Source organism: Janthinobacterium sp. PSPC3-1 (genome assembly GCF_049896105.1).
Taxonomy (GTDB): Bacteria; Pseudomonadota; Gammaproteobacteria; order Burkholderiales; family Burkholderiaceae_D; genus Janthinobacterium.
The window spans coordinates 56,448-109,794 of sequence record NZ_JAFCTQ010000023.1 but is presented as its reverse complement, the minus strand read 5'-3'; the positions used below and the strand labels follow the sequence as shown (position 1 = coordinate 109,794).

At 60.9% G+C, this 53,347-nt stretch carries 49 protein-coding genes (1 of these 49 running past the window's edge); 26 read left to right on the top strand and 23 right to left on the bottom strand.

Annotated elements, in window-relative coordinates:
* Window positions 1-211: 211 nt before the first annotated feature.
* A complete protein-coding gene (gene dctA / locus ACP7B7_RS21570) occupies window positions 212-1,567 on the bottom strand; it encodes a C4-dicarboxylate transporter DctA (RefSeq protein ID WP_426078013.1) in 1,356 nt (451 codons plus the stop codon).
* Window positions 1,568-1,665: 98 nt separating this feature from the next.
* Window positions 1,666-2,832, bottom strand: coding sequence for a mandelate racemase/muconate lactonizing enzyme family protein (locus tag ACP7B7_RS21565; protein ID WP_426078012.1), 1,167 nt, complete (start codon window positions 2,830-2,832; stop codon window positions 1,666-1,668).
* An 88-nt stretch (window positions 2,833-2,920) separates the two neighbouring features.
* On the opposite strand from ACP7B7_RS21565, the gene ACP7B7_RS21560 reads away from it, so the two are divergent.
* Complete coding sequence (locus tag ACP7B7_RS21560) at window positions 2,921-3,814, top strand: LysR family transcriptional regulator (RefSeq protein WP_308922252.1); 894 nt, start codon at window positions 2,921-2,923, stop codon at window positions 3,812-3,814.
* 9 nt (window positions 3,815-3,823) lie between these two features.
* Here the strand turns inward: ACP7B7_RS21560 and ACP7B7_RS21555 are convergent, their stop codons facing one another.
* Both ACP7B7_RS21555 and ACP7B7_RS21550 read right to left on the bottom strand, forming a co-directional pair.
* Complete coding sequence (locus ACP7B7_RS21555; protein WP_426078011.1) at window positions 3,824-4,696, bottom strand: zinc-dependent peptidase; 873 nt, start codon at window positions 4,694-4,696, stop codon at window positions 3,824-3,826.
* Between the two features lie 279 nt (window positions 4,697-4,975).
* Window positions 4,976-5,473 (bottom strand): winged helix-turn-helix domain-containing protein, encoded by a 498-nt coding sequence (locus tag ACP7B7_RS21550; protein WP_308922254.1) that lies wholly within the window; start codon window positions 5,471-5,473, stop codon window positions 4,976-4,978.
* A 569-nt stretch (window positions 5,474-6,042) separates the two neighbouring features.
* On the opposite strand from ACP7B7_RS21550, the gene ACP7B7_RS21545 reads away from it, so the two are divergent.
* From ACP7B7_RS21545 to ACP7B7_RS21500, 10 genes are all read left to right on the top strand, one after another.
* On the top strand, window positions 6,043-6,291 hold the full coding sequence (locus ACP7B7_RS21545) for a hypothetical protein (RefSeq protein WP_426078010.1): 249 nt from the start codon (window positions 6,043-6,045) through the stop codon (window positions 6,289-6,291).
* Window positions 6,292-6,696: 405 nt separating this feature from the next.
* Window positions 6,697-7,707 (top strand): ABC transporter substrate-binding protein, encoded by a 1,011-nt coding sequence (locus tag ACP7B7_RS21540; protein ID WP_426078009.1) that lies wholly within the window; start codon window positions 6,697-6,699, stop codon window positions 7,705-7,707.
* A 28-nt stretch (window positions 7,708-7,735) separates the two neighbouring features.
* On the top strand, window positions 7,736-8,545 hold the full coding sequence (locus ACP7B7_RS21535) for an ABC transporter permease (protein WP_374694206.1): 810 nt from the start codon (window positions 7,736-7,738) through the stop codon (window positions 8,543-8,545).
* 11 nt (window positions 8,546-8,556) lie between these two features.
* Window positions 8,557-9,348, top strand: a complete 792-nt coding sequence (locus ACP7B7_RS21530; protein ID WP_426078008.1) for an ABC transporter ATP-binding protein — start codon at window positions 8,557-8,559, stop codon at window positions 9,346-9,348.
* Window positions 9,349-11,229: a sensor histidine kinase gene (locus ACP7B7_RS21525; protein WP_426078007.1), complete on the top strand. Its 1,881-nt coding sequence runs from the start codon at window positions 9,349-9,351 to the stop codon at window positions 11,227-11,229.
* A 23-nt stretch (window positions 11,230-11,252) separates the two neighbouring features.
* Window positions 11,253-12,599 carry a sigma-54-dependent transcriptional regulator gene (locus ACP7B7_RS21520; protein WP_308922260.1) on the top strand — a complete coding sequence of 449 codons (1,347 nt, stop codon included), beginning with the start codon at window positions 11,253-11,255 and terminating at the stop codon, window positions 12,597-12,599.
* A 113-nt stretch (window positions 12,600-12,712) separates the two neighbouring features.
* On the top strand, window positions 12,713-13,072 hold the full coding sequence (locus tag ACP7B7_RS21515) for a hypothetical protein (protein ID WP_426078006.1): 360 nt from the start codon (window positions 12,713-12,715) through the stop codon (window positions 13,070-13,072).
* Between the two features lie 170 nt (window positions 13,073-13,242).
* A complete protein-coding gene (locus ACP7B7_RS21510) occupies window positions 13,243-13,608 on the top strand; it encodes a hypothetical protein (protein WP_426078005.1) in 366 nt (121 codons plus the stop codon).
* Between the two features lie 125 nt (window positions 13,609-13,733).
* The gene (locus tag ACP7B7_RS21505) at window positions 13,734-13,967 is read left to right on the top strand and encodes a hypothetical protein (RefSeq protein ID WP_426078004.1); all 234 of its coding nucleotides are present in this window, start codon (window positions 13,734-13,736) and stop codon (window positions 13,965-13,967) included.
* Window positions 13,968-14,010: 43 nt separating this feature from the next.
* Window positions 14,011-14,457 carry a hypothetical protein gene (locus tag ACP7B7_RS21500; protein WP_426078003.1) on the top strand — a complete coding sequence of 149 codons (447 nt, stop codon included), beginning with the start codon at window positions 14,011-14,013 and terminating at the stop codon, window positions 14,455-14,457.
* Between the two features lie 7 nt (window positions 14,458-14,464).
* Here the strand turns inward: ACP7B7_RS21500 and ACP7B7_RS21495 are convergent, their stop codons facing one another.
* From ACP7B7_RS21495 to ACP7B7_RS21465, 7 genes are all read right to left on the bottom strand, one after another.
* On the bottom strand, window positions 14,465-16,198 hold the full coding sequence (locus ACP7B7_RS21495; RefSeq protein WP_426078002.1) for a M14 family metallopeptidase: 1,734 nt from the start codon (window positions 16,196-16,198) through the stop codon (window positions 14,465-14,467).
* Between the two features lie 411 nt (window positions 16,199-16,609).
* On the bottom strand, window positions 16,610-18,709 hold the full coding sequence (locus ACP7B7_RS21490) for a peptidase domain-containing ABC transporter (RefSeq protein ID WP_426078001.1): 2,100 nt from the start codon (window positions 18,707-18,709) through the stop codon (window positions 16,610-16,612).
* A gap of 187 nt (window positions 18,710-18,896) precedes the next feature.
* Complete coding sequence (locus ACP7B7_RS21485; RefSeq protein ID WP_308922267.1) at window positions 18,897-19,403, bottom strand: hypothetical protein; 507 nt, start codon at window positions 19,401-19,403, stop codon at window positions 18,897-18,899.
* A 96-nt stretch (window positions 19,404-19,499) separates the two neighbouring features.
* Complete coding sequence (locus tag ACP7B7_RS21480; protein WP_308922268.1) at window positions 19,500-19,856, bottom strand: phospholipase A2; 357 nt, start codon at window positions 19,854-19,856, stop codon at window positions 19,500-19,502.
* A gap of 217 nt (window positions 19,857-20,073) precedes the next feature.
* The gene (locus ACP7B7_RS21475) at window positions 20,074-21,414 is read right to left on the bottom strand and encodes an HlyD family secretion protein (RefSeq protein ID WP_308922269.1); all 1,341 of its coding nucleotides are present in this window, start codon (window positions 21,412-21,414) and stop codon (window positions 20,074-20,076) included.
* A gap of 206 nt (window positions 21,415-21,620) precedes the next feature.
* Window positions 21,621-23,765 carry a penicillin-binding protein 1C gene (pbpC, locus tag ACP7B7_RS21470; RefSeq protein WP_308925813.1) on the bottom strand — a complete coding sequence of 715 codons (2,145 nt, stop codon included), beginning with the start codon at window positions 23,763-23,765 and terminating at the stop codon, window positions 21,621-21,623.
* Window positions 23,766-23,770: 5 nt separating this feature from the next.
* A complete protein-coding gene (locus ACP7B7_RS21465; protein WP_426078000.1) occupies window positions 23,771-29,497 on the bottom strand; it encodes an alpha-2-macroglobulin family protein in 5,727 nt (1,908 codons plus the stop codon).
* A gap of 426 nt (window positions 29,498-29,923) precedes the next feature.
* Between ACP7B7_RS21465 and ACP7B7_RS21460 the strand changes: the two genes are divergently transcribed.
* Both ACP7B7_RS21460 and ACP7B7_RS21455 read left to right on the top strand, forming a co-directional pair.
* Window positions 29,924-30,949, top strand: a complete 1,026-nt coding sequence (locus ACP7B7_RS21460) for an OmpA family protein (protein WP_426077999.1) — start codon at window positions 29,924-29,926, stop codon at window positions 30,947-30,949.
* Between the two features lie 71 nt (window positions 30,950-31,020).
* Window positions 31,021-31,968 carry a YihY/virulence factor BrkB family protein gene (locus tag ACP7B7_RS21455; RefSeq protein ID WP_308922272.1) on the top strand — a complete coding sequence of 316 codons (948 nt, stop codon included), beginning with the start codon at window positions 31,021-31,023 and terminating at the stop codon, window positions 31,966-31,968.
* Window positions 31,969-32,264: 296 nt separating this feature from the next.
* Here the strand turns inward: ACP7B7_RS21455 and ACP7B7_RS21450 are convergent, their stop codons facing one another.
* The 3 genes from ACP7B7_RS21450 to ACP7B7_RS21440 all read right to left on the bottom strand — a co-directional run bounded on the left by ACP7B7_RS21450 (window position 32,265) and on the right by ACP7B7_RS21440 (window position 34,490).
* On the bottom strand, window positions 32,265-33,452 hold the full coding sequence (locus tag ACP7B7_RS21450; RefSeq protein ID WP_426077998.1) for an AI-2E family transporter: 1,188 nt from the start codon (window positions 33,450-33,452) through the stop codon (window positions 32,265-32,267).
* Between the two features lie 82 nt (window positions 33,453-33,534).
* Complete coding sequence (locus ACP7B7_RS21445) at window positions 33,535-33,846, bottom strand: BON domain-containing protein (protein ID WP_152244645.1); 312 nt, start codon at window positions 33,844-33,846, stop codon at window positions 33,535-33,537.
* A gap of 80 nt (window positions 33,847-33,926) precedes the next feature.
* Complete coding sequence (locus ACP7B7_RS21440; RefSeq protein WP_426077997.1) at window positions 33,927-34,490, bottom strand: hypothetical protein; 564 nt, start codon at window positions 34,488-34,490, stop codon at window positions 33,927-33,929.
* 273 nt (window positions 34,491-34,763) lie between these two features.
* Here ACP7B7_RS21440 and ACP7B7_RS21435 point away from each other — a divergent pair, with 273 nt between their 5' ends.
* The 3 genes from ACP7B7_RS21435 to ACP7B7_RS21425 all read left to right on the top strand — a co-directional run bounded on the left by ACP7B7_RS21435 (window position 34,764) and on the right by ACP7B7_RS21425 (window position 35,800).
* Complete coding sequence (locus ACP7B7_RS21435; RefSeq protein WP_308922274.1) at window positions 34,764-35,204, top strand: glycine zipper 2TM domain-containing protein; 441 nt, start codon at window positions 34,764-34,766, stop codon at window positions 35,202-35,204.
* Between the two features lie 72 nt (window positions 35,205-35,276).
* A complete protein-coding gene (locus tag ACP7B7_RS21430; RefSeq protein WP_065307223.1) occupies window positions 35,277-35,429 on the top strand; it encodes a DUF3309 family protein in 153 nt (50 codons plus the stop codon).
* Between the two features lie 53 nt (window positions 35,430-35,482).
* Window positions 35,483-35,800, top strand: coding sequence for a hypothetical protein (locus ACP7B7_RS21425; protein WP_426077996.1), 318 nt, complete (start codon window positions 35,483-35,485; stop codon window positions 35,798-35,800).
* A 3-nt stretch (window positions 35,801-35,803) separates the two neighbouring features.
* On the opposite strand, the gene ACP7B7_RS21420 is transcribed toward ACP7B7_RS21425, so the two are convergent.
* On the bottom strand, window positions 35,804-36,940 hold the full coding sequence (locus ACP7B7_RS21420; RefSeq protein WP_426078014.1) for a patatin-like phospholipase family protein: 1,137 nt from the start codon (window positions 36,938-36,940) through the stop codon (window positions 35,804-35,806).
* A gap of 323 nt (window positions 36,941-37,263) precedes the next feature.
* On the opposite strand from ACP7B7_RS21420, the gene ACP7B7_RS21415 reads away from it, so the two are divergent.
* On the top strand, window positions 37,264-38,424 hold the full coding sequence (locus tag ACP7B7_RS21415; protein WP_426077995.1) for a Fic family protein: 1,161 nt from the start codon (window positions 37,264-37,266) through the stop codon (window positions 38,422-38,424).
* A gap of 57 nt (window positions 38,425-38,481) precedes the next feature.
* Here ACP7B7_RS21415 and ACP7B7_RS21410 read toward each other — a convergent pair whose 3' ends face one another.
* From ACP7B7_RS21410 to ACP7B7_RS21385, 6 genes are all read right to left on the bottom strand, one after another.
* Window positions 38,482-38,820 carry a hypothetical protein gene (locus tag ACP7B7_RS21410; protein WP_308922277.1) on the bottom strand — a complete coding sequence of 113 codons (339 nt, stop codon included), beginning with the start codon at window positions 38,818-38,820 and terminating at the stop codon, window positions 38,482-38,484.
* A gap of 77 nt (window positions 38,821-38,897) precedes the next feature.
* Window positions 38,898-39,284, bottom strand: coding sequence for a phage holin family protein (locus ACP7B7_RS21405; protein WP_308922278.1), 387 nt, complete (start codon window positions 39,282-39,284; stop codon window positions 38,898-38,900).
* A 16-nt stretch (window positions 39,285-39,300) separates the two neighbouring features.
* Window positions 39,301-39,603: a DUF883 family protein gene (locus tag ACP7B7_RS21400; RefSeq protein ID WP_094446027.1), complete on the bottom strand. Its 303-nt coding sequence runs from the start codon at window positions 39,601-39,603 to the stop codon at window positions 39,301-39,303.
* 57 nt (window positions 39,604-39,660) lie between these two features.
* Window positions 39,661-40,197, bottom strand: coding sequence for a ferritin-like domain-containing protein (locus ACP7B7_RS21395; RefSeq protein ID WP_308922279.1), 537 nt, complete (start codon window positions 40,195-40,197; stop codon window positions 39,661-39,663).
* 118 nt (window positions 40,198-40,315) lie between these two features.
* Window positions 40,316-41,215 carry an OmpA family protein gene (locus tag ACP7B7_RS21390; RefSeq protein WP_308922280.1) on the bottom strand — a complete coding sequence of 300 codons (900 nt, stop codon included), beginning with the start codon at window positions 41,213-41,215 and terminating at the stop codon, window positions 40,316-40,318.
* Window positions 41,216-41,233: 18 nt separating this feature from the next.
* On the bottom strand, window positions 41,234-41,638 hold the full coding sequence (locus tag ACP7B7_RS21385; protein ID WP_308922281.1) for a DUF4398 domain-containing protein: 405 nt from the start codon (window positions 41,636-41,638) through the stop codon (window positions 41,234-41,236).
* Between the two features lie 284 nt (window positions 41,639-41,922).
* Between ACP7B7_RS21385 and ACP7B7_RS21380 the strand changes: the two genes are divergently transcribed.
* Window positions 41,923-44,010, top strand: a complete 2,088-nt coding sequence (locus ACP7B7_RS21380) for an AsmA family protein (RefSeq protein ID WP_426077994.1) — start codon at window positions 41,923-41,925, stop codon at window positions 44,008-44,010.
* A 166-nt stretch (window positions 44,011-44,176) separates the two neighbouring features.
* Complete coding sequence (locus ACP7B7_RS21375; RefSeq protein ID WP_065307233.1) at window positions 44,177-44,395, top strand: glycine zipper 2TM domain-containing protein; 219 nt, start codon at window positions 44,177-44,179, stop codon at window positions 44,393-44,395.
* A gap of 71 nt (window positions 44,396-44,466) precedes the next feature.
* Here ACP7B7_RS21375 and ACP7B7_RS21370 read toward each other — a convergent pair whose 3' ends face one another.
* Window positions 44,467-45,222, bottom strand: a complete 756-nt coding sequence (locus tag ACP7B7_RS21370) for a Crp/Fnr family transcriptional regulator (RefSeq protein ID WP_374694329.1) — start codon at window positions 45,220-45,222, stop codon at window positions 44,467-44,469.
* 225 nt (window positions 45,223-45,447) lie between these two features.
* Here ACP7B7_RS21370 and ACP7B7_RS21365 point away from each other — a divergent pair, with 225 nt between their 5' ends.
* The 4 genes from ACP7B7_RS21365 (at window position 45,448) to ACP7B7_RS21350 (ending at window position 47,671) form a co-directional block, all read left to right on the top strand.
* Window positions 45,448-46,104, top strand: a complete 657-nt coding sequence (locus tag ACP7B7_RS21365) for a glycine zipper 2TM domain-containing protein (RefSeq protein WP_308922284.1) — start codon at window positions 45,448-45,450, stop codon at window positions 46,102-46,104.
* Between the two features lie 153 nt (window positions 46,105-46,257).
* Window positions 46,258-46,518 (top strand): hypothetical protein, encoded by a 261-nt coding sequence (locus ACP7B7_RS21360; protein WP_308922285.1) that lies wholly within the window; start codon window positions 46,258-46,260, stop codon window positions 46,516-46,518.
* A gap of 174 nt (window positions 46,519-46,692) precedes the next feature.
* A complete protein-coding gene (locus tag ACP7B7_RS21355) occupies window positions 46,693-46,839 on the top strand; it encodes a lmo0937 family membrane protein (protein ID WP_121670992.1) in 147 nt (48 codons plus the stop codon).
* Window positions 46,840-46,990: 151 nt separating this feature from the next.
* Window positions 46,991-47,671, top strand: a complete 681-nt coding sequence (locus tag ACP7B7_RS21350; RefSeq protein ID WP_426077993.1) for an OmpA family protein — start codon at window positions 46,991-46,993, stop codon at window positions 47,669-47,671.
* 68 nt (window positions 47,672-47,739) lie between these two features.
* On the opposite strand, the gene ACP7B7_RS21345 is transcribed toward ACP7B7_RS21350, so the two are convergent.
* Window positions 47,740-50,568, bottom strand: a complete 2,829-nt coding sequence (locus tag ACP7B7_RS21345; protein ID WP_426077992.1) for a M16 family metallopeptidase — start codon at window positions 50,566-50,568, stop codon at window positions 47,740-47,742.
* Between the two features lie 282 nt (window positions 50,569-50,850).
* Here ACP7B7_RS21345 and ACP7B7_RS21340 point away from each other — a divergent pair, with 282 nt between their 5' ends.
* From ACP7B7_RS21340 to ACP7B7_RS21330, 3 genes are all read left to right on the top strand, one after another.
* Window positions 50,851-51,144: a hypothetical protein gene (locus ACP7B7_RS21340; protein WP_308922288.1), complete on the top strand. Its 294-nt coding sequence runs from the start codon at window positions 50,851-50,853 to the stop codon at window positions 51,142-51,144.
* Between the two features lie 80 nt (window positions 51,145-51,224).
* Complete coding sequence (locus ACP7B7_RS21335; RefSeq protein WP_308922289.1) at window positions 51,225-52,772, top strand: TerC family protein; 1,548 nt, start codon at window positions 51,225-51,227, stop codon at window positions 52,770-52,772.
* 81 nt (window positions 52,773-52,853) lie between these two features.
* Window positions 52,854-53,347, top strand: partial view of a DUF3617 domain-containing protein gene (locus ACP7B7_RS21330; protein WP_308922290.1) — the 5' portion only. 79 nt of this gene lie beyond the right edge of the window; 494 of the gene's 573 nt are visible here — the first part of the coding sequence; its start codon is at window positions 52,854-52,856; its stop codon lies off the right edge, out of view.

The window sequence follows — 53,347 nt, the reverse complement described above, 5'->3', positions numbered from 1 at the left end:
CACGCCGGGCGAATAGGCCAGCGCCAGGTCGCGCTGGTTGGTCAGTGTCTTGGTAGGCGTCACGCTGATCTTGCCTGCGCGGGGAGCGGCGTGATAGTCGAGCGCGGCGAGCCGGTGCTGTTCGCGTGCGGCGGACTGTTTGCGGGAATTTTCTTGCATGATCAAATCGTTTCAAAGGTGGGAAGGCGGGGCCATGCCGGCCCCGCGCTGGTCAGGTGGACGCCTTGATGGTATTGACTGGCGGCACAATCTCGCCGGTGGGCAGGTCGGGCGCTGGCGTGCCAGGCAATTCCAGCCCTGCGCTAGCCGCCGCAAAGGCACGGCGCATCTGCTCCAGGTCCAGCGCACCCTCCCACTTCGCCACGGCGATGGTTGCCACGCCGTTGCCAATCAGGTTGGTGACGGCGCGCGCCTCGTTGAGGAAACGGTCTATGCCCACCAGCAGCACCAGCCCGGAAATCGGAATCTTGTGCATCGACGCCAGCGTGGCCGCCAGCGCGACGAAACCGGCGCCGGCCACGCCGGCCGAACCTTTCGAGGTCAGCAGCATCACGCCCAGGATCACCAGCTGGTCCCACAAGGTCATGTCGACATTGGTGGCTTGCGCGATAAAGATGGCCGCCATGGTCAGGTAGATCGCCGTGCCGTCGGCATTGAAGGTATAGCCGGTGGGCAACACCAGACCGACGATCTTTTTCTGGCAGCCCATCGCTTCCATCTTGACCAGCATCTGCGGCAGCACCGCTTCGGTGGACGCGGTGCCCAACACGATCAGCAGTTCGTCCTTGATATATTTCAAAAAAGCCCACAGCGGCACGTCGCAATAGCGCATCACGGCACCCAGCACGATGATGACGAACAGGATGCAGGTGACGTACACGGCAATCATCAGTTCGGCAAACGAACTGAGGGTGCCGATACCGTATTTGGCGATGGTAAACGCGATGCCGCCGAACGCGCCGATGGGCGCCAGGAACATCACGATGCGCACCACGCCGAACATGCCGTGCAGGAACATGTCGAGGCCGTCGACCAGCGGCATGACCTTCTTGCCCAGCCGGTTCAGGGCAAACGAAAACAGCAGCGAGAACAAAATAATCTGCAACATGTTGCCCTGAGCAAAAGCACCGACCACGCTATTGGGTACGATGTTCATCAGGAATTCGGTGGTGGTATGGTGTTCGGCCGCCGCCGTGTAGCTCTTGATCGAGGCCGTATCGATCTGGCTGGCGTCGATATTCATGCCCACGCCCGGCTTGACCAGGTTCACCACCAGCAGGCCGAACACCAGCGCCACGGTCGAGCAGACTTCAAAATAGATCATCGCCTTCGCGCCGACCCGCCCGGTTTCCTTGACGCTGCCCATGCGGGCGATGCCGACCACCACCGAGGCAAAGATGATGGGCGCCAGCAGCATCTTGATCAGTTTGATGAAGAGGTCGCCCAGCGGCTTGAGTTCGACGCCGATATCGGGATAAAAATGGCCGAGCAGTATGCCAGCCGTCAAGCCGATGATGACTTGGATATACAGGGTGGAAGCGAGTTGCTTGAAACGTTGCGCATTCATGGGGTGTCTCCTCCAATGAAAAACAGGTAGGGGCACGCCGCCGCATTGCCGGATCTGGGTACGGCTTGCGCGGCGGCGAACAAATCAGACGCGCTCGCTTATTCAGCCAGCTTGACCATCTCGCGGTACAGGTCCGCCTTGCCTTCGAAGCCGATGCCGGGCAGTTCCGGCAGCACGATATGGCCGTTGTCGACCTTCACGCCATCGGGAAAACCGCCATACGGCTGGAACAGGTCCGGGTACGATTCATTGCCGCCCAGGCCCAGGCCGGCCGCGATATTCAAGGACATCTGGTGGCCGCCGTGCGGAATGCAGCGCCTGGCCGACCAGCCGTGCTCCTTCAGCATGTCCAGCGTGCGCAAATATTCCACCAGGCCGTAGCTGAGCGCGCAGTCGAACTGCAGCCAGTCGCGGTCGGCGCGCATGCCGCCGTAGCGGATCAGGTTGCGCGCATCCTGCATCGAGAACAGGTCTTCGCCGGTGGCCATCGGGTTGGTATAGTAATTGCGCAAGGTGGCCTGCAGTTCGAAGTCGAGCGGATCACCGGGTTCCTCGTACCAGAACAGATCGTATTGCGAGAGGGCCTTGGCGTATTTCACGGCCGTATCGAGGTCGAAGCGGCCATTCGCGTCGACCGCCAGCTTCTGGCCGTCCTGCAGCACGCTGAGCACGGAATCGATGCGGCGCAGGTCTTCGTCGAGGTCGGCGCCGCCGATCTTTTTCTTCACCACCGTATAGCCGCGGTCGATATAGCTGCGCATCTCGTCCTTCAGCTTGTCGTGGTTCTGGCCCGGGTAGTAATAGCCGCCGGCCGCATACACGAAGATATTGCGGTCCGGCGTGCCGTTGCCGTAGCGGTCGGCCAGCAACTGGAACAGCGGTTTGCCGTCGATCTTGGCCACCGCATCCCAGACCGCCATGTCGATGGTGCCGATGGCCACCGAGCGCTCGCCGTGGCCGCCCGGCTTTTCATTGGTAAACATGCAGTTCCAGATCTTGTGCGGATCGAGATTGGTGCCAGCGTCGTTGACCAGGCTGGCCGGGTCCGCTTCCAGGATGCGGGGAATAAAGCGTTCGCGCATCAGCTTGCCCTGGCCGTAGCGGCCGTTCGAATTGAAGCCGTAGCCGATCACCGGCTTGCCGTCGCGGATCACGTCGGTGACTACCGCGACCAGGCTCAAGGTCATCTTGCTGAAATCGATATAGGCGTTGCGGATGGGGGAACTGATGGGTACGGTTTTTTCGCGGATTTCAACGATTTTCATGGGAGTGTCTCCTGTCAAAGTAAAACAGAGCTTACTCTTGAATTAAATGCTTATAATTCACCTCAATTAAAACCATTATTCACTTCAGATGAAAAATGATGCTGCGCCCGACCTGGCGTTTTTCGTGCTGCTGGCCAAGCTGGGCAATATGGCGGCCACGGCGCGCGAGCTGGGTGTCACGCCGCCGGCCATCACCAAGCGCCTGAGCCTGCTGGAACAGCGGCTCGGCGTGCGCCTGGTGAATCGCACCACCCGCCGCATCAGCCTGACCAACGAAGGCGAGCTGTACCTGGCGCAGGCGGCGCAGATATTGCACCAGATCCGCGACATGGAGGAGTCCGTGTCCAGCGGGCGCGCGGCACCGAAAGGCCTGCTGCGCGTCAACGGCACGCCCGGCTTTGGCCGCACCCGCATCGCGCCCATCGTCTCGCGCTTCGCCCATGCCTATCCGGAAGTGGAGGTGGAACTGCATCTGACGGACCGGCCGATCAGCCTGGTGGAAGAAGCGTATGACGTGGCGATACGCTTCGGCGAATTGCCGGACACGCGCTTGACGGCCAGGAAACTGATGAGCAACCGGCGTTTCCTGTGCGCATCGCCGGCCTATCTGAAGCAGGCGGGCGAGCCGCAAACGCCGGAAGAGCTGCACCGCCACCGCTGCATTTTGCACCGGCAGAATGACGATGTGTACGGCACCTGGCGCTTGCAAAAGGGGCGCTCGGTGGAGCTGGTGAAGGTGCGCGGGGCCGTGTCGAGCAACGATGGCGATATCGTGCTGAACTGGGCGCTGGACGGCCACGGCATCGTGCAGCGCTCGGAGTGGGACGTGGCGAAATACCTGGACAGCGGCCGGCTCAGGGAGGTGATGCCGGGCTACACCCTGCCATCGGCCGACCTGTATCTGTACTACCTGAGCCGCAGCAACCTGCCGGCCAAGATGCGCGTGTTTATCGACTTCCTGGTGGCCGAGTTCAAGACCTGAGGCGCAACGTCACCATTGCGGAGCGTAGTTGGGAAACGGCGCATGCAGCGGCTCGGGCTCGGGCGGCGCCGTGGCCCAGTCGCGCGGGTCGACCTTGTAGAACTTGAGAAACTCGGCGTACAGCTCGGCGTGATGCTCGGCCATCTGGTACGGTTTTTCAAAAAACGTTTCGGTGGCGACGGCGAAGAACTCGGCCGGATTGGTGGCGCCGTAGTGGTCCATCACGCTGTGCTGGTGGTAGATGGCGTCGTGGCGCAGATGTTCGAAGTCGCGCGACAGCACCGTGGCCCAGCTGCGGTAGCTGGTGACGTTGGGCAAGTATGGCGCGCCATTGGCGGCCCCCGATTCGCTGTCGAGTTGGTGGGCGAATTCATGCAGCACCACGTTCTGGCCATCGGTCCAGTCGGCCGCGCCGCGCTGTACATGGTCCCAGGCCAGCACCACCCGGCCATCGCCCCACGATTCGCCCAGCAGGCCATTGGCCGCAGGCGTGACCACGCCGCCCGGCCCCACCTCATCGCGCGTGACGACGAATTCGTTCGGGTAGACCAGGATGGTGTCGAGCTCGGGATAGACCAGGGTGTCGCGGTTCAGCAGCAGCAAACAGGCCTGGCCGGCGATGGTGTAGCGCATCTCGTCGGTGATCTCCAGGCCGCCGCAGCCGACAAACTTCTTTTGATACAGGAACTGCACCACCAGCCGGCGCAACTGCTCCTGCAGCGGCGCCGGCATATGGCGGTAGACAGGGATATTGCTTTCCAACATGGCAAGCCCCTCGGGCGGAAGCGGGCGCGACAGGGCGCGCTTCAGGCGCCAGCGGGGAAACCACAGCGACAGCACGATGCCGATGGTAACCAGGGCGATCCACAGCAGGGGATTCATGGGGCGGCCCGGGTCAGGCGGGCGGAACAGCGGTTGCCAGGTGCTGGCGGGTAGAGGCAGGCGAAATCAGGCACGGCAGGGACTCCTGGTTGAGGCAGTCCAGCCAAGATGGGGCTGATTGCCATCTTTTCAATCGCTATGAAAATGGCGGCCAGCATGCCAAAAGCCGGGTCGTGACCCGGCTTTGGTGTCTTGCTGAGTGCAGCAGATGGTCAGATTGAGAATCAAAGTGACTATCATTACGCCATCTGGCGGCCAGCAGGCCGGCCAGAGGCGGGTTTATTCGCTTTTCTGCTGCGGCATGCCGAACAGGGCGGCCACCAGCGGATCGCGCGTGACCGGGCCACGGTTGACGCGGATGGCGTAATGGGTGTCATCGGCCAGGATATGGAAGTGACGGCCGCTGCCTGCCATGCTCTGCTCGCGCAGGCCCGGACGGTCCTTGCGCGGTGGCGCGCCTTCGCGTTTCGGCTGGACGATGGCGGCCAGGAAGGCACGCACGCGCTCAGGATCCGGGGTCAGCTGGTACACGGCCTTGCCCAGGTAGGTGGCCGTGCCTTCGATATAGCGGGCCAGTTCGATCACGCCCGCTTCGCGCAGGTCGCGGATGTATTTGCGGGCGCCCGATGGCGAGAATTTGAGGAACCAGGCGATTTCATCAGCCAGCATTTCGTGCAGCGACAATTCACCGATCAGCTTTTGCATGTTCTCGATACGGCGCAAGGTGGCCGAGGTGGAACGTACGCGCTCGATGGGTGCCATGGAAATCGGGTTCATGCGCTCCGGGGGGATCGGTGCGGCACGCTCTACCATTGCCATTGAGGAACCTTTTTCGGATCCACGAAGTTCCTGGTGCGCTGCCTTCATTTCGCTCTTCACGTGAGACTGGGTCATTGCATGCATTTGAATACTCCTTTTAAACGATTGCCGGTAGCCTGAATTGCTGAGTACCTGGTGTGTGCCAGGAAATCACTAATTCCAGACGTCTGACCACAGAATGCCTGCTGGCGTCATCTCGGTCTGTGCGTTAACGAACATTAGCGGACAGTAAGATCAAGAAAGTTAAAAATATTTCTGTACGGAAGCAGTAACTTTCGTGCGGCGTTTGCATTGCGGTGCTGAATCCAGTATTGCACTTCCATTCCTTGCTTAACGTGCGATGGCGAACAGATGCGTGAATTGGCTTGACATAAAATCAAGCTGATCGTCAGGCATGTAACTAGTGCACTGCCTGGCGCCCACGATCGATGACTGGCATGGCTTGCCGTTGCAGCCGCTGTTGCAAGCGCTGTAGAAACATGGACGGCACCAGCCGGCATCTCCCAACCTGTCTTTGCAAAGGAATCATGATGATGAAAATGCCTTATCTGCTGGCCGCCGCGGCCCTGATCAGTCTCTCCGCGTGCAAGAAACCCGCCGACGCCCCGCTGCCGGAAGCCGCACCGCCCGCCACCGCACCGGCGGTGACGCCTGCCCCGGTCGATCCAGCCGCGCCCGCCACCACGCCCGAAACGGCGCCCGGCGTCACGCCAGCTCCCTTGACCGACCCCGCCACCACGCCGGCCGTGCCACCGGCCACGCCGCCAGCGCAGTAATCAAGCCTGTCGTTTCATCCGGCGCCGCGCAGCAAAACATCACAGCCATAGCGCGGCGCGCCCCCACTCCTCGGGGGAGTTACGCGTTGCGGTCTTCGATCCAACGCGTTTTTTTATGCTTGGAGTCGATTCCACGCCGCAGGTTCACCGCATCTGTATTGTTCTGTATTGATCTGCCTCAAGTCTTCATCGGCCAGTGCGGCTAACCGCACAGTTTTTTCGCCATGCGTGCGGAAAAACGGAAACCGTCCGGTAAACGTTTTGTGCACGCCACAATTTAACGTTTAGAAACAATCACTTGCCATTCTTTCCAAAATACGTTTCACTGGCACGGAAGATGCTCTTATGTTTTCCATGGCCGCCGTCAGAGCAGCCCGTAAAACACCATCATCTATTGGAGACAGCATGACCCACCCTGCCCGAGTTTCGTCTTTTTCATCCTTTTTCAACACCAAGGCCCTGGCCGTCGCCGTCGCGCTGGCCGCGCAATTCCCCCTGTCCGTGCATGCCGCCGACCTGGTACGCCTGGGCAACCTGAAATTCGCCCACTACGGCGCGGTCGCCTACATGAAGGAAATCGCCCCAAAATATGACCTGAAGATCGAGGAACGCATCTTCGCCAAGGGCCTCGACATCGTGCCGGCCATGATCGCCGGCGAGATCGACGTCTCGGCCAGCGCACTGGAGGCGGCCATCACAGGCCGCGCCACCGGTCTGCCGGTCTACCTGGTCGGCGGTTTCGCCAAGGGTGGCGTGCAGATCGTCGGCCGCCCCGACCTCAATATCAAGGGCATCGCCGACCTGAAAGGCAAGAAAGTCGGCGTCACCCGTGGCGGCCCGCAGGAAATCCTGCTGTTCGCCGAACTGACCAAGGCCAAGCTGACCTGGTCCGACAAGCCGGGCAAGGACGTGCAGATCCTGTACATGGGCTACCCCGACCTGAACCAAGCGCTCTTGACCAAGGATATCGACGTCATGAGCCAGTCGGAGCCGTATTCGACCCAGGCAATCCACAAGAAATATGGCGCCGCCATCATCAAACCGTATGACACGCCGCTGGGCGAACCGGTGCGCGCGCTGGTGATGACGGAAAAAATGTACAAGGAAAAACCGGAAGTGGCGCAGCGCTTCATGGACTGCTTTGTCGCCGCCACCCGCGCTTTCCTGGCCGATCCGAAACTGGCGGAAAAATACGTGCGTGAATCGATGTTCAAGAACCAGATCACCAGCGAGGACTACCGCGACGCCATCGACAACGCCATCTTTACGGAAGACATTACCCAGAGCCACGTGCAGCTGACCACCGACTATATGGTGAAGTTCGGCGTCGGACGCATGGCCAAGCCGCCTGCCGCCAAGGACTGGGTCAAGCTGGACCTGCTGGAAAAAGCCAAGAAGTCCTACGCACCACGCTAACCCTGGAAGACTGACGATGAATGTACAAATGATGAAACGCCTCGCGCACGGCTCCATCGTGCCGGTGGCCGTGCTGCTGTTCTGGCAAGCCCTGTCGACCTTCGGCTGGATCAATCCGCAGATCCTGCCCTCGCCGGTGGCGGTGGTGGTGAAATGGTATGAATACCTGATCCCGATGGAAGCCTATACGCCCGAGGCCGGCAACTACCTGGTGTGGATGTTCTCGGGCGAACTGCCGCACGACGCCTGGGCCAGCCTGTCGCGCGTGCTGGGCGGCTTTGCCATCGGTGCCGGCCTGGCGCTGCCGCTGGGCCTCCTGATGGGCACCAACAAGACCATCTACAAACTGTTCGACCCGCTGGTGCAGGTGCTGCGCCCGATTCCGCCGATCGCCTATATTCCGCTGGCAATTTTATGGTTCGGCCTGGGCAACCCGCCCGCCTTCTTCCTGATCAGCATCGGCTCCTTCTTCCCCGTGCTGATGAACACGATTGCCGGCGTGCGCCAGGTCGACGGCATTTATATCCGCGCCGCCCGCAACCTGGGCGCCAGCCAGATGACGATGTTCCGCCGCGTGATCTTGCCGGCGGCCACGCCGTATATCCTGGCCGGCGCCCGCATCGGCATGGGCACGGCATTCATCGTCGTGATCGTGGCGGAAATGATTGCGGTCAACAGCGGCCTCGGTTTCCGCATCCTGGAAGCACGCGAATACTTTTGGTCCGATAAAATCATCGCCGGCATGTTTACCATCGGCCTGTTCGGTCTGGCCATCGATATCGCCATGAATGCCCTGAATAATCATCTGCTGCAGTGGCACCGCGGCCTGGAACATTGAGAGGAAGCGCCATGACCACCATCAATATCAAAGCAGTCAACAAGATCTTCACCACCGGCGGCAGCGACGTGATCGCGCTGAAGGACATCAACCTGGACATTGCCAGCGGCGAGTTCATCTGCCTGCTGGGCCCGTCCGGCTGCGGCAAGTCGACCCTGCTCAACGCGATCGCCGGCTTTTCGCAGCCCACTTCCGGCCAGATCCTGGCCGGCGGCAAGCTGATCACGGAACCGGGGCCGGACCGCGGCATGGTGTTCCAGGAATATGCACTGTTCCCGTGGATGTCGATCGAAAGCAATATCGCGTTCGGCCTGGAAATCGCCGGCAAGTCGCAGGCCGAGATCAAGGAGCGGGTCGACATGCTGCTGAACATGCTGGGCCTGACGGAATTCCGGCTGCGCTTTCCGAAAGACCTGTCGGGCGGCATGCGCCAGCGCGTGGCGATTGCCCGCGTGCTGGCCCTCGATTCGCCGATCATGCTAATGGACGAACCGTTCGGCGCGCTCGATGCCCTGACCCGCCGCAACTTGCAGGATGAGTTGCTAAAGATCTGGAAAGTCTTCGGCACCACCATCGTGTTCGTCACGCACTCGATTGAGGAATCGATCTACCTGGCCGACCGCACCATCGTCATGACCTACCGTCCCGGCACCATCAAGCGCGACGTGGCGATCGACCTGCCGCGCCCGCGCGACCCGAGCGACCCCGAGTTCAACCGCCTGAAACGCATGCTGGGCGAAATGGTGATGGAAGAGCAGCAACGCCATCATAATGCGGAAACGATGGCCAGCACGGCAGACTGATTGTTACAGCGACTGCACACCTTGAAGCCGCCGGCAAGCGCCCTGCTTGCCGGCGCCTCGCTGATATCGCTGGTGGCGCTGACCTGGTCGACCCATGCCTGGGTGCAACAGCGCCAGCTCGATGAATTGCACCGCACCCTCGATACACGCGCCGAGCTGTATGCGGCGTCGATCGGCGGCGCGCTCAACAAGTATGAATTCCTGCCGCTGGCGGTGGCGCAAAGCGAGGCCGTGGCGCAGCTGATCGAGCAGCCGACGCCGGCCAAGGTCAGCGAACTGAACGCCTACCTGGTCGATATCAACCGCCGTGCCGGCGCCTTTGCCGTGTATGTGCTCGACGAAAACGGCACCACCCTGGCGTCGAGCAACTGGCAGGACGCCAGTTCCTATGTCGGCGTCAACTATGGCTTCCGGCCCTATTTCAAGAACGCCATCGCGGGCGGCATCGGCCGGTTTTATGGCATCGGCGCCTCCACCTTCGAAGCCGGCTATTTCATTTCGCAGCCGGTGCTGCGACACGGGCGCATCATTGGCATCGTCGCCGCCAAGGTCAACCTGGACTGGATCGAGCAGTCGTGGCGCTCGCCGGGCGCGGGCGAGCAGATCTGGGTCAAGGACGCCAATGGCGTGATCATCCTGGCCAGCACGCCGTCCTTCAAATTCAATACCCTGGCGGCCCTGTCGGCGGTGGCCAAGCAGGATATCAGCGCGCAGCGCCAGTTTCTGCAAGAAAACCTGCCCATCCTGCCGCACCGTGTGCGGCGCCAGTTCGCCGATGGCGCCAGCGTGATGACACTGGAGCGTGCACCAACCGACCAGCTGCCGGCCCTGCCAGGCAAGGCCGACTACCTGGCGGTCAATCGGCCGCTGGGTCCGCTGCAATGGCAGATCACCGTGCTGGCCGAACTCGACCAGGTTGACGAAGCGGCCCGCAACGCCGCCATCGGCGCGGCCCTGGGCTGGGCGCTGCTGATGCTGGCCCTGATGTATGCGCGCCAGCGCCGGCGCCGGATTGCCGACAAGCTCAAGGCCCAGCAAACCCTGGCGCTGGCCTATGAACAACTGGAAATCAAGGTGGCCCAGCGCACGGCCGACCTGGTGCACGCGAATGGCCGGCTGCAGGCGGAAGTGGCCGAGCGCGAACGGGCCGAGCAGACCCTGCGCTACGCCCAGGCCGAACTGGTGCAAAGCGGCAAGCTGGCCGCCATCGGCCAGATGGCGGCCGGCGTCACGCATGAACTGAACCAGCCGCTGGCGGCCCTGCAGACTTTTTCCGACAATGCCAAGGTGTTATTGGCGCGCGGGCGCATCGATGACGCGCTCGACAACCTGTCGACCATTTCCGACCTGGTCAAGCGCCTCGGCTACGTCACCTCGCAATTGAAAGGCTTTGCGCGGCGCAGCGACGACGCGCGCAAACCCGTGTCGGTGCGCCAGGCGTTTGCGCAAACCATGTTGCAAGTGCGCACGCGCAAGAATTCACAGCGCTTGAGCCTGCATGAAAGCTGGCCCGAGGAAGAAATCGTCGTGCTGTGCAACGCCATCGGCCTGGAACAGGTGTTCAGCAACCTGATCACCAACGCCATGGACGCCGTGCCGGAGACCGAAGCGGTGCAGATCTGGCTGCAGGTGCGCAGCGAAGGCGCCCTGGCCGTACTCCATGTGACTGACAATGGCCCCGGAATACCGCTGGCTTCGCTGGACCGTATTTTCGACCCCTTCTATACCACCAAGGAACATGGCCTGGGGCTGGGCCTGTCGATCAGCGCCGGCATCGTGCGCGCGGCCGGCGGCGCGCTGGCCGTGCGCAACCGCTCCAGGGCCGAAGGGGGCGGCGCGCAGTTTACAATCACGCTGACGCGTGACGGCGACCATAACTAAAACAGAGACCAAGGATTTAGCGGATGCATGAGAACAACTTCGAGGGCATGCAAGTGCTGCTGGTGGAGGACGACGCCGTGGTGCGCAAGGGCGCGCGCCAGTCGCTGGAACTGGCCGGCCTGCAAGTGACGGCGGTTGCCACGGCCGAGGAAGCCCTGCCCTTCCTGGTGCCGGAATTTGCCGGCATCTTGCTCAGCGATATCAAGCTGCCCGGCATCGACGGCCTCAGATTGCTCGATATCGCCGTGGCGCAAGACGCCAGCCTGCCGGTGATCCTGGTCACCGGCCACGGCGACGTGTCGATGGCGGTGGGCGCCATGCGCCGCGGCGCCTACGACTTCATCGAAAAACCGTTCTCGGCCGACCTGCTGGTGGAGGTGTGCCGGCGCGCGCTCGACAAGCGCCACCTGGTGCTGGAAAACATGAACTTGCGGCGCCAGCTCGAGCAGCGCGTCGGTATCGAGGCGCGCATCGTCGGCCGCAGCCCGGCCATGGCCAAGGTGCGCCAGCTGGTGCTGAACCTGGCGCCGAAATCGGCCGACATCATTATTCTGGGAGAAACCGGCACCGGCAAGGAGCTGATCGCGCGCTGCCTGCACGACTTCAGCGAGCGGCGCGATCATCCGTTTGTGGCGATTAACTGCGGCGCCCTGCCCGAATCCATTTTCGAGTCGGAACTGTTCGGCCACGAAGAAGGGGCGTTTACCGGCGCCCAGCGCCAGCGCATCGGCAAGATCGAGTACGCGAACGGCGGCACCCTGTTCCTCGATGAAATCGAAAGCATGCCGCTGGCGCTGCAGGTGAAATTGCTGCGCGTGCTGCAGGAGAGACAAGTCGAGCGGCTGGGCTCGAATAAACTGATTTCGGTCAACTTTCGCGTGATCGCCGCCGCCAAGGAAGATTTGAATCTGCTGGCCGAACAGGGCAAGTTTCGCGCCGACTTGTATTACCGCCTGAATGTGGCCAGCCTGACCCTGCCAGCCTTGCGCAACCGGCGCGAAGATATCCCGCTGCTGTTCGAATTTTTCGTGCTGCAGGCGGCGCTGCGCTACGGCCAGCCGGCGGCGCTGGTCAGCGGCGAACTGCTGGGCTCACTCATGGCGCAGCGCTGGGCCGGCAATGTGCGCGAACTGCACAATGTGGCCGACCGCTTCGTGCTCGGCTTGCTGGACGACACCTTGAGCCCGGCCGGCTGCCGCGAAGCCTCGCTGGCCGAGCAGGTCGACGCCTTCGAGATCTCGATCATCGAAGAGGCGCTGCGGCGCCACAATGGCAATGTGATCGAAGCGGCCACGGCGCTGAATATTCCGAAGAAAACCCTGTACGACAAGCTCAAGCGCTTCGATATTTCTACCGAGCAGTTTCGCTGACGCCTGCATGCTTGCCAGCCATGCGCCCACATGGCGCAGAGGCGTGCTCCTACTTGCCGTGATCGCTTTCGGTGACAAAATGGATGCTCTTAATCCAGATCAAGGAGTTTTCCATGAAATCATCCTCACTGATATTTGCCGCCCTGCTGGCCGGCACGGTTTCCCTGGCGCAAGCCCAGTCAAACCCCAATCCGCCGGTCGATGCGCCCATGCGTGACAGCACCAGCACGCCGCAAAACGGCGAAGCGGAAAAGATCCAGGATCCTGCGGGCCAGCTGGACAAACGGGAAAAGAAACACGCCAAAAAACCGACCAAAAAGGTGCAGTCCGAGGCGCACAACAATCCCAACAAGCAAGGCACGCCGATGCCGCCGCCGCCACCGAACATGCAGAACGCGGCCGACAAGAAGGGCTCAAGCAGCAATATGGGCGTCGCACCACCACCGCCTCCGCCACCGCAGCCCGCACAATAACCGTTGCCACCCAACGGTGCCATCGCCGCGAGGCGGTGGCAAACGGCCCGTTCACTCGGACAAAAGTGATATCAGGCAATTGCCCACAAGACCATGGGGCGTGCTCCTACTTGCGGTCCCCGCCCTGCATGTGACAATGCCGCATCACTATTCACCACAGGACACGCACCATGAAAACCGCCGCTCTTCTGCTTTCCGCCACCCTGATGACCGTCGGCGGCGCCTGGGTCCAAGCCCAGTCGACCACCAATCTGAACCAGACCGGCAACCACGTCAATAACAAGGCCGATCCGGGCCAGCAATCGGATCAGTCGGACAAACTTGACAGCAACGGCAAGCCCATGCCGGGCAGCAAAATGCGTCAACACGACCGTCCTGCCAAGGTCAAGCCAGCAAGCAAGCGCCACCCGGCACCGACGCCTGCCACCCCCGCCACGCCGCCGGTTCCCGGCACGCTGTCGCCGCCACCGACCCCGGGCGTGCCGACCATGCCGATCCCACCCGTGCCGCCGACCACGCCAGCGACCATGCAATAAGCCTCTTCCGCCATGGCGATGCCATGCCGCCTGATGGCATGGCATGGCATGAATCTTTTCTTTAAAGTAACTTTTTTTGGCAACCTTGCGTTAAGATGGATGCATCTCTTTCTTAATAGGAAATCATGTTTTCCGTCGAACGCAAGTGGTGGTTTTACCTGCCCCTGATGGTGCTGGCCTGCCTGTCCACGCTATTTCTCTTTCGCAGCGCGCAAGTACCGAGCACGGGATCGCTTGCCTATTTCCTTATCTTTGCCTTGTGCTCTGCCTGTTTGCACCGCTTGCTGTCATTCCTGACGTGGCTGTTGCTGTTATGGCTGGCACCCAAGCTGGCGGACCGTCGCATCGCCGCCAAATGACGGCACGACGTTGGCAAACTACCTCACCTGAAAACAATCTGTCATGAAAAAATACCTCGCATGCCTGCCCCTGCTGCTGCTGCCACTTGGCAACGCCTGGGGTGTCCTGGTCACCATCTCGTCCGGCAGTTCGGCAAAAGAAGAAATGGTCACGTACAAGGCCGAATGCGGACAGGCATATTATTATCTCGATATAAACAAAACCACGAAGCAAGTCAGTTATTCGGTGGAACCGATCCGTGCAGGCACGCGCAGTGAAGTCGATATTTCACAGTCCGCACTGGCCCGCCTCCTGCTCGACGAGACATTTTTCCACAATGTCGGCACCTCCTGCGGCGCGGGCATGAACGTGGATGTGCGAGGTTTCCATCTCGGTGGAAAAACGCCCCGGCAAGGCGTACGCTACTGGGCCACCATCCGCGAGGATGGGCAGGTGCTGAGCCAGCGAGGCCTGCATGACATTTCCATCGAGGAAATGTCAGACCGTTGAGGCCAGCTCACCGCGTGGCCGGCGATCCGTCGCGTTCCATCAGCACCGGATACGTCCACCTGGTGCGGTCCTTATAGTCCGAACGGTCCCGCCACCAGCGCAAGCGCGCCTGCGGGTCGCTGGCCAAGGCCGGGTCGCTGGCAATCGCGGCCAGGAAGGCGGTACGCAGTGCAGGCTGCGTTTCCATCATCCGATCGGCCCATGGCGCCAGCAAATGGCGCGCGATGGACGACTCTGGTGGCAGCGCCTGGTCGAACCAGCCCATGGCCAGGTAGGAATCATCGCTGTCCGGCTCCAGCAAGGCCGTCGCCAGCAGGTGAAAAGGCTGGTTTGCCGGCACACGCACGGCGCCAGGCGGCAGCGTGAGGTTCTTTGCCGAGCGCAGCAGCGTTCTGTCCTTGCCTGACGCCATCCGCACCGTCTCGACCGTGACGCTGCGCGGCGCGTCCAGCACCTCCATCGCAATGCCATGCGCGCGCAGCGAGCCGATAATTTCCTGTTGCTCGGGGCCTATCCACCAGGCGCGCGGCAGCGCCACTTCCTTGATCGGCCTGACGCCAAATACCGGCATGTCGATGGTCACCGGCTCGCCGGTCCAGCGCAGCTCGGTGGCGCCGGAAGCTTTCGATACATAAGACTCATAACGATACCCCTTGAACGCCTGCCGGGCAAACGGCGCCGCTTCGCGCTCCCAGCGCACCATCAGCTGCGACGGTTGCGCCGCGCGGTCGCGCGCCTTGGCTGCGGCTATCTTTGCATGGTCGCGCGCCACGGTTGCCAAGGACTGCTCCAGCAGCACATAAGTACCCAGCACCCGGCGCTTGTACGGCTTCATCGCATGATTTTCGACCAATACCGTCGGTATCCCCGTAAAGTCGCCATAGCCGGTCGAATAGCGCGGCCCTTCGGCGCTGATGCGCAGGCCAAGGTGCGGTGTCTCCTCGTTGACCCAACTGGGGTAGATCGCCGGCACGTGGCCCTGTCTGGCCAGCGCCGCATCGATATCGGCGCGGTAGTCCCGCATCAGCCAATCCGCCGTCGCTTTGGAGCGCGCATACGTGCCCCAGCCGGCAAAGGTGTAGGTCACGTCATATTGATAATCGATGCCGTCGCTGACATGCACGTCGATATACAGCGCGGGATCGTACTGTTTCAGCAGCTTGACGACGGCGGCGATTTCCGGCGACTGCAGGCGCGCATAGTCGCGGTTCAGGTCCAGCCCCTGCGCATTGGTGCGCGCGCCTTTCACTTGCGGACCACGCTGGTGCGGGCGGCCATCCGTACTGGCGTTTTCATGCGCATCGACATTCAGGATGGGAATAAAGACCAGGTCGACCTGGTCGAGCATATCCTCGCGGCCGCGCAGGGCGATATCGCGCAACAGCATCAGCCCGGCATCCTTGCCGTCGATCTCGCCCGCATGTATGCCGGCCTGGACCAGCACCACCGGCTTCTTGCCGCCCGCGCCGTTCGCGGGCTTTTTCGCCAGCACATAAAACAGCTCGCGGCCCTGGTAACTCTTGCCGAAAGCATGCACGGTGATCAACCTGGAGGCAGCGCCCAGCGAGCGTACATAAGCCATCGTCTGCGCATAATCCGGCGATGCCAGGAAGTTCGATTGTTCGAGCGGTGTTGCCCAGCGGTCCGACGCGGCCATTGCAATCTGTTCGCTGGCGCCATGCCAGGGCGAAGCGGGTGGCAGGACATCGATGGCGGCCGCGGCCGCAATACTGGTACTCATGAATAAGATAAGGGAGGAAATCAAGGTTGCCAAAACCGGCCTTTCAGGATGCGTGGACAAACGGCGAAAGGACACCACTAACGATAATGATATCTCATTATCGTTTTTAGTTCTTTTCCTTATCCTGAGATTGCGCCACTTGAGCAGAAAACGCCAAGGCACGCAGTTTCCACCGGCAGCGGCGTATTGGCAGGCCTGGCAATGGGCGCACACCGATTCTCCCACACCTGCAAGTTTGAACTTCACGACGCCGGTGCTAGGAGCAAGGAAAAAGGAGAGTATGTATGCCAAGCCCGAGTCGATGGCTGGATCATGGCGGACTAGCTGGACGAGGACGGCGACGTACGGCCCACCTGCGGCATCGCGCTGACGAACATCATCAGCGCTCCTTGTGGCCGTCCTCAGCAATGGTCACCCGCCGACCAAGGGCTGAGCCGGGCGTAATTCCATAACCTTTCCCGCCTGCAATCCAACAACACGTTCAGCTGCATCAATAGTTTCCCGGCGGTGCGCCACCATGATGCGAGTCAACCGCAATTGGCTCAATACCATATTGACTCTGCGCTCGTTATTCATATCCAGATGGCTAGTTGCCTCATCAAGTGCCAATATGCGCGGCTGCTTGTACAAGGCCCTGGCTAGCAATATGCGTTGCTTCTGCCCGCCAGAAAGGCTGCTGCCCATGTCACCGACAAGGGTCTGATATCCCATTGGCATCTGCACGATTTCATCATGAACTGCCGCCTGTTTCGCACAGCGCTCAACAATCTCACGCTCGACGCCAGCATCAAAGAAAGCAATATTATCTTGCAACGAACCTGCCAGCAATACATCGTCCTGCATTACCGTTCCGACCAGTTGCCGGTATGCACGCATACCAATCTGTGTGATGGGAACATTGTCGATCAGGACTTCTCCCTCGCTGGGCGCCAATAGACCAAGAATAATCTTGCATAAGGTCGTCTTGCCGCACCCACTTGGACCGACCAAGGCCAAACTCTGGCCCGCAGGAATATGTAAATCGATGCCATCGAGTATCCAAGGCTCACCTTCCGCATAACGAAAGCGAATATTTTTCAGGGTCAGACTGCAATCAAAACGATGCAAATCCGTTTCATGTTCATGCAACGCTTCAGCGGGTTCAAGCACGATGTCAGCCAAACGTTCGGCATGCAAACTCAGCATCTTCAGGCTGACCAGCAAATCAATCAAGCTAAACAATCTGGAGGAAAACGTTCCTGCATAGCTGGAAAACGCCATCAGCATGCCGATCGTCAACGCATTTTTCATGACGAGCTCAGCACCGACATAAAACAAGGCAAGCCCCTGTACGCTGAAGATGGCAGTGCTGCTAACCTTGAACAGAATACTCAGTTTCTGCATTTTGACGTCACGGTTTATCACATCCTGCTTCAGGTTTTGCCAACGCACCCGCCGCTCCGCCTCCTGCCCAAACAACTTCAGCGGCATAATGGCACGAATCGTTTCAAGGAAATGACTGCTTTCTTTCGCCGACAAGACCAAGCGTTCCTGAGACGCCTCACGCAACGGCTGATAAAACGTCCAGCGTAGCAACGCATACAACAAGACCGCTGCTAACACCAAGAACGACAGCTTGGGGCTATACATGAGCATCATGCCCAAGGCCATAATGGCCATCAATCCATCGAGCGCACTTTCAACAAACAGGCTAGTCAGTGTTCCCTGTATCGAAGCAATACTGCCGAAGCGCGAGACGATGTCGCCCAGATGGCGCTTCTCGAAGAAGGACAACGGCAAACGGGTCAGATGGGCAAAGATACGTATTGACCATTGCAGGCCAATATCCATGCTCCAACGCATGAGAAACCAACTGCGTGCGAGGCTGATCGCTGTCTGCGTAACAATCAACAACGCAAAACCACACACCAGCACTTTCAGCAGATCCAGATCTCCGCTGACAATTACTTCATCAATGACGAACTGATTGAACAGGGGCGACGCAATCGCAAAAATTTCCAAAGCAAGGGCAAGCGCCAATATCTGGACTAACGCACGACGCAGGCCAAGCACATGGCCGGTCAAATCGCGTATGGCAACCTTGCGTCGCTCATCTGCCACAATAAAATCAGCATTTGGCGCCAACTCCATGGCCACACCAGTGAAATGTTTGGAGACAGTATTCAACGGCATACGGCGCTCACCAATTGCAGGATCGAGTATTGTCACCATAGTGACACCGCGCCACGTCTTGCTGACTTTTTTCAGAACAACGAAATGATTGAGATTCCAATGCAAAATACTGGGAACTTGCAACTGTGACAATTCATCCAGTTCCAAGCGTAATGGACGTGCCGCGAGCTGCATTGATGCGGCATGACGCATCAACTGCTCCAGCGTTACCCCTTTCAGGCTGATGGGAAAACGGCGACGTAATTCGGCCAAATCCGTGTGATGACCATAAGAGCTGGCAACCATGGCAAGGCACGCCAAGCCACATTCGCTGGACTCCGTTTGTAGGACAGTGTGCATAAATTAAATAGAGAGGAACACAGCCTGCTACAAGCAAGCTCGAAAAGCGACACCCTTGCTCACGCTGCCGCCGCGTGGTGGAAAAAAACAGGTCTGAAAAAATCATGTCACGATGCATGGCGCTATAGCCAATTAACCCGCCCATGGAAATCATCGGGAAATTTCCATCTCCAACGGGAGAAAAATACTAAAGCTCACGGCGATCAAATAGCCATATGCCATCTTTTTTCACAAAAACGAATTTATCAAAATAGGGGCTACCTTTATCAGGAACTCCACGAAATTCTGCAGATAGCGATATCATTTCTGGATCATGCAGTACCCAATTATATATTTTTATTGCCAAATAATAATTATACTGATTGTTTTTTGGAGGAAATTTTATATTAGCCATGCCATTTTTTGTGGCAATTTCTGAAAAACCATCTATCGGGGCCTGAACAAAACTTAATTGCACAAAGAATCTGGCTATCTGATTCACTGCTTCCCTCACAACAATCAAATCTTCATTTTTTTTAATCCCTGAAAGATCCATCCTGTTTTTTGTTTTTATATATGGAGGCTCTTTTAAAAAAATTAAATCCATCTCCCCCCCGGAAACTGAATGTTCGCGCGGCGAGGAAGTCATGCTGGCGGCACATCCTGAAATACAAAAAAACATTAAAAACATCAAAAAACAAAATAAATTCTTCAAGATAATCCCCTGATAAAAACCAATTTACATCATTATGGGAAGAAAAGAGGAACACGATTTTACTTGTTCCTCAATCCTGCGATTATTATGCGTTAATCAATAAAGCTCATTCATCACTTGATCAAAGTCGCTACTTCGTCCGCCAGCGTTTCCGCTACTTCCGCCACCTTGATAAAAGGAGCCTCCAAAAATTGAAACCCCTGCGCCGTACACTTCCGCCATAACGTTGCAAGCGAACGAATCGTTATAGTTCGTTTCACAAATATTGTGCATATCTGCTTTAAATATCGCGTCAGCTTCTGCGCGACTGTAAGGCGAACCCGAGCTGTAGTTATTATCATGCATGTCGCAAGCATCACGGAAATTGAAACCAAATGGGGCGTCCGGTACCAAGGTACAACCATCACCACCGCCAGCGACCGCTGCCAATTCTTTTAGTACAATCATGCGCATTTTTGTTATCCTGTTTTTAGGTTGAGTTGACCATCCGGAAAGATGGTTTGATGCCACCGGCCAGCGTGCTGTCACACAATGACCGGTTTTCGTAGTAAAAGCAGAACGGATGAGGTCACGCCTTGTTCGTTCTGCTCCCGACTAAAACATGCTATCGTGACAAGATGTGACATAAATATTGCAAAATGAATATTGAAATTCCATTCGTGGCGTTTCCTTAGCGTGTTATGGCCAATAGTGGTTCAGCAATCCACTCCCATATTTTTCTCTTATCCTGCAGTACGTCAGCCTCCAGCGTCATGCCCGGTTTCAGTGCCTGAAGCTTGCCATATGCATCTATCGTCTGGCGATCAGGCTTGACCTTGATACGATACAGCGCCTCATTACCATTAAATCCGGCAATATTTTGCTGGGCATTGGAGAGGATGGTGCTGGCAATATTCTGTGGCAGTTCGGCCGGTGCAAACGGAGTCTTGCTTACATCAGTTACCGTCCCGCGTTGCAATCCAAACTTTTGATAGGGATAGGCTTGATAACGAATCTGTACAATCTGTCCAACTGCCACGAATCCTGCGGTACGGCTAGGTGCATATAAGTGCACTTCCAGCGTCGGCTCATGCACCAGACCATCTTGCCCAGAAGCGAACTTCTCTGTTTGAGGAATCAAGGTTGCAAGCGGTTGTCCGGCATTGACAGCCTGTCCCCGTTGATAGGTGATAGTTGTAATCGTGCCGGACTGTGGTGCTATGATAAAAGTTGCCTTGCGGTTACTGTTCTCGGCAACCTCCTGCTTTAACATTGCTTGTGCTCTTTGTAGCTGAGCAAGATCAGTTGACAAGCTATTGAACAGCGCGGCCTGCTCGGCCTCCAGGTTCAGCCGATTAGCCTGCAACTGAAGACGCGTTCTTGTCAGGCTGGAAACTCGCAAACCAAGATCAATAAGGTCTTCCTGTTTCTGTTGGGTTTGTACTGGAGAGACATAACCATTTGCCTGCAAGGTTTCATATTTTTTCAGACTTTCTTGAGATAAGTTATAACGCCGCTTTGCCAGATCTATTTCCTGTGCAAGCTGCAACATCTCTGTCTCCTGATTTTTCAGGCGTCCAATAATTTCCGATTTTTTATCACCATGTTGCGCAATGCGTACACGCTGTTCCGCATCAAGGCTTTGCCGCCTGCTGAATAATTGTTGTTCGATCAAAAAAGTCAATTCCCCACCGCTGCTGTGACGCTCGCTCGATAGTTCAAATAATGTCTGACCTGCAGATACTCGGTCACCTTCATGCACGAGACTGCGAATTAAAACACCATCATTTCTTGCATTAATCCCAATACTTCCCGTATCAGGAATCAAGATACCGGCCGTGCGCGCTTTTTTTGTTACGCTACCTACTATAGAAAAAACAATTAAAGCACCTGCAATAATTAAAGAAACACCTGCGATTAACCAGTTGGATAAAGGTTGACTCAATCGAATAGCGCCCAACCATTGTTGATTGAACGAAGTTACAACTTCATCTCGAAACAATGGCAATTCTGATTCATTATCAATCGACATAAAAATTCAAAAAGCAAGTAGCCTCAGGCAAGAAGATGGCAAGAGTATAATTTCCGAATGGAAATGTAAATATTTTTTATCAACTTATTCGATAATTTTTCGATTTTTTAATAATTTTTTATCTTGACAAATTGGCTGGATTTTTAGTAAAAATACAATTTCACTCAATCCGAAGAATCTGATTTTCTTGTAATAAAGGGGAAATTTCAGTCAACAGAAAAAAAAGGTGGAATGATGTCAGTGACGACAGACGAATCTAGTCTCGCCAGCGCATTGCCGCGCACCTGAAAGGCCGATTGCGCCACCGCCTTGCCGCTGGCGTTGGCCAGCGCCAGCCTATGCCGGCCCGGCACCGGTTTCCAGCTGATGCTATCGTCGGCCGGCCCCAGGTCCTTGCCGTCGAGCCGCCAGCGCAAGCCCTGGCCCGCCTGCGCCTGGAAAAACACGCGCTGCAGGCGCTGCGGAATATCGGGATCGATGGCCAGGATGCTGTCGTCGGCCGGATAGACGATGGCCGGTGGGCGCGCGGTGGCGTCCAGCACGGCAATCAGCGCGCTTTCAGTGCCGGCGATAAACCATTCGCGGCGCGGCGCTTCGACCGCCGGCTGGTAAGTCACCACCTGTTGCAGCACGCCCGCGGGCGGCCTGGGCGCATGGCTGGCCACCTGCCTGTGCAGATAGGCTATCACGTCGTGCCAGACGGGTGCGGCGCCCGTCACGCCCGATACGTCCCACATGGGCTTGCCGTCGAAATTGCCGACCCAGACACCCACCGTGTAGCGCTCGGAATAGCCGACGCACCAGTTGTCGCGCATGTCCTTGCTGGTGCCGGTCTTCACGGCGCTCCAGAAATTCGTGCCCAGCTCATTGCGCAAGCCAAAGGTCATGCTGCGCGCGGCGCGGTCGGACAGGATGTCGCCGACGATAAAGGTGGCGCCCGCCTCCATCACGCGCAGCTTGCCTGCGCCAGCCTGCCCCGGCCGCACGCTGGCCGTGCTGTAGAGGCCGCCATTGGCCAGCACGCGGTAGGCGTTGGCCAGCTCCAGCAGGGTCACTTCGGACGAGCCCAGCGCCAGCGAGGGGCCATAATATTCGGCCGGCTCCGTCAGGCTGGACAGGCCGACCTCTTTCAAGCGATTATAAAAACTGTCCTGGCCCGTCAGCAGCACCGTGCGCACGGCCGGGATATTGAGCGAGCTGGCCAGGCTGGTGCGGGCGCTGACATGACCCTTGAAGTTGCGGTCGTAGTTTTGCGGCACATACATGCCGGCGCCGGTGGCGATATCGAGCGGCGTGTCGTCCATCACGGATGCCGCCGTCAGCAAGCGGCGCTCGATGGCCAGCCCATATAAAAAGGGTTTCAGGGTCGAACCGGCCTGGCGCGGCGCAGTCACGCCATCGACTTCGCTGCCGCCGGCATTGCCGACATAGGCAAGGATCTCGCCGCTGCGGTTGTCCAGCACGATGATGGCGCCGTCGTTGACATTGCGCTCGCGCAGGGACGCCAGTTGCTGGCGCAGGTTGTCCTGCGCAAAGCGCTGCAGCTGACCGTCGAGGGTGCTGGCCACTTGCGCGCCGGCCTGCTTCAACAGCTGGCGCGCCACTTGCGACGCCGGCGCTGGTGCGGCGAACTGACTGCTGCGCTGCAAGGCCGTTTGCACGCGCTGGCCGATCAGCTGGCAGCTGCTGTCCATGCGCCACTCCTGCGCCAGCGCGCAGGCGCGCCGCGTCACCGCCGCCAGTGGCGCGTTGGGCGCGCGCACCAGGCTGGCCAGGATAATGCCGTCGGTCTGGTTCAGCCCCGACGGCGCCTTGCCGAACAGATAGTTCGAGGCGGCGGCAACGCCCTGCAGGTCGCCGCGAAACGACACCAGGTTCAGATACGCTTCGAGGATCTGCGCCTTGCTCCAGCTGGCTTCGATCGCGCGCGCGGCGCGCATCTGCTGCCATTTCTGAGCCACGCTACGGCCGCTTTTTGACGGCAGCAGCGCGGGGTCGAGCTGGCCCGCCAGCTGCATGGTGATGGTGGAGGCGCCCCTGGCCTTGCTGGAGAACAGATTGTCCCAGGCCGCCGTGGCCACCGCCGGGATATCCACCCCGCCATGGCGCATGAAGCGCCGGTCCTCGGCCAGCAGCACCGCCTGCTGCAGGGCCGGAGAAACATCGGCCAGCGCCACCCACGGCAGGCGGCGCGCCAGCATATCGACCCGCAACGATTGCAGGCCAGCACCGCCACGGTCCAGCAACCGCGCTTCCGAGCTGCGATACGCGGCCTGTACCTGGGCCGGCGTGGGCACCGCCTGCGCCAAGCCAGGCAGGGCCAGGCTGGCGCACAGCACGGCAATGACCATGCTTTTCACTGCGCGACCTGCACGTTGGCGTTCGGACTCTCGCCAAACATCTCGGGCGCATACATCGCTTCGATGCGCGTGGCAGGCAGGCTGAAGTCACCCGCATTGTTCAGGCGCACCGTATATTCCACGCTCCACGTGCCCTTCGGCACATGGGCGTAATAGGCGCGGAAGGCGTCGAAGGCGCGCTCCTCGTAGGTGGGCCAGACCCGGCCCGCCACTTTTTCGCCGGCCGTGGCCAGTGCCGAATCGCGGCCCAGGCCATTGCCCAGCACGCTGGCGCTGGCCGGGATCGGATCGCCGACCACCACCCAGCTCATGTCGGCCTGGGCCGACAAATCCAGGCGCACGCGGTAGACGTCGCCACGCGACCATTTGCCGGCCGTTTTCCGCTCGACCGCCGTGACGGTTTTTTTGATCGTGTAGCCGCTAGCCAACGGCGCCTTGAGCGGGATCGCCGCCAGGCTTTGCACGGTGGCCCAGGGCTTGCCGCTACCGCTGTTGGCCAGGCCCAGGGTATCCTTGCCGGCCGGCCAGGCCTGCAACACAGGGCCCAGCTTGTCGGCGTTGTTCCACACCAGCGTTTGGGTATCGCTGCCCAGCTTGGCGGCGACGGCGCCCGTGACTGGAGTGGACTCGAACTTCGCTGAAAATTTCGCGATCGCCAGGGTGCCCCAGGCATTGGCCACCGTGGTGTCCCAGCGGCCCTTCTTCTGGCGGCCCAGGCTACCGCGCATCAGGCGGCCGATATCGTCTTTCCAGGCCGGCTCGTCCAGCACGGCCAGCAGCAGGCGGTTGGCGTTGACGTCGCCGGACACCATCAGCCACCACCAGTTGTCCTTGCGCTCGGTGGAAAAGCCCATGGTCGTGCCCTGGAAGTTCAGGCGGCCACGCAAGATCTGCTGCGCTTCGGCCAGCAACACGTCGCGGCGCGCCAGCTTCGGCGTGCGCCGCAACAGCAGCGACCAGTCGATCACGGCCGAGGTCGGCCACAACTTCGGATCGATGCTGATCGATTCGAGCGCATCGGGCGGCACCTTGCCCGAGCGCGACAGCGCTTCCAGCGCCGCCAGCTTGCGCACCGCCAGGTCGTTGGTGGCCAGCGCCGCATGGCGCACGATACGCCCCTGCACGAAAGCGGTGAGGGCTTCCTCCATGCGGTTCTTCACCTGCTGCGGTATCGCATAGCCCGCTTCCGCACTGGCCGCCAGGATATACGCGGTCAGGCTGTCGCTGCCCTGCTCCATCGACGGGAAATATTTCAGCAAGCCATCCGCATCGAGATAGGCCGGCAGCTTGGCCATGGTGGCCTGCCACAGGGTTTTATCCCCCAAGGCGATGGCTTTCGAGCTGCTCTGCTCGAAGCAGGTGTAGGGGTAGGCCTGCATGTATTCGCGCACGCCGGGCAGGTCGCCACCGAGCCTGGCGGCAAAACTGGTCTGGATGCCGCCACGGCCCGGCAAGGCGCCGGCTGGCAGTTGCACGGGAAGATTGAGCGGCTGGTCGAGCTGCACCAGGGTCGCCTGGTAAGTACGCACCGGCGTGGCCTGCATCACTTTCTGCGTGATCTTCAGCTGATCGGTGCGCCCGCCGGCTTTCGCGCTGACTTGCCACACGACGCCGGCCGCGCCCATAGCCACCTGGTAGTCCCAGCCCGTCTCGCGCGCTTCGCCGGCCGCCAACGTGAGACTCTGGCGCGGCAGCGCCTTGCCGGCGGCGCTGGCATTGAGTTCCACGTTCAGGGAAGCCGAGGTGGTATTGCGTACCGTAAAGCCCGCGCGCAACTGATCGCCTTCGCGCACCACCGCCGGCAGGCCGGACACAATGATCAGGTCCTGCGAGGATCGGATATCCGTGCTGCCGGTGCCAAACAACTGCTGGCCGGCGCTGGCGATGGCCACGATGCGAAAGCCCGTCAATGAATCGTTCAGCGGCACTTGCAGCGTCGCTTCGCCCTTGGCGTCGAGCTTGACCGTGCCCTGCCAGAACAGCAGGGTGTCGAACAGCTCGCGGCTGGCGCCCTTGCCGCCGCCACCGCCGGCCGGGAAGGCCTTGCGGCCGAAGTGGCGCTTGCCGATCACCTGCATCTGCGCGGTCGACGTTTCCACCTGCAGGCTGCGGCGCGCCATCATCGCGTCGAGCAGCTTCCAGCTGTCGTTGGGCATCAGTTCCAGCAAGCCCGTGTCGACGGCGGCCAGCGCCACTTCGGCGCCGGCCGGCAGCGGCTGGCCATCGGCGCGGCGCACGCGCACCGACACCTCGGCCTTGTCGCGGGTCTTGTACACTTCCTTGTCGGACACCACCATCACGCGCAATTCATGCGCCCGCCAGCCCACGTTCAGGGGGGCGATGCCCATCTTGTAGGCCGGCTTGCCCAGGTCGACCAGGGCGGTGGGCTGCACGCCGTCGACCCTGCCGCGCACCACCAGCACCGACACATACACGTTCGGCGCGTAGTTGGGCTTGACGGGAATCGTGACCACCGGTTCGCGCCCGCTCAACTGCCGCACATAGGTGTCGAGTATGCCTTCGCGCTCGACCGTGATCAGGGCCGTGCCGGCGCGAAACGGCATGCGCACCTGCAAGCTGGCCTGTTCACCCGGTTCATGGCGTTTCTTCTCAAGCAGCACGTCGATGCGGTCATTATCGCTGGCGTCGAACCACCAGTCGCCGCCGCCGGCCACCCAGGTGTCGCGGTTGGCCACCGCCGCGCGGCCGGCGCCATCCTGCGTGCTGGCGCGCAAAATCAGATTGCCGCTGGCGGGCGCCTTGACGTCGCACAGCAGCAGGCCTTTGGCGTCGGTCTGGCCGGTGCAAGCCTGGCCCAGCTTGACGATCTCGCTGGTGTTTTCATAGGCATAAAAGCCGCCGATCAGGCGCCGGCGGTGGGAATAACTGTTGCGCTGGAAAAAGTCGACCGCCACCGGCGCATTCGCCACCGGCTTGCCATCAAGCGACAGCACGGCCACCGTAAACTTGAATTGATCTTTGCTCAAGGCCCAGGCGTCGGGCTTGATGCCGATCACCACGCTTGACGGCCACAACGGCACGCGGGTGGCGACCGAGGCCGTCTCGCCATTGGCGTCCTGGAACGCCAGCTCGGCCACCAGGTCGCGCGGCGTGGCCAGCTTGGGCAGCTGGTCGACCACGATGCGCGCGCCGCCGGCCTGATCGAGATTCAAGCTTTGCGTGCGCGCCGCCTGCGCGCCGCCAGGCCGGCCATTGCCTTCATCCTGCCATTCGCCGCCATCGTCCTCCTCGTCCGTGCCTTGCCTGACCAGGCCCTCTTTCACATCGCCATTGCTGAAGCTGTAATCGGCATAGTCGGCAAACGTCACTTGCTTGTCCTGCAGCAAGGTGCGCAGCTTGACCGGCGCACCGGTGGCGGCGCCGCCGACCAGGTAGTTGATCTGCGCGTCGAGGCTGACGGACGACGCTTGCACTGCGGGGTTTTTGGGTCCCTGCAGCACGGCTTTCATGGTCGGCACGCGGAACGCTTCGACGCGAAACGTTCCCGACGGCTTGCCGGCCATGCTGACCTGGTACTCGCCCTGCCTGGCGTCCAGCGGGATCACCCAGTCGTTCTCGGCCGAGCCACTGTTTGACCAGCGTAATGGCAGCTCGTATTTCTGCTCGCTGCCCAGGTGGGCAATCACCACCGAGGTGGCGCTGCCCGGGCCATTGCCCTTGCCCACCAGTGCCAGGCCCTGCTCCGTATGCCTGCGAATAAAATGCTTCATGTGCACGGTTTCGCCGGCGCGCAGCAAGGTGCGGTCAAATACCGTGGCCAGCAGGGTATTGTCGGCGCGCGTGTCGTCGGTGGGCAGGTTGAAGCGCCACGATTCGATGCCGCCGACCCAGTCCGACAAGGTAAACGTCATGTCGCCGCCGCTGCGCGCGCTGACAAAATAATTGGCGTTGTTCTTGCAGCCGGACCGGGCCAGCTCTTCGCGGATCTGCGCCACGCCGTTGTTATCGGTCACGTCCTGCCACAGCAGCTTGCCGGCACAGTCGCGCACCGCCACTTGCGCCCTGGCCACCGGGGCGCCCCTGTCGAGCGAGGTGACCCACACCAGCGACGATTGCGCGCCGTGCTTGAAGTGGGCCGCCATATTCGTCACCAGCGCGGCCGTGCGGACATACGCCGTGGAGGGCTTGCCCTGCAAGGCCTTGCCGAGCATGGGGCTGGCCAGTTCCACCACATAAAAGCCGGGCTTGGCCAGCGGTATGCCGATCACCTCGAACGTTTTCTTGCCGGCCGGGCGCGGCAGTTTGATGGCGCGCGTGCCGGTCATGCCGTCGAGCACGGATTTTTTCATGCCGCCCGCATATTGCGCACTCGGCTGCCAGTACTCGCTTGCCTTGCCATCGCCGGCCAGGCGCCGCAGCCACTCGATGATGAACTTGTCGTCATGGTCGGGCACGCGCAAGGTGGCGCCGGCAGCGCCCTCCATGCCGCCGATTTCCTTGCCTGACAGGACGGGTTCGATATTGCGCACCGTCACCGGCAGCAAGCCATCGCCTTTCGCTTCCAGGATGCCGAACGGCGCCGGGAACTTCAGCAGCGGCGGCTGCTCGCCGGTGCGCACCGTCATGGGAAAGCGCGCGCGGTTGAGCAGGTCGCGGCCGGCGTCGTCCTGCAATGTGGGCGGCAGCGCCAGCACCAGGCTGGCTTGCTCGGGAAACGGCCCCTTGAAGGTCGCTGCGGTGAGGAATTCGGCCTTTTCCTCGCCTTCGGCCAAGCTCGGCTGCCAGGTCTTGCCATCGCCTTTCAAGGTCATGGCGCGCACCAGTTCCGCTTTTACGGGCGCGGAAAACTGCACGCGCATCGGCAGGAAGGGGATGCACTGCTCTTTCGGATTGCTGCGCTGGCAGCTGAAGCGGGCCGTGAAGTCGGGCCGCGTCTTGAAGTTCAGGGTCTGCGCCTTGTCGGTGGCGATGCCGCCAGCCCCGGCACTGGCGATCCCGGCGCCCCATACCAGCGATACCTTGGCGTCGGCGGGAAAGCTGCGCTTGCACTGCAGCACGGTGACGGGCAGCGGCGGCGCGCCCTTGCCGCGCGCCAGCATGCCGCTCTTCCACTCGCTGCCGCGGGCCTTGAAGTACACGCTCAGGTAGCGGTCGAGAAAATGCTTGCGCAAGGCCAGTATCTGCTCCAGTTCCTTGCCCTGCAGCAGGCGCACGGCGATCTTTTCATTGATGCCGTCGGCGCGGCAATACGCGTTGGCGGCAATGCTGGCCTCATCCGGCACCGCATCGAGGCCCAGCACGAACACCTGGTTTTCATCGATATATCGCTGGCCGTCATGGGGCGCCGCGTCAACGATGGCCGGCCCGCCGGTGGAAAAGCGGTAGCTGGCCTGGCCCTGCACGGCTTTGCCCGCCTGGTCCTTCAAGTTGGCTTGCAAGGCAAAAGTGCAGGCCACGCCGCCCGGCAAGTCGCGCTCGAAGTCATACGCCCAGTTGCGCTCATCGGCCCAGCGCCCCGTGCCCGCCACCACGGCCGGCGCCGCCTTGCCGCAATCGATGGTGAATGGCGCGGGCAGCGCCATGTCGCCGAACGGCACCATCGGCGTGCCAAACCGCACCCTGACCTGGCGCACGGCCTTGACGGTACCGGTGGGCGAAAAGCTTGCCACGCCGCTGTCGGCCCGGGCCATGGGCTGCACGACGGCAGACAGCACAACACTGGCCAGGCACAGCAGCATGGACTTGGGGTGGAGGTTGGGCACGGGATGGCTCCTGGTAGGACAGCTGACAATGCGGAAAAAGCAGACTGGTCGGGCGAGGCTGGCTATAACACTGTTGTATAAGTTATCAAGCTCGCCATTGTTGTTAATATACATCGGTCGGCATGGCCCAGTCGTACGATAGACGCCTGTGCCCTCTGGCGATTTCATGCCGCGTAGTGAAAAGGACTAAACAATTTAGTGCTTAAAAGTGTTGTATTTGTCTCAGTTTTGCAACACCATTGATATACAACAATCCTTTGTGCGCTAACGCACCGACCGGTTGAACTCGGAAACGTATTCTCCAATCCAACAGCAGTGCATCTCAAACAAAACATGCGCATCTGGAATTGTTGTCGCAGTAGAACGCAGACCATCTAGTCGTTTGATGTGTTAAGAAAAAATCTCTATTAACGTTGGGAGTTACTTGTGAATAATTTAAAAAAAATCGCCGTTGCCGCCGCCGTCTTGTGCTCGTCCTTCGGTGCACAGGCTCAGGAAATCAATCCATCCTGGTACATTCAACCAAGCATCAATGCTTCGAAACCAGATTCGGATTTCTCTTCCGACAAAACCGGCTATGGCGCTGGTCTGCGCTTTGGTAAGCCAGTTTCGCCACAGTGGGACATGCAGTTTGGTACCACCTACACCCGTTCGAAAGACAATGGCAACCGCTACCAGCAAAATACGCTGGGCGTCGATGGCCTGTACTTCTTCACCCGTAATCCAGGATTCGCTCCGTTCGTCGTCGTCGGCGCCGGCATGCAGCGCGACAAGGACAACGGTCCTCTGGGCGAACGCAGCAAGAGCTCCCCATACGCCAACCTGGGCCTGGGTTTCCAGAGCAAGCTGACCGACCAGTGGTCGACCCAGTTGGACGTGCGCAATGTGCATGGCTTCCTGCGCGGCAATACCTTCCCACAAAGCAAATCGAGCAACTGGTATGTCAACGTCGGCCTGAACTACGCTTTCGACAAACCGCCGGTCGCCGCCCAGCCAGCCCCACCGCCGCCAGTGCGTGAAGAAGTCGTCGTGGTCGTGCCGCCACCACCACCGCCGCCACCAGCGCCACGCTTTGAAAAAGTAACGATGGCCGCGACCGAACTGTTCGCGTTCGACAGCGCCAAGCTGGCCCCGACCCAGACCAAGCTGGACGAAATCGCCCGCGTGCTGAGCGCAGCACCGGATGTCAACAACGTGGTCATCAGCGGCTACGCCGACCGTATCGGTTCGGCCAAGTACAACCAGAAACTGTCCCAGCAACGTGCTGATTCGGTCAAGGAATACCTGGTTGCCAAAGGTGTTGCCGCCAACCGCCTGAGCGCCGAAGGCAAGGGTTCGACCAATCCAGTGGTTACTTGCGATAACAAGAAACGCGCTGACCTGATCAAGTGCCTGGAACCGAACCGTCGCGTTGAAGTCGAGCAAATCACGATCGAGCGCCGCGTACGATAATTACGTTTGTTAGTGGTACGCCACTGTTAAAAAAAGGGGCCGCGGCCCCTTTTTTCCATTGAAAGCCACGCATGACTATTTCTAGCCGCAATCCCCGCCTGGCCAGGCTGGCGCCGCTGGGCAAGACGATGCGCAGCGTCATCGTCTGCTCCGTTACCGAATGGCTGGAACACCGCGCGTCCAGCAAGGGCGCCGCGCTCGCCTATTACACTCTGTTTTCCGTCGCTCCCATCCTCGTGCTGGTGATCGCCATCGCCGGCTTTTTCTATGGCCAGTCCGCCGCGCGCGGCGAACTGATGGCCCAGCTGCAAGGCTTGCTCGGCACGCAGGGCGCCGAAGCGATCCAGCTGGTGCTGGCCGGCGCCCAGAACCACGACCAAGGCCGCATCGCCACCCTGATCGCCGGCGCCCTGCTGCTGTTCGGCGCCACCAGCGTGTTTGCCGAGCTGAAGGCCAGCCTGGATGAAATCTGGCAAGTACCGGCTCTGAAGGAATCGGGCGCCTGGGACATGCTGCGCACGCGCCTGCTGTCGTTTGGCCTGGTGCTGGTGCTGGCCTTCCTGCTGATGGTGTCGCTGGTCATCAGCGCCGCCATGGCGATCCTGGAAAATTACTGGGAAGGACACTGGAAAGACGCCGCCGTGCTGTTTTCCGTCCTGTCGAACCTGATCGGCTTCGGCGTGATCGCCTGCCTGTTTGCCGTCATCTACAAAATGCTGCCGCGGGTGCGCCTGTCGTGGCGCGACGTGATGATCGGCGCGCTCGGCACGGCCTTCATGTTCTCGCTGGGAAAATACGCGATCGGCGTGTACATCGGCAACAGCGGCGTGGCCAGCAGCTATGGCGCGGCCGGCTCGCTGGTGGCGCTGCTGATCTGGATTTACTACTCGGCGCAGATCTTTTTCCTCGGCGCCGAATTCACGCGCCAGTTCACCTTACAACTGGGCAGCATGAAAGACGCACCGAAGACGGAAGATGGCGACCTGGTGACCAAGGTATTGAAGCGGCACCAGTCGTGATGTGATTATTGCGCAATAAAAAACGGCATCCGAGGATGCCGTTTTTTTATGCCGTCATGCGCCAACACTGTTGTCGGATAACACCACTGCCGCCCGCAAAGGCGTTCCGGGCCAAGCGGGGAGGGCAAGGCGCAGCGACGAAGACAGTACGCATGTACGGCGAGGAGCTGCAACGCCGCCATCGGCATTTTCTCGGGCCCGCGCCTCCGGCCCGCCATTTTCAGTAATCCGACAACATTGTTGGCATCACTGGTGGTGTCGGGTTACGCCCTGCGGGTTAACCCGACCTACCCCACCTACTCTCCCAGCAACTCCGCCACCACTTCCATGCCCTGCACGCGCTCGGCCACCACCTTGACGATGACGATGATGGGCACGCCCAGCAACAAGCCCCAGACGCCCCACAGCCAGCCCCAGAACAGCAGGCTCACAAACACCGCGGTCGGGTTCATGCGGGCGATGCGCCCGGTCATCCAGGTGGTGACAAAGGTCCCGACCAGGGTGGCGATGCCGAGCGAGGTGGCCATCACCAGCAAGACCATTTCCAGCGATTCGAACTGCAGAAAGGCGACCAGGCCGGTGGCGATGGTGATCAACAGGGGGCCGAAATAGGGAATGATGTGCAGCAAGCCGGCCATGATGGCCCAGGCGCCCGCATTTTCCAGGCCGATGAAATGCAGCACCACCCACATCAGCAGCGCCAGCAAGACATTGGTGACCAGCAGCATGAACATATAGTTCTGGATCGAGGTGTTGATATCTTCCAGGATATGCACGGTGACTTTTTTGCGGCTCAGCGACGGCCCTGTCAGCTTGACCAGCTTGCGCTTGAAGGTATCGCCCGACAGCAGCAAAAAGAACACCAGGAAAATCACCATGGTGGCCTGGCTGACAAAGCCCATCAGGCCCAGCGAACCGGCCCAGACCCAGTCCATGATCTTGAAATTCGGGCCTTCGGCGGCGGCGGCGCGGCGCACGTTGCGGCGCGCTTCGGCGCCGGCGGCCACCTGCTCGATTTCATTGGCCACCGCCTGCATCTTTTGAAACGTGCTTTCCTTGCCGCCCGTGTTGGCGGCGATCAGGCGCGCCAGCTTGTGCGTGGCGGCCGGCAATTCTTCGACGATGGATTCGAATTCACCCTGCACGCGCTCGATGACGACGATGGAGCCGAACAGGATCAGCGCGGTGACCACGGTGGCGCCGATGGCCCGCGGCAAGCGGATTTTTTCCAGCCAGGCGACGAGCGGATTGAGGGTATAGGCAATGAAGATGCCGAAGATGACGGGTATCAGGAATTTCTGCGCCCACTGCAGCGCATAGACAAAACTCACAGTGGCGATAATGCCGAGCGCCAGGCCACGCGCATTGACATGCAGCGGCAGGCGCAAGGCCGGGTCAAGCTGGGGCTCCACAGGCGTGCTTGCAGGTGGCTCGGCAGGAGCGGCGGCAACCGCCTTGGGAGGAAGTTCGGCTGGGTGGTTCATGAGACTCCCGCTACGGTCTGTGGATGGCCAAAGCGCCTGCCGTCATGGCAGGCGCTTCGGCGGGACGGACAATGACTTGAAATTACTTGACGCGAATATCGTTCTTGACCGATTTCACGCCTTTGACGCCGCGGGCGATTTCGCCGGCTTTGGCGGCATCACCTGGCTGGGCAACGAAGCCGCTCAGCTGTACCACGCCCTTGAAGGTTTCGACGTTGATTTCGGTGGCTTTCAGGGTCGGCTCGTTGATGATGCTGGCTTTCACCTTGGTGGTGACCAGTGCGTCGTCGACGTATTCGCCCGTGCCTTCCTTGGTTGGGGTCGAAGCACAGCCAGCAACGGCGAACAGGGAAGCAACGAACAGGCCGGTAGCGATAGATTTGGTGAATTTCATGGTATTTTCCTTAGGAGTGGTCAATCAAGGGTGCTCAAAATGAGCTTCTTATTACAGTTCAATTCAAGCGTTTGAAACGCTTAATAGTTGAACTGGGTTTTTGCAGCCTTTACACATTCGTCCTTGGCTGCGCCGGCCAGGGCGTCACACTTTTCAGTGGCGACCTTGTACTCGGCTTTTCTTTTGTCTTCACGCGCATCGCTGCGCGCTTCGATGACTTTCTTGTCCGCCTTGGCATCGGCCAGGGCCGCCACCTTGGTCGACTTGGCCAGTTTGACGCAGACATCCTTGTCGTTGCCGGTCAGCGCATCGCAGCGCTTGAGGTCGACGTCATAGTTGGCATCGGCAATCTTGACGCGGGCCTTGGTATAGGCGCGCAAGGTGTTCGTGTATTGGGCCTGGGCCACCGCTTCGTCATAGGCACGCACGGCTTTCGCTTCGGCGATGCAGACGTCCTTCGGATTGCCGGTGATTTTTTCGCACTCGGCGTGAGCGGCCTTGTAATTGACGCCAGCCTGGTCGTTGGCCGTCTTGTAGGCGGCTTTTGCTTCCGGCGTGGCGGCCACTGCGGCGCCACCCCATGCTGCACAAGCCAGGCCCACGAGGACTGCGGCGAAGGTCTTGCTGATATTTTTGTTATTCATGTGATGCTCCCTGGTAGATGATCTTTTGCCGATCTGCGTGGCATGACTACCGTTTTACGTGGATCGCCGACGACGTTCTGTACGCTGCCGTACACAAGCTGGCTAATTTCACATCGCAAGGCAAACAGGGGACAAATAACCACAAATGAAGAGAGCGGCCCATGCCGGATATGGAAATCAGGCAACAAATAAGTACGTGCGGCAGCGTACAGACCGCGGCATTCGCCCTGCCTAAGATGAGCTCATGCACTTTAACAACGTCAGGAGAATAAAATGAAAACCAACGCCACCTTGGCTGCACTGATGCTTGCCGCGACCGCCGTACTGAGTGGTTGCGCCAGTACCGCCCCATCGCAAAACTACAATGGCTCGCAGCCTGAATCGGCCACCTATGGCACCATCGATTCGATCCAGGCCGTCCAGGGCCGTGCACAAACCAGCGGCGCGGGCGCGGTGGTCGGCGGTATCGCGGGCGCCCTGCTGGGCAGCAATATCGGTTCGGGCAGCGGCCGCACCGCCGCCACCGTGGCCGGCGCCGTCGCCGGTGGCGTCGTCGGCAACCAGGTCGAAGGTCGCCAGCAGCAGGCACAGAATTACCAGATCAATGTACGCCTGGACAATGGCCAGTACCGCAACGTGGTGCAGGACAGCATCTATGACCTGAATCCGGGTAACCGCGTGCGCGTCATCGACGGCCGCGTCTACCGCTATTAATCCATGACGGCGTGATCGCCGCGTGATGGCCCCGCCGGGCCCTTCCCCTACCGCACACTACAAGGAGTTACCATGGGCACCATTATTCTGGTTATTTTGATCCTGGCGCTGATCGGCGTGCTGCCGACCTGGCCGCACAGCCGCAGCTGGGGTTACGGCCCCAGCGGCGTGGCCGGGCTGATCGTCGTGATCCTGATCCTGCTGTTACTGACAGGCAGGCTGTAACGATAACGAAAAAAGGCGCCGCGGCGCCTTTTTTCATTCTGAGAGGAACTACCATGAACAAGCTTGTCGCCACCCCTTTGACCGCCCTGCTGCTGGCCTGCGCCGCACCATGGTCCCTGGCGCAAACCGGGACGCCCACCGGCACGCCGCAAGCCGGCGACCCGGCCCGCTGGTACCAGGCCGACAGCACGCCGCAAGCCCAGCTGCGCACCTTGCACAAGGAAATCGGCGCCGCCCTGGGCGAGGCAAAAAAAGCCTGCCGCCAGGAAGCACCTTCCGATCGCAGCGCCTGCCTGAAAGCCGCGCAAGACACGTATCGCCAGGACATGGCCAACGCGCAGGCACTGCGCGACGCGGCCCATCCGAAATAACGTCTATACCGTGCTGCGCTCGTACGGCGGCAGCTCGTGCACCACCAGCGGCGTGTCTTCCGTGACGAACGCCAGCCAGCCGGCCGCCTTGACGGCCCGCAGGCCATCCTGGTAGCCCTGCTCCCAGCGCCATTCGATCGAACCCTTGGAAAAATTGATGTCCTTGGCCGCCATATGCCAGTCGCGGCCCGCATACGGCAGGCGCACGATGTGCATGGTGCTGTCGCAGCCAAGCGCGATCAGCTCCTCGGTCTGCTGGCGGTTGTGAGCGTTGTCGGGCAGTTTCGCGTACAGCTCGCGCAGCTTGTGCTGCAGGGTATGCGTGCTGACGTAGTCCTCGATATGGCGCTTCGAGCGCGAGGCAAACGTGACGTCTTTTTGCCGCGTCTGCACTTCGTCCAGGGTGGTCGGTTCCGGCCCTTCCGAACTCCACAGGTCGACCATGAAGACCAGGGTGTCGACATGGGGCGTGTCGTCGAGCACGGTTTCCAGCGGCGTATTCGAATACAGGCCGCCATCCCAGTACAGATCGCCATCGACGCGCACACCGGGAAAACCGGGCGGCAAGGCGCCGCTGGCGCGGATATGGTCGACGTCCAGGCGCTGGTGCTGGCTGTCGAAACTGTGCAGGCTGCCGCATTTCACGCGCAGCGCGTTCACCGACAGCCGCATGCCGCCGGGCTGGTTCAGGTAGTCGAAATCGACCAGTTCTTCCAGGGTGGTGGCCAGCTCGCTGGTGTCGTAGTAGCTCGCCTCTTCGGGCGGCACGGCCAGGCCGGCGGGAAACAGGCTGAACAGGCGTGGCTTGAAGAAGCCGGGCACGCCGCGCAGCACCGTGTCGAGCGTGGCCAGCCAGATATTCGAGCGGCGCTGCGCATCGCCCACGCGCGTCATGTCGATGCTGTCGCGGTGCGACACGCGCCGCCAGAACTCCTTCAGCCGCACCAGCCGGTCCTCATGCTTGTTGCCGGCCAGGATGGCCGCATTGATGGCGCCGATCGAGGTGCCCACCACCCAGTCGGGCGCCAGCGCATGTTCGTGCAGCGCCTGGTACACGCCGGCCTGGTAGGCACCCAGGGCGCCGCCGCCCTGCAGCACCAGCACGATGCGCATGCGCGCGGGATTCAAGGGATTGATCATGGTCGTCAAGATAACTCCGGGCTCTGGCGTGCAAGGCTGCACCGTGATTCATTGTAAGGGATCGCGCGGGCCGGCGCAGGACGCATGGCATGGGTAAGGCACAGCCGCACGGCGCACCTTGCAAGCCCGGCATACGACATCACACCCGAAAACCGTGATACAGATAGTTTTCCTGATGCTTTGCGACGATTTTCCAGATACTTCACCGATCTTTTCAAGTTAATAGTTTACATAAAAATTTACAAGCAATTGATTAAAAAAGACTTTTTAGATGAAATTTGAGATAATTATTGACACCATTGTCAATAGCAAGGGTGTATACCATGAGCAATCCCAAGTTCGAACACGTTGAACTCAAGCTATGCAACCCGACATTCGACTCGCCGCTGGTCGATGTCGTCAACGAACTGGAGCATCTCCGGCGCCTGCGACTGGGCGGCAGCACGCCGCCAGACGTGTTCTTCCAGCTCAAGCACATCTTCCACATGCTGGAAAGCCTGGGGTCGGCTCGCATCGAAGGCAATCACACCACCCTGGCCGACCTTGTCGACGCAACCATACAGGACGGCGGCACAGCTGGAGGTGGCGACCAGATGAAAGAAATCACCAACATCGAATTGGCGATGAGGTATGTCGAGCAGGCCATGGAACCGGGCGCGCCATTGACCGAAACGTTCATCCGTGAGCTGCACGAGATTGCCGTCCGCACGCTGGAGCGCGAAGGGGACCAGACACCGGGCGCGTATCGGGAGGGATCGGTAAGGATTGCCATGTCGGCACATCTGCCACCCGAAGCAGTTGCGGTGCCGCAGTACATGAAGGAGCTGACTGACTTCATCAACCATGCCTCGGCGCCAAAATACGACCTGATGAAGGTGGCCCTCACCCACCACCGGTTTGGCTGGATTCATCCTTTTTCAAATGGAAATGGAAGGGTCGTTCGCCTGCTGACCTATGCCTTGCTCATCAAGTACGGATTCAACGTCAAGGATGGGCGCATATTGAATCCGACCGCAGTCTTCTGCAACAACCGGGAGCGCTACTACCAGATGCTCGGTGCGGCGGATACCGGGACGACAAAGGGCATTGAAAACTGGTGCATCTACGTGCTGGAGGGGATTTTACTGGAACTGCAGAAGGTGGATCGGCTGACGCGATACGACTACATCGAGCAAAAAATTCTCGTGCCGGCACTCCGCCTGTCACGCGAGCGGCAACTGATCACGCCTGACGAACACCAGGTCCTGCTGGAAGTTGTACGACTGAAAAGTGCGAAGTCGGCAGACCTGAAAAAAGTCATGCCCAAGCTGACCGACAACCAGCGCACCTATCAGATAAAAAAATTGGTGGAACTGAACATGCTGCAAGCGATCTACCCGGGCGCCAGGCAATATGCTATCCGTTTCACGCACAATTACCTGCTGCGCGGCGTCATCCAGGCCCTGACCGAAGAGGGATTCGTGCCCGGCTTCATGGAAAAATAAAAAGATTCATGCAAAAAAAACGCCGTCAATGACGGCGTTCGGGATGGTGCTGCAGTTTCAGTGCTTGCGCCGCAGCCAGCCGGCGGCAACGGCGGCGACGGCCACCAGCACCAGCGCCGGCTTGACCAGCTTCTTGCGGCCGATGAAGGACAGCGCCGTCATCGCGTAAGGCATCAGGCTTTGCAGGCGAAAGCCGCCCGGCGCCAGCAGTGATTCGACGCGGTGGCCGGCAAAGCCGCTCACCGTGTGCATCACGCCCTGCAGCATGGTTTCGGGGCGCAGCGCATGGCCCACATTGGCGCGGGCATGCACGATGCTCACGCGGTACAGTTCGCCTTCGGCAATCAATTGCCGCTTGCGCGCCGCTTGCAGCGTCATTTTGTCGTGGTCCGACATGAGTGTTTCTCCTTGGGCAGCATGGCAAAGACAAGGCCCGCAGGGAAGCGATTCCGTGCGGGCCTTGCCAGCTGGTACTAGATCAGCATGTCGCGGTCGGCCTTCAATTCAGCCATGGTGGCTGGCAGCGAAAGCTTGCCTTGACGTAGCATCGCGCGCGCGTACATGACGAGCCCGACAGCCAGCAGCAGGAACACGGCCGTCATGATCAGCAGTATCTTCCAGCCCAGACTATCCCAGGCCAGGAAGACCACCAGCACGCTGCCATAAGCGATGGCAAACAGGCCCGCCACCATCGCCAGGGCGAAAATGACGACCAGTTGCAGCAGATGGTTGCGCACTTCCGACAATTCGATGCTTGCCAGTTCCAGCCGCGACAACATCAGTCCGACCGCGTTTCTGGCCAGGCCGGCGATCGAGGCGATCAATCCCGGCCCCTGGTGAGACGAAGCAGACTTGTCCATATCGCTCCCGACTTGGTTACTTGCGGCCCAGGATAAAGCCGATCAGCACGCCGACGCCAGCGGCGAGGGCCACCGTGCGCCATGGGTTTTCTTTCACATAGCCATCAGCTTGGGATGCCAGTTCCTTGGCCGACACGATGGCGGCGGCTTGGGCTTCCTGCGCCTTGACCAGGGCGGCGTCCAGGGTTTTCATGCCCTTGACGCGCACTTCGTCGGCTTTTTCGCCGGTCAGGGCGGCAGCGGCGCTGAACAATGCCTGGGCATCTTTCACCAGGGTTTTGACATCGTTATTGACGGTGGTGATATTGTTTTCCAACATGGTTAAACTCCTCAGCGGTGGATGAATGTATTGTGGTGACAACGTTTTGACGAAAGCTTATTCCATCAGATCGCGCATGTCGTCGGCGTGCTCTTCTTCGACGGCCATGATCTTGATCAACAAGTGGCGCGTGGTCGGGTCCTTCTCGCCGATCGTGACGATCATCTGGCGGTACGATTCGATCGCCACGCGCTCGGCGATCAGATTGGCCTTGACCATGCTTTGCACGTCGTCGGAGTCATCATACTCGGCATGGCTGCGCTCAAGCAATGTTGCCGGATTAAAATCTGGCTTGCCGTTCAATTGAACGATGCGTTCGGCCAGCCAGTCGGCGTGTTCCTGTTCCTGCTGAGCATGTTCGAGGAACTCGGCCTTGATGGTGCCGTTATCACGTCCGCTCACGGTGTAGTAATGGCGCTTGTAGCGTGCAATGCACACCAGCTCGGTCGCCAGGGCGCCATTCAACATGGTGATGACTTCCTGGCGGTTTCCCTGGTAGCCTTCCGTGACGGCGCCATCGTCCAGATTGCGGGCGGCGGCGCGAATGGCGGCGGTATCGATTCCCGAAGGAGTGGCAACTGAAGTATCGGACATAATTTTCCTCTCAATTCTAGCGTGGGTATCCGCCGGCCAAACAGGGCCGGCGCTGCCTTGGTACTGCCGCGGCACAGGGCGCCTGCCCCGTGCCGCGCGTGACACCAATCAGTTCAGATTAACGACGGGCGGGAATGGCCGTGTTGTCTTCCGACAGCACGATTTCCACGCGGCGATTCAGCTGGCGATTCGCCGCCGTATCGTTGCCCGCCGCAGGGTAAGCGACGCCATAGCCGCGCGTGGCGATGCGGTCGCGGGCGATGCCCTGGCCCAGCAAGGCGTTACGCACGGACTCGGCACGGCGCTGCGACAGTTCCAGGTTATGCGCGGCGCTGCCGGTGCTGTCCGTAAAGCCTTCGATCAGCACGGTGCGCTGCGGATTGTTTTTCAGCACTTCGGCCAGCTTGTTGGCGGTGTTGACGCCGTTCGAAGTCAGGTCGGCCTTGTCGGTGCCGAACAGCACGTCGCCCAGGGTGATGATCATGCCGCGTTCGGTTTTCTTGGCGGCCAGGTCGGCCAGTTGCATTTCCAGGGCGCTAGCGCGGGCCTGGGCATCGCGGGTCGCCATTTCAGCGCTTTGCGCCTGGGCCTTGGCCGCTTCGGCAGCCGCCTGCGCAGCCTGGGCGCGGGCGGTGGCCTGGTCAGCCTGCTGGGTGCGTGCTTCGAGGCGCAATTCGTCGCGCTGCTTGCCAGCGTTGGCGACATCAGCCTCGGCGGCTTTCTGCTTGGCGACTTCCTGTGCGGTGGCGATTTTTTGCTTGGCCAGATAGGCCAGCTTGTCGACCTGCTCCTTGTCTTCCTGGCGGGTGGCGGCGGCATTTGCCGCTTCCAGCGCGGCGCTGGCGTCACGCCATTCGCGCGCCGCATAGGTCGATACCATCGGGTTCGACTGGGCGGCCATGTAGTCGCCGCGGGTCTGGTCGAGCAGGCTGGTGGTGGTTGGCGCGGAGCTGCAGGCGGCAACCAGGGCAGCCATGGCCAGCAGGCCGGGAATCGTGGTGTAGGTAGCTTTTTTCATGATGATGGGTTCCTGTTCTTATTGTTGGGGAGCTTGACTGTTGGCGCGGTTCAGTTCTTCGCGCATGACGCGGATGTTCTCGTTGATTTCGTCGGCGGCGGTGGTCGCCTTGGTCGAATTGGCCTTGCTTTGCGCCAGCTTGGCATCGGCTTGCGCCTGGTCGGCCAGCTCGCGTGCCAGCTTGTAGTCGCGGTCTTTCAGCGCCTGGTTGGCGCGCATCATTTTTTCGCGGGCCGAACGCATTTCATCGGGCGCCAGTTCGGCGGCGCCGGCGCTGGCGGCGTTGTCGAGTGCGGCACGCGATACGGCCACGTCGGCGGTGGCCGGCGTTTTCTGGCTGGCGCAGCCGGTCATCAGGACGACGGCGGTGGCGCAGGCGGCCAGGGCGGTCAGCGGGGATTTCAAAAGATCTCGGTTTGTCATTTTTTTTCTCCTGGAGAACATGAATCGGATAACTTTAGGGGGCATCAAAACTTGTGCTACGGCGCCACGCTGATGCATGAAGCGGCGCCTGATGTATGACGTTATAGCCCCTGCCACGGGCGCTATCAGTTCGGTGCCGCACATAGCGTACGAAAGCGACAATAGTCAGCGCAACAACGTGCGCCAGCGTACAAATGGACGGGAAAAACCGCGCTTTTGCTGTAGCATCGGGCATACTCCCGCACCCTGTACCGCTCGCCAGAATTATCCGGAAAGATTGCTCCATGCCTTACCTGCCGCTCCCCAAATCGCGCCGCGCGAAGATCGTCCTCGCCACCGCCGGCCTGCTGGTCGCCGTGCCGGCCGTCACCATCGTCGTGCTGATGCATGCCGACTGGAACCGCGCCAAGCCCTGGCTCAACGCCCGCACCAGCGAAGCGCTGGGCCGCCCGTTCGCCATCGAAGGCGACCTGGCGCTGGCCTGGCGCCAGCCGGCGTCAGCGGAAAAACAGCGCGGCTGGCGCGACTACCTGCCCTGGCCACATCTGCAGGCGCGCGATGTGCGCATGGGCAATCCGGCCGGCATCGTCGCCGATCCGCGCCATCCGCAGTCGGCCAGCGTCAGCCAGCTGGCCTTCTCGCTCGACCCGCTGGCCTTGCTTGATAAAAAGATCGTGATACCCGAACTGCGTTTCGACGCGCCGCAGCTACGCCTGCTGCGCGGCAAGGACGGCAACAACAACTGGACGTTTGAAAAACAGAACCCCGGTTCGTCGTGGCAGTTCGAGCTGCAAAGCGTGGTCTTCAGCAAAGGCACGGTGTATCTGGAGGATGGCATCACCAACTCAACCATGCGCGCCGACGTCGACACCATCGTTGACGCGCGCTACGGCATCGCCTGGACCCTGGCCGGCACCTATCGCGGCGCGCCCGTGAAAGGCAGCGGCAAGGCCGGCGGCGTGCTGTCGCTGCAGCAGCAAAGTACGCCGTTCCCGCTGCAGGCCGAGATGCGGTCGGGCGGCACCACCCTGGCCATCGACGGCACGCTGACGCGCCCGACCAGGCTGGCCGCGCTCGACGTGCTGCTGAAAATATCGGGCCCCAGCATGGCCCAGCTGTATGCCTTGACCGGCGTGCTGCTGCCGGAAACGCCGCCGTTCAGCGCGCAAGGACATCTGACCGGTGTGCTCAAGCGCGGCGGCAGCGACTGGATCTATGACAAATTCACCGGCAAGGTGGGCTCCAGCGATATCAGCGGCAGCGCGAAGTATTCCGAGCGCAAGCCGCGCAATGTGTTGACCGGCAATGTCCATTCGAAGCTGCTGCACTTGAACGACCTGGGGCCGCTGGTGGGCGCCGACAACCGCGCCAGCAAGGTGCAGCGCGGCGCGCAACTGAACCAGCCGGCCGGCCGCGTGTTGCCGATCGAAACATTCAAGACCGAACGCTGGGCCAGCCTCGACGCCGACGTGCGCTACACGGCCGACACCATCACGCGCGACGCCAACCTGCCGATCAGCCAGGTCGACACGCATATCGTGCTGAACGACAGCGTGCTCTCGCTCAACCCGCTCAACTTCAATATCGCCGGCGGCACGCTGGTGTCGCAGATCCGGATGGACGGCAGCGGCAAGACAGCGCCCGGGCGCATCGCCGCCGAACTGAAGGCGAGCGCGCGCCGCATGCAGATCAAGCAGCTGTTTCCCAACCTCAAACCATTGCAAGCCAGCGTGGGCCAGATCAATGGCGACGCGGCACTCACCGCCACCGGCAACTCGGTGGCCAGCTTGCTGGGCAATTCCAATGGCGAAGTCAAGGCACTGATCAATGGGGGCAGCGTCAGCAAGCTGCTGCTTGAAGAGATGGGCCTGAACATCGGCAGCGTGGTGCTGGCCAAGCTGTCGGGCGACAAGCAGGTCAAACTCAATTGCATGGCGGCCAGTTTCGGCGTCACGCATGGCCTGATGCAGACGCGCCAGTTCATCGTCGACACGGACGATGCCACCTTGCATGTCGACGGCACCATCAACCTGGAAAATGAAAAACTCGATCTGACCTTGCAACCCGACAGCAAGGGCGTGCGCATCTTCTCGCTGCGCGCACCGATCTATGTGAAGGGCACCTTCAGCGACCCCGATGTCAGTATCGACAAGGGCGTGGTGGCGCTGCGCGCCGGCGGTGCGCTGGCGCTGGCGGCGGTGGCGCCGTTTGCCGCCCTGCTGCCGCTGGTCAATGCCGGCCCCGGAGAACAGAGCGAATGCGCCAGCTTGCTGAACCAGGCCAGCCGCAAGCCGGTGGCGCCCCAGCCGGGCAAGACCCGTGCACGCCAGGGCGCCAAACCGAAGACCGGCGAGCGGGCCCTGCCACGCTGAGGCGCGATGTCGCATTTACATTTGTTACACCCCTATGTGCGTTGCCGAACAGATTTTAATACCTTGCAAACCTATTCTGTAACTGTGCCTGAACATTGACTGGCGTACCTTATTACCGGCCTCTACCCTGCCGGCGCCACGGGACTGAATCCAAAGGAGAACTACCATGCAAACGATTAAAAAACTCGCCGCTACCACTTCCATCGCCGCACTGGTGCTGAGCCTGACCGCTTGCGCCAATATGTCCGGCCAGGATAAAAACACCGCTGTCGGCGCCGGCATCGGCGCCGTTGCCGGCTCCGTGCTGACCGGCGGCAGCGCCGTTGGCGCAGTGGGCGGCGCCGCCGTCGGCGGCGTGATCGGTAACCAGGTCAAACCGAAGTAATCTTCGGCAAGCAAAAAAGCGGGGCGGCTACTTCGGTAGCCGCCCCGCTTTTTTGCGCCTGGCGCCTGGAGCTATACAAAAACATTGGCCATGCCGGCCGTGCCCGTATCCTTGACCAGTTCATAGCAGCGGCACGATACCGCTTCCAGCCCGGCCGAATCGAGGATCTCGATATTGCCGCGGCTATAGGTAATCAGTTTCTGCTGCTGCAGCGCGCTGGCCGCCTTGGTCACGCCGACCCGCCGCACGCCGAGGGTGTGGGCCAGGAATTCATGCGTCAGGTGAAATTTTTCCGACTGCAGGCGGTCACGCGTGATCAGCAGCGAACGGGCCAGCCGCGCTTCGAGCACGTGGAAGCGGCTGCACACGGCAATCTGGATGGCTTGCGCCAGCAGGGTGTCGGTGTAACGGTACAGCAGCCGCTGCAGCGACTCGAGCTGGGCGAATTCGGCGCAGAAATCGGCGCGCGCGATACGGCTGGCGCTGCCGGAACGCTGGACGACGGCGCGCACCTGCGCCAGTTCATGGCCCAGCGCGACGGAGGCGCCCAGCACGCCTTCGCGGCCGACCGAGCCCACTTCGAGCGTCATGCGGCCTTCGGCCACGGCCAGCAGCGAGATCAGGCAGTCGCCCGGAAAATAGATGTGGCCGATCGGCTGGCCCGGCTCGTACAGCACGTCGCCGACGTCGACCGTGACGGTATCGAACAGCGCCGACAGATGCTTGAGGTCGGACTCCGGCAGGCTGGCCAGCAGGCGGTTGCCCGCAGCGGCCGAGGCCAGACCGGAGCGGCCTGCATCACGGGGCAGGTTGATGGTAGCGGTCATTGATGGCATTGCCTTTTCCTTGGTGTCGTTACAACTCGACATAATTTTTACTTAGCCTACGGGGCCGCCTTGCGCATGTATGTACGGTGACGCACGGAAGCGAATCACGTGGCGACGCACACTCGGGGCCTCAAGCCAATAACAAGATTCAAGCAGAGATTCAGAGCGCGCCCTTCCCGGCGCCAGCCATCCAGATTTCATTCACAGACAAGACAGGAGCATTTCATGACCACCACCACCAAATCCTTGCATCCCCTGATCCTCGCCGCGGCCGTTGCCGTGGTGCTGTTTTGCGGCGTCGGCACGGCCGCCCTGATGGGCTGGCTGCCCACCTCGGACAGCCGCGAAGCCGCACCGTTGAGCAGCGCCGCCTCCAGCGAACAGCTGGCCAGCCTGCAGGCGATCGCACCACCGGCAGGCGCCCAGCCGCTGGCCGCCCTCCCCCAACAGCAGCCACAGCAACTGGCGGCACAGCCGGCGCCAGCACCACGCCCACAACCACAGCCTGAACCGCAATATGCGGCGGCCCCGGCACCGGCGCCCAAGGTCTGCGGCAACTGCGGCGTGATCGAAGCCATCCATGAAGTCAATACCCGCGCTTCGGGTAGCGGCGTGGGTGCGGCCGGCGGCGCCGTGGTCGGTGGCCTGCTGGGCAACCAGGTGGGTGGCGGCCATGGCAAGCAGCTGGCCACCGTGCTGGGCGCCGTCGGTGGCGCCGTGGCCGGCAACCAGATCGAAGGCAGCGTGCGCGCCACGCGCAGCTACAACATCGTGGTGCGCCTGGACAACGGCAAGACCCGCACCGTGCATCAAAGTGCGGCGCCGAACTGGCGCCAGGGCGACCGCGTGCGCGTGGTCAACGGCGGCCTGCGCGCCGGCTAAGATCATCTTGTTTCGTTGCTGATTGCACACACGCCCGGCCAGTCCGGGCGTTTTCTTTTTGATCATGTTCGTTGGCGCACAGATGAGTCGGCGCCGTCGTTAGATGATGCACTCAGGAAATCTAAAAGCGCATCACCACCAACGGAGGCGGACATGAAGCACGACATTACAGGCAGCAACAAAATATGGCTGAGCTTTATCGGCGGCGGCATGCTGGCGACGATATTGGGCTTTTGCGCGCTGGACCTGGCGCCCGGCGGTGCGGTCGCCCCCGTGTTCGGCGTGATGCTGCTGCTGACCGGCGGCATGCTCAGTTGCCTGGCGGGCGCCGTCGGCATGGCCGGCATGCTGGCCTGGCTGCCCGGCATGGGCGAAGCAGAACATGCCAATGTGCAAGGAAACACGAATAAGTAAGAGTTATGTACGACACCGTACAGATAGTTTCGGCAGCAAAGTAGACAATGCGTCATGGCATCAGCGTTTTGCAGGGAGTGTCACTCCGGCAGCAACGCAAATGGCAAAAAGCCGATGACAGCGCAGGTGCACCCACCTCGCGGTCATCCACACATTACTCACGGAGGACACATCATGCTCTATACAATCGCAGTAGTACTCATCATTCTCTGGCTGCTGGGTTTGGTTACTTCCTACACCATCGGCGGCTTCATCCATATTCTGCTGGTCGTGGCAGTGATCATGATCCTGTTGCGTCTGATCAGCGGGCGCGGTCTATAGAGGCTGTGGCCGGCTCTGCTTGATGCTGGCGGCGGCGCACGTGCGAACGGGCGCCGTCTTTCCATTGGCACTGGCAAGCCCGGCGATTTTGCAGTAACGTGTGCGGGTGATCCCCCCGGGTACTTTCAAGAACAACACTAGGAGAAACTCCATGAATCCATTCAAAACCGGCCCTGGCGCCAAATCCGTGATCGGCATGCTGGCCCTGACGATCGCCGTTTCCGGCTGTGCCGACATGTCGGCCACCCAACGCGGCACGGCCACTGGCGCCGGCGTCGGCGCCGGCCTGGGCGCATTGATCGGTGGCACCACCAGCGGTGGCGGCAGCGGCCGCACGGCTGGCGGCGCCCTGCTGGGCGCGGCTGCCGGCGCAGTGGTCGGCAATATCTGGTCGAACCGCATGGAAAACCAGAAACGCACGATGGAACAAGCGACGCAAGGTACCGGCGTGCAAGTGACGCAGACCTCGGACAACCGCCTGAAAATGGAAATCCCGAGCGACATCTCGTTCGATACCAACCGCGCCGATATCAAGGGCAACTTCCGCCCCATCCTCGACCGCTTTGCCGCCACCCTGAACGACAACCCGAGCACCACCGTGAGCATCATCGGCCACACGGACAGCACCGGCAGCGCCTCGATCAACGAGCCGCTGTCGGTCGAACGCGCCGCGCACACGCGCGACTACCTGTCGATGCGCGGCGTCTCGCCGACCCGCGTGGTGGTCGAAGGCCGCGGCGCGCGTGAACCGATCGCGTCGAACTCCGACAACGACGGCCGCGCCCGCAATCGTCGCGTGGAAATTTACGTAGCCGAGATGGCTCCACGTTAATTTTCAACAGCACCAAACAAAACAGCCGGACCACTTACATGGCCCGGCTGTTTTTTACATGCAGAGGATTACTTCGCGGTCGCCGCCTTGGCGCCGGACTCTTTCGCCACTTTCGCGAAATCGCCGGCCGTCACTACCGACACCACTTCCGGCTTCAGGTAGTCGCGCAGGCTCTGGTTCACCTGCGCCAGGGTCAAGGCCGCCACTTTCGCTTCCAGGTTCTTGTCGTACGCCATGGTGCGGCCATCCGACAGATAGTTCGACAGCGAACGCGCCAGCGGACCGTCTTCGGTGCGGCTCACTTCTTCCGATTGCAGCCAGCCTTTTTTCGCCTCAGCCAGTTCCGCTTCCGTAAAGCCTTCGGCCAGCACCTTGGCGATTTCCTCGCGCAGCGCCGCTTCCACCTTGACGGCATTTTGCGGTGCGCTGATGGCGTAGGCCATCCAGTAGCCGGCCGCTTCATGCACGGGCACGCTCAATTGCGAGCCGACGCCGTACGACAGGCCTTCCTTCTGGCGAATGCGGTCGGCCAGGCGGCTGCGCAGCGCGCCGCCACCGAACATGTGATTGGCGATCACCAGCGCCGGATAGCTGGCGGCGTCATCTTTCAAGGGCACCGGCGCGACGGCGAACAGCACGCTGTTGGCCTTGTCCGGCGTTTCCAGGCTGACCTTTTCGCCACTGACGGGCTTGACGGCGGTTGGAATGCGCACATACGGCTGCTGCGCCTTCCAGTTGCCATACAAGCTGGTCACTTGCGCTTGCAGCGCAGCCGCATCGAAATCGCCGACAGCGGCAAACGTGGCGCTGGAAGCACCATAATAGCCGGCATGGAAGGCCTTCACATCGGCAACCTTGACGCCTTTCCATGCGGCCAGCTCCACCGGCAGCGGATCGACGTGGCGTACATGGCCGGGCGGCGTGGCGTCGATCAGGCGGCGCAGGGCATTGACGGCCAGCGGTTGCGGCTCGGGCATTTCCTGCTCGGCGCGGCCGACACGTTCACGCTGCAATTCCAGGAATTCCGTTTCGGACAGGGCCGGCTTTTGCAGCACTTGCGCCAGCAATTCCATGGCGGCCGGCAGGTTCTCGCGCTTGCCCATCAGGAATGCCGTCACGCCTTCGGCGCCGCCGCTGACATTGAACTGCATCCCCAGCTGGTCGAACTTGTCCTTCACTTCCTGGCGCGACAGTTTATCGGTGCCGCGCGACAGCAGATTGGCCGTGTAGCTGCCGACGGCCGACTTGCCGGCCAGGCTGTCGGCACTGCCCAGGTTCAATTTCAATACTACGCTGACCGTGCCGCCCTTGGTTTTCTTCGGCAGCAAGGCGCTCTTCATGCCGTTAGGCAAGGTGAAGCGCTGCGTGCGCGCTTCGATATTGTCGGGGCTGGGGTCGAATACCTCGCCCTGCGCCACCACCGCGCGGCCCGTGTAGCCGGCAAACTGCGGCGCCAGGTCGGCGTAGGCCGGCACCGTGGTGCGGTCCGGCGTGTCGGTCGGAATGAAGCGGCCCACGGTACGGTTCGAGCTCTTCAGGTATTTTTCGGCGGCCGCCTGCACTTGCGCGGTGGTAACCTTGTCGAGCTGGTCGCGCTGCAGGAAGAACAAGCGCCAGTCGCCGGACGCCAGCGATTCGGTCAGCGCGATGGTCAGGCTGGCCGTATCCGACGACGCCAGCTCGATCTGCTTGGCCAGGTTCTGCTTGGCGCGCGCCACTTCGGCGTCCGTCAGCGGCTGCGATTTGAGGCCTTCGAGCACGTTCAGCATGGCGGCCTGCGCCGCGTCCAAGTCGCCGTCCTTCGGCACCTGCGCGCCGAACAGGTTGTAGCCCGGCTCCAGGGTGCTGAAGGAGTTGTTGATGATCTTGCTGGCCAGCTTGGTTTCCACCAGCGCCTTGTGCAGGCGGCCGGCCGGCGCGCTGGTCAGGACCTCGCCCAGCACATCGATGGCGACCGACTCCGGATTGCCGGCCGGCGCCACGTGGTAGCCGGCGCCCACCAGTTGCGTGCCGCCGCTGCGGCGCACCGTCACCGAACGCTCGCCATCCTGCACCGGCTCGGCCGTGTAGGTTGGCTCGATCACGCGCGTCGGTTTTGGAATCTTGCCGAACAGGTCGTTGATCTGTTTCAGGACCTTGGTTTCGTCGAAGCGGCCGGCCACCATCAGCACGGCGTTATCGGGCTGGTAGTACTTGTGATAAAAGGCGCGCAGGCGGGGAATATTGACCTGCTCGATATCGGAACGCGCGCCGATGGTCGACTTGCCGTAGTTGTGCCAGTCAAAGGCCACCGCCTGGATGCGCTGGCTGGTCACGCGCAGCGGATTGCTCTCGCCCATCTCGAACTCGTTGCGCACCACCGTCATTTCACCCTTGTTGGTCTTCGGGTTCCACAAGTCGTTCTGGTCGATGGCGGCATTGACCATGCGGTCCGCTTCCATCGCCAGCATCTGGCGCAGGTTGTCATCATTGGCCGGGAAAGTGGCGTAGTAATTGGTGCGGTCGAACCAGGTGGTGCCGTTGAACTGGGCGCCGGTCGAGTTCAGGATCTCGACCGGGGTTTTGCTGCCCTTCTTGATACCGAAGTTGGCGCTGGGCTTGAACAGCAGGTGTTCCAGCAAGTGGGCCATGCCGGTCTCGCCATAGTTTTCATGGCGCGAGCCGACCATGTAGACGATATTGGTGGTCAGGGTGGGTTTGCTGGCGTCAGGAAACAACAGCACGCGCAAGCCATTGGCCAGCTTGTATTCGGTAATGCCCTCGATCGAGGTGACCTTCACGGCCGCCGCCGGCGCACCGGCTTTCTGGGTTTTGGCGGACGGCGCCGGCGTGGCGGCCAGCACGAAAGAAGGCGACAGAATGCCGGCGGCAAGCAAGAGAGCGGTAATTGGTTTCAAAGCGTGGTCCTGGTAACACTGCGTTAGTAGAAAAAGGCATCAACATGGAACAACCAGCGCGACAATGTTCACGACACGGCGCTGCGTCTTCGCCGGGTAGTGAAATTGTTACTACAACGCAATTTACTGCAAACTTATCAATTCCGCAAGCAGCTGGTCACAGGCCTGCAATAATGACGTGCTATACTCGACCGTTCCAGAACTATCTGCCTGTATATGAGACGAGCTCTCGTCCTGCTGTGCCTTTTTGTTTTCATCGCTTTACCCCAGGCATACGCCAACATGGCGTATGCCAGCGCTTCCCCATTCCAGCACGCCGGCATGCACGCGGCCAGCGCCGATTGCCCCGACGCCCACTCGCATGCCGAGACCGCTCCGGATATCGCCCCGGATAGCGCGCCCGATGCCGCCAGCGACAGCTGCGACGCCGAAGAGTGCGACAACGACCCCATCACCCTGTATCCCGCATTTCGCCAGGCGGTCCCTTTTTGCGCCATCATCTGGCAGGCGGGACCCGGCGCACTTGCCGAAGCGGACGTGTGGCAGGCCACGCGCCCGCCACGCGTTCGCGGCTGAAGCATGGACCACCCTCACGCCCGGGGCACCCCTGCCGCCGGGCAAGCTTGAAACTTTTTGACTTTACAAGGTAAGACATAATGGAATGGTTATTTGACCCGACAATCTGGGTCGGCCTGCTGACGCTGGTCGTACTGGAAATCGTGCTGGGCATCGACAACCTGATTTTTATCGCCATCCTGGCCGAGAAGCTGCCGCCGCACCAGCGCGACAAGGCGCGCGTGCTGGGCCTGACCCTGGCGCTGGTGATGCGCCTGGGCCTGCTGTCGCTGATCTCCTGGCTGGTGACCCTGACCGCGCCGCTCTTTTCGGTGTGGCAATTTACCTTTTCGGGACGCGACCTGATCCTGCTGGTCGGCGGCCTGTTCCTGCTGTTCAAGGCCACCACCGAGCTGCATGAACGCCTGGAGGGCGTGACGCACGCGGCCACCGGTTCCAAGGTCTATGCGGGCTTCGGCCTGGTGGTGGCGCAGATCGTCGTGCTCGACGCCGTGTTCTCGCTCGACGCGGTGATCACGGCGGTCGGCATGGTCGACGAACTGGGCGTGATGATGGCCGCCGTCATCATTTCCATCGGCGTCATGATGCTGGCCTCGAAATCGCTGACGCGTTTTGTCAATGCGCATCCGACCGTGGTGGTGCTGTGCCTGAGCTTCCTGCTGATGATCGGTCTGTCGCTGATCGCCGAAGGCCTGGGCTTCCATATTCCGAAAGGCTATCTGTATGCGGCCATCGGTTTCTCGGTGGTGATCGAGTTCTTCAACCAGCTGGCGCGCCGCAATTTCCTGAAACTGCAATCGACCACGCCGCTGCGCGACCGTACCGCGCAGGCCGTGCTGAGCCTCCTGGGTGGCCGCAAGGGCCGCGAAGCGGTGCAGGAAGATGAAGTCCAGGAAACGCCGGACATCTCGGCCTTTGGCGTGGAAGAGCGCAATATGGTTAGCGGCGTGCTGACCCTGGGCGAGCGCTCGATCCGTTCCGTGATGACGCCGCGCGGCGACGTATCGTGGGTCAACCTGAACGACAGCAGCGAAAAAATGCTGACCTTGCTGCGCGAAACGCCGCACAGCATGATTCCCGTCTGTAACGATGACCTCGACAATGTGATGGGCCTGGCGCGCAGCAAGGACCTGATCGAAGACCTTGTGTCGCACGGCAAGATCGACCCGGCCAGCATGCGCGAAGCGATCGTGGTGCCGGAAGCGGCCGGCGTGCTGAAAGCGATGGAAACGCTGCGCCGCTCGCGCGGCCAGCTGGTGCTGGTGGTCGACGAGTTCGGCACCGTGCAGGGCGTGCTGACGCCGATCGATATTCTGGAAGCGATCGCCGGCGAATTCCCGGACGAGGACGAACAGCCCGACGTGGAAGTGCTGGGCCCGGGCCACTGGCGCATCGATGGCGCGACCGACCTCCATTACCTGGAGCAAGTGTTCGAGACGGAAACCCTGGTCAGCGAAGACGGCGAATACAACTCGCTGGCCGGCTTCCTGCTGGCGCACTTCGAAAACATGCCGGCCGTCGGCGAAGTGCTGGAACTGAACGACCTGCGCTACGAGATCCTCGAAGCGGACGAGCGCCGCATCGCCTGCGTCGACGTGCGCCGCATCGAACCCGACCATAGCCTGTAATCACAGTTTGTAACAAGAAGGCAAGCGTGCGCCGCCTGCCTTCTTGTATGCTGGGGCCTGCCTTTTCCGGAGACCCCAGCCATGCATTCCACTTTTCCCCGTCTCGCCACCCTCGCTTGCGCGGCCCTGGCTTTCCAGGCCCAAGCCCAGGCGAAAGACACCCCTCCTCCCATCAAGCCCGGCCTGTGGCAAATCGACAGCAAGATGGCCTCGCCCGACGTCGCCACCGACAGCGCCATGTCGATGGTGCTGCAGCAACTGGGCAATTTGCCGCCCGATCAGCGCAAGCAGCTCGAAGCGATGGCCGCCAGCCGCGGCATGGCCGTGCCGACCGTCGGTGCCGATGGCGCCGTGCGCGTGACGGCCTGCGTCACGCCGGAAATGGCGGCGCGCCAGCAGATTCCCACCGGCCAGCCTGGTGACTGCAAGTCGAACAATGTGGCCGTTCCCGGCGGCATGAACGTGTCGTTTACCTGCGCCAATCCGAAGTCCAGTGGCACCGGCAAGGTGAGCTTCCAGGGCGACCAGGCGTTTACCATGCAGTTGAATGCGAGCACCAGCGCGCGCGGCACGGC

Coding starts and splice junctions, on each gene's coding strand:
- dctA (WP_426078013.1), bottom strand. CDS start 1,567: ATGAATGCGCAACGTTTCAAGCAACTCGCTTCCACCCTGTATATCCAA.
- ACP7B7_RS21565 (WP_426078012.1), bottom strand. CDS start 2,832: ATGAAAATCGTTGAAATCCGCGAAAAAACCGTACCCATCAGTTCCCCC.
- ACP7B7_RS21560 (WP_308922252.1), top strand. CDS start 2,921: ATGAAAAATGATGCTGCGCCCGACCTGGCGTTTTTCGTGCTGCTGGCC.
- ACP7B7_RS21555 (WP_426078011.1), bottom strand. CDS start 4,696: ATGAATCCCCTGCTGTGGATCGCCCTGGTTACCATCGGCATCGTGCTG.
- ACP7B7_RS21550 (WP_308922254.1), bottom strand. CDS start 5,473: ATGAACCCGATTTCCATGGCACCCATCGAGCGCGTACGTTCCACCTCG.
- ACP7B7_RS21545 (WP_426078010.1), top strand. CDS start 6,043: ATGATGATGAAAATGCCTTATCTGCTGGCCGCCGCGGCCCTGATCAGT.
- ACP7B7_RS21540 (WP_426078009.1), top strand. CDS start 6,697: ATGACCCACCCTGCCCGAGTTTCGTCTTTTTCATCCTTTTTCAACACC.
- ACP7B7_RS21535 (WP_374694206.1), top strand. CDS start 7,736: ATGATGAAACGCCTCGCGCACGGCTCCATCGTGCCGGTGGCCGTGCTG.
- ACP7B7_RS21530 (WP_426078008.1), top strand. CDS start 8,557: ATGACCACCATCAATATCAAAGCAGTCAACAAGATCTTCACCACCGGC.
- ACP7B7_RS21520 (WP_308922260.1), top strand. CDS start 11,253: ATGCATGAGAACAACTTCGAGGGCATGCAAGTGCTGCTGGTGGAGGAC.
- ACP7B7_RS21515 (WP_426078006.1), top strand. CDS start 12,713: ATGAAATCATCCTCACTGATATTTGCCGCCCTGCTGGCCGGCACGGTT.
- ACP7B7_RS21510 (WP_426078005.1), top strand. CDS start 13,243: ATGAAAACCGCCGCTCTTCTGCTTTCCGCCACCCTGATGACCGTCGGC.
- ACP7B7_RS21505 (WP_426078004.1), top strand. CDS start 13,734: ATGTTTTCCGTCGAACGCAAGTGGTGGTTTTACCTGCCCCTGATGGTG.
- ACP7B7_RS21500 (WP_426078003.1), top strand. CDS start 14,011: ATGAAAAAATACCTCGCATGCCTGCCCCTGCTGCTGCTGCCACTTGGC.
- ACP7B7_RS21495 (WP_426078002.1), bottom strand. CDS start 16,198: ATGAGTACCAGTATTGCGGCCGCGGCCGCCATCGATGTCCTGCCACCC.
- ACP7B7_RS21490 (WP_426078001.1), bottom strand. CDS start 18,709: ATGCACACTGTCCTACAAACGGAGTCCAGCGAATGTGGCTTGGCGTGC.
- ACP7B7_RS21480 (WP_308922268.1), bottom strand. CDS start 19,856: ATGCGCATGATTGTACTAAAAGAATTGGCAGCGGTCGCTGGCGGTGGT.
- ACP7B7_RS21475 (WP_308922269.1), bottom strand. CDS start 21,414: ATGTCGATTGATAATGAATCAGAATTGCCATTGTTTCGAGATGAAGTT.
- pbpC (WP_308925813.1), bottom strand. CDS start 23,765: ATGGTCATTGCCGTGCTGTGCGCCAGCCTGGCCCTGCCTGGCTTGGCG.
- ACP7B7_RS21455 (WP_308922272.1), top strand. CDS start 31,021: ATGACTATTTCTAGCCGCAATCCCCGCCTGGCCAGGCTGGCGCCGCTG.
- ACP7B7_RS21450 (WP_426077998.1), bottom strand. CDS start 33,452: ATGAACCACCCAGCCGAACTTCCTCCCAAGGCGGTTGCCGCCGCTCCT.
- ACP7B7_RS21445 (WP_152244645.1), bottom strand. CDS start 33,846: ATGAAATTCACCAAATCTATCGCTACCGGCCTGTTCGTTGCTTCCCTG.
- ACP7B7_RS21440 (WP_426077997.1), bottom strand. CDS start 34,490: ATGAATAACAAAAATATCAGCAAGACCTTCGCCGCAGTCCTCGTGGGC.
- ACP7B7_RS21435 (WP_308922274.1), top strand. CDS start 34,764: ATGAAAACCAACGCCACCTTGGCTGCACTGATGCTTGCCGCGACCGCC.
- ACP7B7_RS21430 (WP_065307223.1), top strand. CDS start 35,277: ATGGGCACCATTATTCTGGTTATTTTGATCCTGGCGCTGATCGGCGTG.
- ACP7B7_RS21425 (WP_426077996.1), top strand. CDS start 35,483: ATGAACAAGCTTGTCGCCACCCCTTTGACCGCCCTGCTGCTGGCCTGC.
- ACP7B7_RS21420 (WP_426078014.1), bottom strand. CDS start 36,940: ATGATCAATCCCTTGAATCCCGCGCGCATGCGCATCGTGCTGGTGCTG.
- ACP7B7_RS21415 (WP_426077995.1), top strand. CDS start 37,264: ATGAGCAATCCCAAGTTCGAACACGTTGAACTCAAGCTATGCAACCCG.
- ACP7B7_RS21410 (WP_308922277.1), bottom strand. CDS start 38,820: ATGTCGGACCACGACAAAATGACGCTGCAAGCGGCGCGCAAGCGGCAA.
- ACP7B7_RS21405 (WP_308922278.1), bottom strand. CDS start 39,284: ATGGACAAGTCTGCTTCGTCTCACCAGGGGCCGGGATTGATCGCCTCG.
- ACP7B7_RS21400 (WP_094446027.1), bottom strand. CDS start 39,603: ATGTTGGAAAACAATATCACCACCGTCAATAACGATGTCAAAACCCTG.
- ACP7B7_RS21395 (WP_308922279.1), bottom strand. CDS start 40,197: ATGTCCGATACTTCAGTTGCCACTCCTTCGGGAATCGATACCGCCGCC.
- ACP7B7_RS21390 (WP_308922280.1), bottom strand. CDS start 41,215: ATGAAAAAAGCTACCTACACCACGATTCCCGGCCTGCTGGCCATGGCT.
- ACP7B7_RS21385 (WP_308922281.1), bottom strand. CDS start 41,638: ATGACAAACCGAGATCTTTTGAAATCCCCGCTGACCGCCCTGGCCGCC.
- ACP7B7_RS21380 (WP_426077994.1), top strand. CDS start 41,923: ATGCCTTACCTGCCGCTCCCCAAATCGCGCCGCGCGAAGATCGTCCTC.
- ACP7B7_RS21375 (WP_065307233.1), top strand. CDS start 44,177: ATGCAAACGATTAAAAAACTCGCCGCTACCACTTCCATCGCCGCACTG.
- ACP7B7_RS21370 (WP_374694329.1), bottom strand. CDS start 45,222: ATGACCGCTACCATCAACCTGCCCCGTGATGCAGGCCGCTCCGGTCTG.
- ACP7B7_RS21365 (WP_308922284.1), top strand. CDS start 45,448: ATGACCACCACCACCAAATCCTTGCATCCCCTGATCCTCGCCGCGGCC.
- ACP7B7_RS21360 (WP_308922285.1), top strand. CDS start 46,258: ATGAAGCACGACATTACAGGCAGCAACAAAATATGGCTGAGCTTTATC.
- ACP7B7_RS21355 (WP_121670992.1), top strand. CDS start 46,693: ATGCTCTATACAATCGCAGTAGTACTCATCATTCTCTGGCTGCTGGGT.
- ACP7B7_RS21350 (WP_426077993.1), top strand. CDS start 46,991: ATGAATCCATTCAAAACCGGCCCTGGCGCCAAATCCGTGATCGGCATG.
- ACP7B7_RS21340 (WP_308922288.1), top strand. CDS start 50,851: ATGGCGTATGCCAGCGCTTCCCCATTCCAGCACGCCGGCATGCACGCG.
- ACP7B7_RS21335 (WP_308922289.1), top strand. CDS start 51,225: ATGGAATGGTTATTTGACCCGACAATCTGGGTCGGCCTGCTGACGCTG.